The sequence below is a fragment of the Halomonas alkaliantarctica genome (assembly GCF_029854215.1).
Lineage (GTDB): Bacteria > Pseudomonadota > Gammaproteobacteria > Pseudomonadales > Halomonadaceae > Vreelandella > Vreelandella alkaliantarctica_A.
In genome coordinates this window covers 228193-285863 of the sequence record NZ_CP122961.1, presented here as the reverse complement: position 1 = coordinate 285863, position 57671 = coordinate 228193, and the positions used below count along the sequence as shown (strand labels likewise).

Here is a 57671-nt window from a genome sequence, read left to right as displayed (position 1 = left end):
AAAGTCATCCAGCGCAAAGCGAATCCCCTTAGCACGCAATTTCAACATGGTACTGCGCACCCTAACCGGCTCGTGCATCAACAGGCTCTCGGTGACTTCGAGCACCAAACGGCTCGGCGGTGCCTGGGTTTCTGCTAACAGTGCCTCGACATCGCGCACGAATTCCGGCTGCTGAAACTGCACTGAACTGACGTTGACGGAAATACTTAACGGCGCATAGGCCGGTTGACGCGACCATTTCGCTAGCTGCTCGCAGGCTGACTGCAGCACCCAGTGACCGATCGGCACAATCAGCCGATTCTCTTCCGCAAGTGGAATAAACGTCGCGGGGGGAACCCAACCACGCAAGGGATGGTACCAGCGCAATAACGCCTCGACACCCGTGGTCACGCCCTGTTGGTCGACCTGCACTTGGTAATGCAGCGCCAGCTCGTTGCGCTTGAGCGCCTGATGCAAATCGGCTTCTAAACTCGCCCTTTCCAATACGCTGGTCTGCATTGCGCTGTTAAAAAAGCGCAGCGTATTGCCGCCCGCGGATTTCGCCTGCTGCAACGCCATATCTGCCTGCTGCAAAACGCTATCCATGCTGTGCTCGCCGCCTCCTGTAAACAGCGAAATGCCAATGCTGGCACTGATCGGTAGCGTGGAGCTGTTTCTTACTTGGGCAATGATTTCCAATAGTTGGCGCCCCACCCGCTCGGCTCTATGCGCGGCGCTCGTTTGTTGCTCGCCCAGATTATTGATCAGAACAACAAACTCATCACTACTAAAGCGAGCCAGCGTTACCTCTGAATCAAGCCGCTGGCGTAATTGTTCAGCAACGCTAATCAAAAGCTGATCGCCACTATCATGGCCCTGGATATCATTCACTAAGCGGAAGTTATCCAGATCAATCACCAAGACCGCGCTGTAGGACTCGGCCCACTCGTCATGCTCAATAGCGGCCGTTAGTGAGTCAATCAGAAGCCGCCGGTTGGGCAGCCCTGTTAGCGAATCATAGAAGGCCAGATAGTGGGTACGTGACTGCATTTCGAGGTAGTCGGTCAGCTCGGTCGAAATGCCGCACAGAGAGGGGGGTGCACCGGGCGACATGGCAAGCGGCATTTTAATCGATAAGAACGTTCTTACCCGGCTTTCGCCTTGCAAGACATTGCTCTCCTCCACCGTTACTTTATTCCCCGAAGCCAATACGTTGCGATCAACCCGCTTGATTTCAGCGGCGCTCCCGGCATCAAAAAAAGCCTCATCGCACTTACCTATAATTTTGTCCGCGGATAAACCAAATAGATCGCTAATACGGCGATTAACGTATTGGTACTCTAAGGTCGGGGATTTGATATAAATAAACGCATCAACGCTATCCAGGATAGTCGCCAGCATCTCTTTATTGGCCTGTAATAGCGCCCGGTCATGCTGCATACGCCGCTTAAGCAAAAGGTTGCCCAGCAGCGCCAAAAGAAGGCACACAAGCAATAAGATGACGCCCCAACGCCCCAAGTAGTCATCAATACTGCCCAGCAGCTCCCCCGGGAGAGCAGCAGCAGAGACTAAAGAGCACATAGCGGCTGGTCACTGACCAGGCATGGTAAGCGGACCCGCCCGCTCGACCACTCGTTGCCAAGCGGCGTCTTGCTCAATGCGTGATACAAAAGCGGCAATGGCAGGATATTTTTCCAGCGACTGTACGGCGGCCACCGCCTGTAGCGGGAAACTCATTTGAATATCAGCACCGCTTGGCCACGGCCCGGCAAAATTCCCCTGCGCCAACAGATGTTGGTTAATAAAGTTAAGGTGCTGCTTAAGCTGCGGTGCTAAGAAGCGCTTGCTTACCGTATCGCTAATCCCTTTAGCCAGTGGCTTAATCAGCCAGGGTGATTGTTTGGGAATTTGGCTAAACACAAGCTGCATCACCAGCAGTGGCATTAACGACCCTTCGGCATAGTGCAGCCAGTAGCGATAATCCACCCACGCACGCATGTCATCTGGCGAAGGCTGACAGCGTCCTTGCCCGTAGCGCTGTACTAGGTAATCAATAATCGCACCTGACTCAGCCACGGTTAGATCACCATCGGTAATCACCGGAGACTTACCCAGCGGATGGATTTTTTTCAGCGAGTCAGGCGCTTGCTGTGTCTTACCATCGCGCTGGTAAACCACCAACTCGTAGTCCAGTTCAAGGGCTTCAAGTAACCAGAGTATGCGGTGCGAACGAGACTTTTCCAGATGGTGAACGTGGATCATAAACACTCCATGGGGCTGAATTGTCCGCCAGCATAGCGCCGGCGACATTTTCCTGCTCTATTAGGCACATTTAGCTTAGTACCATAAAGCCCATCATCATAGGCGCAATAAACGTAGGTTAGTATTAACGCAGCGTTTAACCCCATGGAAGCGCAAACGCAAACAACACTTATTCACAATGAAGCATCATGACCGCTGCGCGTGGCGCCAACGTGCCAGCAGATCCAACGGTGACCATTTACCTTGCAGCCAGGACGCGAGCAAACGCATAGAGAGCGGAATAAACACAAACACCATCACTGGCGTCAGCATTAGAGTACTCACCATCACTCGAGGCAGCAGTGCCCAATCGGCCAGTAGGCCGCCAAATACAAACTGAAAAATTAGCGAGATAGGAAAGAAAGCCAACCAGACGGCCACGGCCTGCTTCCAGCGCGGCGGCACACTGGTGCCGGTTTGAAACCACGCATCCAGCCCGGTAGCCCGGTGTTCATGGGGCGCCTCATACAAACCTTTGCCACGCGTCAACCACGCATGGCGTGACGCGGAGTGTTCCCAGGCGGCTAAGGTTTCGCTGCTGCTAAAGCGGAAGATAATCTGATATTCATCGTCGTCAGCAGGTGGCGCCAGTACGCCGGAGCCGAGGTAGCCTGCAAAATCGGCCGCCAGTTCGCGCCCTTCATTAAGCCAACGATTAAAATCGGAGTAGCGGCCGTGCTCAACGCGACGAGCCACCATCAATGTGACAGGTGAGGCAGACATGGTATATCTCCTAATGTGTCCACAGCCAGCGCCGGGTAGGCAGGCTGTTTGCTTTCAAGGGGGTAACCCTGAAAGTCAGAATTGCCACATTATACAAGCAATGTTGATGCCATGTTGCGAATGTTACGCTATGGCCGTTTACGCGGCGTAGATTATCGCCGAGGCACGGGGCTGGGACGCTCGCCGCGTTGAAAAGCGCATACATGAATATAAATATCCACAGCACTACGAATGGCATCTGCTTCTTGGGGGTCTGGGTCTAGTACCGGGCCGATATGCGCACCTTCGCTGCGTAGTACGGCTTCTAGCTCGGTTCGGTAACGGTCGAGCAGGTGCTCCAGGTTAATGCGTATACGATGAACTTCCAGCCCAAATGCCTGCCGCTGATCGGTCCGTTTAAGAATATCCAAAGGGTTGGATGCAGTTTCAATCAAGCTCTCTAGCGTAGCGAAAACTAACTTTTCGGCACTGTTTAAATTGGGAATAATGGAATAAATGAGGTCATTTAAAGTGATCGGCGTTTCATGGCGGTGCATAGGCAGCTCAACGTCCGGTTAAGGGATTAATGCTGATAAATCGGCCCTGCTCAGTAAAACTTAATCGATAAATACCGTGCACGCCGTCACGACTTACTACCCGACGAATCGCCTCGGCCGGAAATATCACCCAACGACCATCGATGCTTCGGGTGCGCACGTTGGCAATGCGCCCCTCGTAATGAGCCAAGCATTCGTCGTAGTTAAGATTAATGACCACATCAATGGTTTGCATAGGGCTGATATAGGACTAGCGTAGGGCCAGCATAGTGTTAGAAAAGTGTTGGCATAGAACGGCGAAAAGCACAGTGTAAACTTGCGCTGTCGGCATTGCTCGCTAATACTTCATGGTATCCCAACGCGTACTTAGTCGGTAATTCTCTATGGTTGTTTCTTCCATTAGCACTGTTTCCCACGCTGCCTGGACGTATCCTTCAGCGAATACAATGTCCCCGCGCGTTGAACAAGCCGGTAAAAGTCGTGCTCTTGAAGAAGATACGGCGTCTACCGAGGACCCTAAAACGACGAGCACTAGCGAAGAGAGCAGCAGCGCCGAGGCTGGCCCTAAACGGGCTGACGGCACGCCCATGGCACCGGAAGAGATTCAGCTACTAGATCAGCTTAAACAGACTGATCGGGAAGTTCGCCAACATGAAATGGCCCACCAAACAGTGGGCGGTGCCTATACTGGCGGCGCCAGCTATGAATATGAAGTTGGCCCCGATGGCAAGCGCTATGCGGTTGCAGGAGAGGTACCGATCGATTACGGCCCGGTGCCCAACGATCCCCAAGCCACAATTGAAAAAATGCAGACCGTGATCGCCGCTGCCATGGCACCTGCAGATCCCTCACCAAAAGATCACCAAGTGGCCGCCCAAGCGCGCCAGTACCTGTTGGAAGCCAAGCTTGAAGCCTCCATGCAGCGCAGTGAAATGGAGCAAGCTCGCAGTGACGGTGCCGCGGTAACAGCCTCTGCTGATGAATCAGCCGCTAACGCGCAATCTTCGGAGGAGCAAGCTGCTTAACTGTCCGTTAGGGCAAGGGAGTTCCACTCTTCACGGCTAGGCCAATTGGCCAACCAATTAGGTAATGCCTCGGCGGGCATTGGCCGCGCAATACCAAACCCTTGAGCTAAATCGCAGCCCAGCGCCATCAAGGCCTTGGCATGCTCTAAGGTTTCTACACCCTCTGCCAGCATGGGTCGCTTAAACCTATTAGCCATGTAAATGACACTTTCCACAATCGCCATATCGTCCTGGTCGATAAGCATATCGCGAACAAAGCTCTGATCAATTTTAATCAGGCAGACCGGTAGCTGCCGCAGGTGGGTTAAAGACGAAAACCCGGTGCCAAAATCATCTATTGCAAAACTTACCCCCAGCGACTGGCAGCGCGCCATATTTTGCAGCGCGGCCTGGATATCGTGCATTGCCGCACTCTCCAACACTTCGAGTTTGAGCATTGCGGGGGGGACATCAGGGTAGCTTGCCAATAGTTCGCCCAGCCGCTGGCTAAAGTCACTCACTAACAGATGCGTTGGGCTTATATTCACATTGATCGGTAGCGCGATGCCTTGAACTTGCCACTCACTCAACTGGCGCAGCGCTCGTTCAATGACCCATTCACCAAGCTCCACTTCTAACGGAGTGGTATCGATAATGGGTAAAAACTGCCCAGGTGCCAGCAAACCCTCTTCAGGGTGCTGCCAACGGATCAGCGCCTCAAGACCGACCACCTTGCCACTGCGCATATCGACCTGAGGTTGATAATAAAGGCATAATTCATTGTTATTGAGCGCATCAATAAAGCGCTGACGCTGCTCATGGCGCACCTGTAGCAAGCGGTCATGGTTAGGGTCAAACAAGTGAAAGGTATCGCGGCCCCGCTGTTTAGCACGGTACATGGCCTGGTTGGCATGGCGTAACAGCAGATCGCCCTGAACCTGATCATTCGGATAGAGCGTGACGCCAAGGCTTGCCGTCAAATGAATACTCTGCCCGTCAATCACCAACGGTTGGCGAATGGAGGCTAACAACTTCTCAAAAAAATCGTCGTCGACGCCATGGTGAAGTAACAGCACAAACTCATCGCCCCCCACCCGCGCCAGCACATCATCCCCGAACAGCAGATGGCTTATCCGCTGCGAAAAAGAGGAAAGCAGCGCATCGCCCACAGTGGAGCCCAGCCGGTCATTAATATTTTTGAAGAAATCGATATCCAGCGAGCACACTGCTAAGGGCAACTGCTTCGCTTCTGCATGCTGCATGGACTCTTGAATCAACTGTGTCAGCAACTGCAGATTAGGCAGCCCCGTTAGGGCATCAAAATAGACTTCTCGATTAAGGTGGCGGGCATGGGCTGGAATGGCCGAAAGGTCAGCAAGCACAATCACATGGTGATCAATCTCACCTTGCTCATTGCGCACGCGATTAATCGACATCATGCCCGGATAAAACTGGCCATCATGGCTACGATAGCTCACCTGGCTTTTGCTACGGTCACGCAACTGCAGCTCTTCCCGCATCAACCGCGTGGTGCGGCTATCGTCCAGCGGTAAAATACTGAACGCTTCTGGCGTTTTGCCCTGTACATCGTCCTGCGTAATCCCCGTTAACTCACAAAAAGCGGGGTTCACCTCCATCACTCGATTTTCCGCATCGGTAATGATGATCGCTTCGTTGGCGTAACTAAATACCGATTCCGTAGGAGACGCCTCATAGCTTACGGATGCCGTTGGCATCGCGTTCGAGCGGGGGAATGAAGGTGCTGGCTGGGGGTGCTGTTGAGACAAAGACTGTTCCTTCGATAAATTCAAGGATTCATACATACGTCTTTGCTCTCCTCGTCGTTTTTATAGAGCCGCCGCTATATAGGTTCGCTGTTATATAGAGCCGTTATTAGGTCAATAGAGCCATTATTATGAAAGTAGTAGTATTGCTAAGCATAATAACACCCTATGACGGCGAAGGTACTTTGCACTGCAAAGTACCTTATCGGCTGACGAGGTAATAAGTTAAATCGCTTTAGTAGTACAACGGCGGGCAAGCTACGCGAGAGAGAGCGTTAAACGGTTGGCTGCCAAGCCGAAATCGCTCACCTGGTAATCGCTCACTTTGCTGTTCATATCATCCGCCTGATCATCGAGGGAGCGGCTCGCTGCCGCCATTTCTTCAACCAAGGCAGCATTTTGCTGAGTGACCTCTTCCAACTGCGCCATGGCGCGGTTAATTTGCTCAATCCCAGCCGACTGTTCATGGGTAGCCGACGTCATTTCCCCCATCAGATTCGCCATCTGCCCAAGGCGCTGGGCGATACGCACCAAGATCTCATTGGTCGAGGTGACTAGGTTTTCACCCTCGGCAATTTTTGCCACGTTATTGTCGATCAAATGACGGATCTGGCTGGCTTCCTGCGCACTGCGGCTAGCCAATTTACGCACTTCATCCGCGACCACCGCAAAACCGCGCCCGTGCTCACCGGCTCTAGCTGCTTCAACCGAGGCGTTAAGCGCCAGCAAATTGGTCTGGAAAGAGATGTTGTCGATGGTCGCGACAATGCTGGTCACCTGCTCGTTGGCTTGCAGGATTTGGTGCATTGCCTGCTGGGCTTGTGAAGCGACCTGGGTAGCTTCTTGGGCCTGGTGAGTCACATCATCCGTTATTTGCTGGGCTTGCTGGGCGTTTTCAGCACTCTGACGCACCGTCGCGGTGATTTGCTCCATGCTCGATGCGGTTTGCACCAGTGAGGCGGACTGTTCTTCTGTCCGCTGTGCAAGGTCTTGGTTGCCCTGGGCCATCTGATTGCTGGCTACCGCCACCGACTGTGCATTGCGCTTCACATCAGCCACTAGTGCTTCGGTCACCGCCGACGACTCATTGAACGCCAAGTACAGCTGTGACAACTCATCGCTACCCGGCACTGCCAAGCGTTGGGTTAAATCGTTACCCCGGTTCGCGATGTCAGTCAGTGCTTGGTTGAGCGGTTGGGTAATCGCACGCACCATCAATGCGGTAGCGATAATTGCCATCAAACTGGCGAACAGCGCAATCACTGCATACTGCCAAAGCGCCTGTTGCGCTTCCTTACGAAGCACAAGGGTCTCACTCACTACAGCGGTTGCAATACGATCCTCCAAGGCTTTCAAACGGCCAATTTTCACCGTCTGCCACTCGAACCACTGCTCTGGCTCCACCCCATAGCCACCCACTTCGGCTTGGCTAATAGCCAGTTCGCGACGCTCCAGCAGGCGCTCAATTTCTGGCCCGCTTAAGGCTTGATCAAGTTGTTCGCGACCCTCATTACCGGCCAAACTGCGGAAGCTATCCAAGTATGCCTGCTCTTTGCCGATCAGCTTCAAAAAACGCTGCAGCATTGCAGGCGGCATACCGTCTGCTGCAAATGCATTGGCCAGCAGCGCCCGCTCAATGCCCGCCAAATCTTTGGCTTCCAGCAGCTGCTCGTAGGCATTTAGCTGGCGCGCAATGTCCCCCTCGCTGGTCAGATGCGACAGCGTACCGACAAAGGCCATTAGTTGGCCGTTGATGCCGGTGTAGTGGCTTAACGCATCGCCCATGGCAATATCCAGGTCATCGACACGCTTGCGTAAGGCTGCCTGGCGCTGCCACTGGGCGTCAATTTCGTTGAGTCGTTGTTCGACAGCAGGCGTTAGCAGCTCTGGCGCCAACGCATCGCGCTGCGCTCGGAAAGCCAGAACAGCTGCGTCAGTGTTGGGACGCTGCTGGTTAAGCTGATTGCCAAAAGCGTCACCTTCGCTGCCCAGAAAGCCAGCGGTCATGCCCCGCTCAAGCTGCATTTGGTGCACGGCATCACCGGCACGCTGGGCCAGTTGGGTCAAGGCGTGAAGTCGGTCAAACTCCTGCACCGTGGCGCGCCGTTCCATAATGCCTTGGGTAGCAAACCAAGCCAAGGCAAGCAGCGGAAGCAGCAATACACAGGCAAATTTAAACCGCATCGACATGCGGTTAACGATAGTTTTCATAGCTTAGCCTCAAACAGATAGCGTCGTTGGGGAGGTAAGCGGCGTGCTAGATTATTATTGTCCGCATCAGTTGACGCGTTTAGCTAAGTCTGCCGAACTCTGCCGTGTAGTCAATTACGCTTAGTTTTTAATGGGGAAAATAATAACAAACGGCGCGAGTATAGGGCGTTTGGGGGACTCTTTATTGATTCAAGTCATAAAGCCTGACGGATTTTCAGGCCCAACAAGTAACTGAGTTGAAGGACTTTTATAGGCTAGGATAGCGGCGCGCCAAAACGCGCCGATCAATAATTAACGGCCAATCCACTCGATAAAACTGGTTTCACCCAGCACATGGCGTTCATGACGCACCCGGCTCATCGCCGCGTAGGGTAAATCCATTGCCAATACCCGCGAAAGAGGCTGCTCAATCACTTGGCGCAGCAGGCCATTGCAGACAAATAGATGCGCCACTACCAGCACATGCTTACCCGGCGGATTACTTAACAGCTGCTGCCAGGCCCCGGCCAAGCGCGCGTCAAAGGCTTGCAGGGTTTCTCCACCGGGCGGAGACACTGCGGCAGGATCAAACCAAAAGGCATTCATTCTCTCGGTGCCCTCTTCGGCAAATACCTGGGCGTGGGTTTTGCCTTCCCACCGCCCCAAGTGCAGTTCGGCGAAATCGTCTTCCACCTGAACGGGCAGATCAAACTCCTCCCCCAGCCATAGGGCAAATTCACGGCAGCGTGTTAACGGCGAGGTCACGATCGCATCGTAGGGCAAATGCCCGTCGACCGTCTGCCGCATCACGGCATCGGTCACCTGCTGCCAGCCGGTTTCACTCAGCGGATGGTCGGTGGAGCCGCGGAGCATACGCCCGCCCACCGGCTCACCGTGGCGCAGTAAATCTATCGTTGTTTGTTCGGCTTCAGGAAAGCGCATAGGAGTCACCTCGCCGATCTAGGCAATTTGCAGATTAGGAAAACGATGATTAGAGAATCGCGTGACGCACACGTGCGGAAATCCACTCCGACACCAGAACGGTGGCAAAAATCATAATAAAAATGACGCTAACCTGATCCCAGGCGAGGCTGTTAATCGAGGCATTCAACTGCAGGCCAATACCGCCCGCGCCGACCAAGCCTAATACCGTCGACTCGCGAATATTAATGTCCCAACGGTAGACGCTAATCCCTGCAAACGCCGGCATCACCTGGGGCAGTACACCGTAGTTCATCACCTGCATGCGGCTAGCGCCGGTAGCGCTAATCGCTTCAACGGGCGTGGGATGGATCTCCTCAATCGCTTCGTAAAGCAGCTTGCCCACAAAGCCGATGGAGCGCAGGGCAATGGCAATAATCCCCGCCAACACACCAGGGCCAAGAATGGTCACCAACAGCATCGCCCAAATCAGCGAGTTGATGGAGCGCGATGAAACGATGATGATCAGGGCGGCGCTTCGCACCAGCGGATGCGGCGTGGTATTGCGGGCAGCTAAAAATGCCACCGGAAATGCCATCATAATCCCTAATGCGGTGCCCAAAGTGGCGATATTGAGGGTGTCCCACATGGGCTTCCAGAGCACGTTGGCGTAGCGCCACTCGGGAGGGGTCATGCGGCTGATCAGATCCGCCCCCTGGCGACCGGCATCTTCCACAAATACCCACATAGTGTTGTCGGAAATCACCTTCCAGCAGAGCAGAAATAGGCTGACACCCGCCAGCCAAGCCAAGTACTGCAGCCATTGAGCACGGGTCGTGCGCCGCCGCCAAACCGGCTGACCCTCAGATGTAGTCGATACGGGCATAACGGTTCTCCATAATTCCGGGGCCAGGGGTTACTGAGTCCAGCGACGAACGTGGCTAGAGCTATATTCACACAGCAGCACGATAGCGATGATGATCAACAGAATTGCCGCGGAGGTATCGTACTCATAGCGGCTCAGCGAGGTGTTTAGCGTGGCGCCGATGCCGCCTGCACCGACAATGCCAATCACCGAGGACTCACGGAAGTTGATATCCAGACGGTACATGGAAAGCCCGATCAAGCGCGGCATTACCTGGGGCTGCACGGCGTGATTCATGGTTTGCCACCAACTGGCGCCCGTAGCGCGCACCGCTTCTACCTGACGCCAATCCAAATCTTCGATATCTTCCGCCAGCAGCTTAGCCATAAAGCCAATCGTCGCGAAGGCCAGGGTGATCATGCCCGCAAAGGGCCCGAAGCCGAACATCACCACAAATAGAATGGCGATAATAATCTCTTGAAATGTGCGCGAAACGGCAATAATTGCGCGACACACAAAGTAGATCGGTAGCGGTGAAATATTACGCGCCGCCCCTAAGCCCACGGGTATCGCCAGCAGCACACCCAATACCGTGGAGGTGAGCGTCATGGTTAAACTTTCCAGCAGGCCCGCGACGATATCGTCATAGCGACTGACAAAGTCAGGCTGCATAAAAGCGCCTAAAAAATTAACCGCCCGGCCTGCGCCTTCCGCTACCCGCGCCCAGTTCACCTCAACCGAGGCAAGCGCTAGAAAGAGGTACACCACCGCGCCGATGGCGAGCCCCCAGCGTAAACGTGGACTCTCGATCAGTGGGAGTCGCCGCCACTCGCCGCGCTGCGCCGCCTGCTGGCGTGCCTGCTCACTCATCGTGCCGCTCCCGCTTCAAATGACGACATCACCCGCGCGTAAGGAGGATTAACCGGATCAGTGTTAGTCGCCTCTTTTCTGCTGACTTCATCATTCATTGGTTCAGGCGTGGTATCCCAATCCTCTTCACCGTAGATCGTTGTGAGGATCTCACTGGTGAGTTCGCTGGGAAGACCATCAAAGACGATCTCACCCGCCCGCAGGCCGACAATGCGGTCAGCAAACTGCTGGGCCAGCGCTACGTCGTGGATATTGATGATCGCCGCCAACTCGCGCTCTGCGCATAGTTCGCGAATCAAGCGCATGATCTGGCGGGAGGTTTTCGGGTCGAGACTGGCGGTCGGCTCGTCAACCAGCAACAGCTTAGGACTTTGCAGGAGCGCCCTGGCGATACCCACCCGTTGGCGTTGGCCGCCAGACAGGGCATCGGCACGTTTATCAATAGCATGCGGCAGCCCTACCCGCTCCAACAAGCGAAAGGCTTCAACCACGGCCTCCTGCGGATAGCGGCGCAGGAAACTGCGCCAAAAGCCCACGCAACCAAGCTGACCAGAGAGCACGTTCTCCATCACGGTTAAGCGGTCTACCAACGCATACTCCTGGAAAATCATCCCCATGGAGCGGCGGGCGTGACGCAGCTTATGCCCCGAGAGCTTAGTCAGCTCCGTGCCGTCCAGACGAATACTACCCTGGGTAGGCTCAACCAGCCGGTTCACACAGCGAATTAGCGTGCTTTTACCCGCGCCAGAGGGGCCAATCAGCGCCATCACTTGGCCTTTAGGCAGCGTGAGTTCAATATCGGTAAGCGCCCGATCCCCGGTTGGGTAGCGCTTACCTACACCGCTTAGTGTCAACATTTTCCTACCTCGTATACATAACTAAACGGCCAGAAAGGGTAGCCTTCCTGGCCGTACAAAGCCTGCTGCCTACAAGGTTAATCGCAGTCGTAGGTCACGCCGTTGGCGTCAGCGATAGTGCGAATAACCGCCCAGTTGTCCTGATAGGTAATCGGAATAAACTGTGCTTCACCGGAGTTGGCGAATTCCGACTCAAGGGCAGTGCCTTCCCAGTCGTAGCTGAAAAATGCATCCTGAATTTTCTCGGCAAGCTCCGGGTTCAGGTTATTCGCCAGCCCGTAGGCGGTGGTGGGGAAGGTTTGTGAAGTGTAGATAATGTCGTAATCACCTTCGTTAACCACGCCGCGGGAAATCATTCGCTTGCCCACGGAGTTAGCAATCGCCGCGGCGTCGTAGTCTTCGTTGACCACGCCGAGAATGGAGTTGTCGTGGGAGCCCGAAAAAGCGGTCTCGAAATCTTCGCCCGCTTCCATGCCGTACTCAGAACGCAGCAACGCCGACGGGGCGCGGAAGCCAGAGTTGGAAGTCTCGGAGGTAAACGCTAGCTGGCGACCCTGCAAGTCTTCAACGGCTTCAATGCCGCTTCCTGGGTAGGTGATGATCTCCATCTCGTAGCCAAAGCTGCCATCTTCCGCCGCCATCATGGCGAAGGGGCGAAAGCCACCGCAGTTAACCGCGACCGGTACGCCACCGGTATTGAAACCGGCTACGTGGAGACGGCCAGCGCGCAGTGCTTCCTGCTGGGCAGCGTTGGACTGCACCGGAAAGAACTGCACTTTTTTGCCGGTCGCTTCGCTCAGGTGATCCAAAAAGTCAGACCAGACATCAGCGTAAACCGCTGGATCTTCAACCGGCGTATAGGCAAACACCAAGGTATCCGGATCCACCCACTGAGACTCATCGCTGGGAACATCGGCGACCATATCGCCATCGTTATCCACATAGCGCGATGAAAGATCCGCTGAGGCGCTCACCGCGACTAAAGCGAAAGTACTGGCAACGGCGGCGCTAATTAACGTGCGGGAAAAGGATAATGTCTGCATGGGTCACCTGTAGCGTTATTAGAAGATGACAACATCCTGACGACTTCGAGTGACAGAAATGGGGCACTTATGTGACCACTTCGTGACGTTTTAACGAAAGGTATTAATGTACGGATTGAGAGGCTTCATGACCGCGGCGCTCTACAAACAGACTGTTGCCAGGGATTTTTTTGGCCTGATGCTTCAGTTCGGAAAGCTCGCCTGCAATATCCAGCGATTGAGTGCTGGTTGCCTCAGAGATGGGCTTCACAGCAATCGAGACGCTAACGAACGGGAAAAATGTCACGTTATTTTGCCGGTTTTCGATGTAAATCCCGCCCTGAAGGCGGTCAACCTCTTCATAGAAGCCCGGCGCCATCACTTCGAATGAGTGCAGAATTTGCTGACAAACCCCTTCCCAGTGTTCAAGCGGCAGCAACATCATAAAATCATCACCGCCAATATGGCCGATAAAGCCCCCGACGTTCTCTACCTGCGCCTGCAGCAGCCGCGATAGCGAAATAATGATGTGGTCACCTCGGGCGTAGCCATAAGCATCGTTGAAGGCTTTAAAGTTATCCAAATCAACGTAGGCGGCGGCAAATCCCCGCTCGGCAGCCAAGTAGCTGGCCAGGGTTTCATTAATCAGAATATTGCCCGGCAGGCCGGTCAGCGGGTTGGCGTGCCGCGCTTGGCGCACCTGAATCGCGGTAATCTCGCGCAACAGGTCAACGATATTGCCCATCCCCAGGTAGTCACCGTTGGCGTTTACGATGACAAAGTCCTCCTGCTCAATATCCCGGCTGTCGGTCAACTTCTGACTCAAGATCTCAAGCGGGGTATCCGCTTCGGCTACCAGCATGCGGGCATCAGCCACGTCCAGTACGCGGCGTTTGGCATACAGCGCATGGCTATAGGGATTGGTAAACAGGGTTAAAAACGCATTGCGTCGCACCACCGCCACAGGCTTACCATTTTCCAGCACGGCCACACAACGCAAGCTAGGCTGTTGGCGAAATCGATCAGAGAGATAAGGCACTGCGCAATCTGTCGTGATGGGAGCGATCGCCCGCAAAATCGAGCGCGCGGTGCGCCCGGCAGGGCTTCTTAATTGGGTAGTCGCCGGTAGCACCATGTTGAGTTCTAAAGGCGGCTGTTGGTTGGGTCGGGCGAAATAGAAGCCTTGCAGCAGTGCGAGCCCGCGGTCAAGCTCCCACAAGCAGAGATGCTCTGCGGCGGTCTCCACCCCTTCGGCGATGACTTGGCAGTCCAGGCTGCGGGCCACGTCGAGAATCGAGCGCAAGAATTCTCGCTTGGCAGGATCCTGGTCGATGCCGGAGATAAAGTGCCGGTCGAGCTTAACGAAATCGGGGCGCAGCTCTGACCAGTGACGCAGGCTTGAGTGCCCAGCGCCGAGATCATCCAGCGCTACCTGAAAGCCCATGGTGCGATAGTGAGCCACCGCCTGGCGCATTAGCTCATAGTCGTGGATTGGCACGTGTTCGGTGAGTTCAATCACCACCCGCTCTGGGGGCAAGCCGCTGTCACGAATAAAGCCAAGCGTTAAGCCTTCGCGAAAATCACGCTCGACGATGGTCAGCGGCATCACGTTAAGAAACAGCAGGCCGGGTAGTTCGAGCTCAGCAAAGCGGTTGATGGCCAAGCGCCGGCAGAGGATATCTAACTCCACCAGCTTTCCGGCCTGGGTGGCTACTTCAAACAGGCGTAACGGCGAGTGAAGTGGTGACGTTTTCGGCCCACGAATCAGCGCTTCGTAGCCATAGATTGCCTGCTGACTGGCATCCACAATGGGCTGAAAGAGCACATGCAACTCTTCTGTTGCAATAATCTTTTTCAACCACTGCGCTTCTTGTGCGGTCATTTGCCTGCTGCCCTATTCTGCCACCCTAATAACCAGCGGTGGTGCCTATGATGTGTCACCTTCCCTGGAGATTGTTGGTAAGCTGCAAGCGTGCGTCATTTTTGTGACGCTATCATGACAAACACCAGTGACGTCAGGCAGTTGGCGCTAATTTAAAATCAAGTGAGCGGCTTATTCCGCGCTGGAAAGACCACCTCACTGCCGTCGGCGTCGAGCTGGCGGATATCGATTGGGTGGCCCTTCTCATCAAGCGTTACTAAACCAATACCGCTGCCGTTCCACAGCCGTTCGCCAGCACTTGCACGATCAGGGTCGCGGGGGTGAACGCTTAGCTTGCGGCGCTTGGTGAACCAATTCAGCGGCGACCATGGCGCGTAGAGCCAGCGATTGAGCCGGTCAAAGGTATTGAGCAGGTCTTTGGGAAAGGTGTTTTTGATTCCGCTGGAGGTGATCTGCCACAGATAAGGGGCACGCCGCTGATGGCGCACCACAATGTCGTAGACAAACGAGTAGTGCACGTCGCCAGACAAAATGACGTAGTTGCCGGGGGTTTTGGAGTGCCGCCAAATCTGCAGCAGCGTATTGGCCGCACCCCTATGGGCCATCCAGTTTTCGGCATCCACCACCAGCGGCTTACCGGCGAGGGTAAACAGCTTTTGGATTCCCTCTATCAACTTGACGCCAAACATCGGCGCGGGGGAGACAATCACCGCACTTTTGGCGCCCATAAGCGCCTGCTGCATCTCCATTAGCGCTTCCCAGTCCATCAAGCCCGAAGGCCGGTGCGGGCTGCGTTCGCTGCGCCAGCGTCGGGTGCGGGTATCCAGCACAATCAGTGTGGGGGTGCCGGGCACCTGAAACTCCCAGCCCTGAAAGCGCAGCAGCCGCTCAATCAACCCATCCTGTTCAGCGCACGCTAGCGATTGGTCGCCATCGCCCAGCAGGGTCGAAGCGTGATGGACTAACGGGTTCAGCTTATCCGGGTCGTTACCCCAAGCCTGGCAAAGCAGATAGGCCACCAGGGCATTACCGATAATGCGTTTAGAGAACGGGTTGCCGTAAGCGGCACGCTCCCAGTCGGCGGTCAGGTTCCAGTCGTCGGTGACATCGTGGTCGTCGAAGATCATCAAGCTGGGCAGATGCGCCATCAGTCGCGCGCACTGGGGCAAACCCGCAACAAAGTCATCGATCACCGCCTGCTCCTGACGATACAACTCGGCATCTTTGTCATCTAAATCAGGCGGCGTTGGCGCAATGACTTGCCAGGGCGTCGGCGACCAAACAAGGCAGTACATGGCGAGCATTTCGGCCAGTGTCATCAAGTGATTATGGGCATTCGCCGAGGTAAACACGGGCTTTTTGACGCCGCCGAAGAAGCGTTCGCGCAGGGCCGTGTTGCTAGTCACATCCGGCAACAGTTCAGCACGCCGGTAGTAGCTATACGGCGAGCGGTAGAGCGCCTGACTATCATCGACAGTCGCGCCTTCCAGCCACTCATCCACCAGCCCTAATCGCTCAATCAACGCATGCACGGCGCGTAGCATTGGCCCGGCCACGTCGTCGGCGTACACCTGGTCTCCGGTCATCAGCAGCCAAGCGGGCCACTCGGTGGGTGCTGACTGCTGCTCGGCAAGCCAGCTATCGGCGCGCACCAGGCCATCGGCACTGTCGTGATGAGGCTTGCGGCAGGAGCCATGCATCAGGCGGTGATGCCGCGAGGCAATCACAAAGGCGGGATAGGTGGCGCCGTCATAACAAAGCCACGGCGCCCACTCGGGTAAAGAGCGCCACTCGCCCTGCAGGGTTTCCACCTGCAGGTCGTACTCGATGCGCTCATCGCAAGGCAGCGCTGACTCAAGCTCACAATCGATCAGGTAGATAAAGGCCCGCTGGCCGATGGCAATGCACTGCTGGTGGTGCGCTAAGCCGATCGACTGGCTATCGGCGTGCCCGGGGCGTAGCACCAAGGTCATGTTTAGTGGCCGAGTGGCGACTAGCCACAGTACCAGCCGAGTCGTGCTGATGCGCCTTAACAGGGGACCGGCGACTATATCGGGCAGCGTATCTGTGCGATTCATTCGGTGCGGTCTCCATTAGTTATGCAAGAGGATTACGCGCTATGACGGGCAATTCCACTACCACTTTCAACCCGCCTGTGCTGGCGCGGCTAAGGTGCAGTTGGCCGCTGTACAGGGCGACAAGGTCTGTCACAATCGCCAAACCCAGGCCACTGCCCGAGCGCTGTTCATCCAAACGTTTACCGCGCTGCACCGCCTGCTGGCACTCGTCTTCTGACATGCCAGGGCCATCGTCGCTAACGGTCAAGGTTAACAGCTCCTCGTCCCTCTCTACCTGTAACTGCACATCGCTATCTGCCCAGCGCAGCGCATTGTCCATGACGTTGCCCACCAGCTCTTGGATATCCTGCCCATCCATATGCACCTTAACGTCGCCCGCCCAGGTTTGGCGAAGCTCAATGCCACGCCGCTGGGCAAGCCTGGAAAGCCCGTTGAGCAGCGGCGCTAGGGTGGCGTGTAAATCAATCGGCGCAAAGCGTACGCCTTCGCCCGCCGCTGAAGCGCGTGCCAAATGATGACGTACCGCGCTATCCACGCGCTCTAGCTCAACCTCCCAGGCGGCGCGGTTCGCTTCCGGCAGTTGGCGTAGCTGCAGGCGCATCACGCTCAGCGGGGTTTTCAGCGCATGGGCCAGGTTGCCCGCGGTATGGCGGCCACGCTCGATCAAGCGCTGGTCGCGAGCCAGCACCGCGTTCATTGAGGCTGCAAGCGTCGCCAGCTCATCAGGCAAGCGGGTATCTAACTGTTCAGCGCTCCCCTGCTCCACCTCATGCAGGTTGGCGTGCATGCGGCGTAGCGGCGCTAGCCCCCAGCGTACCTGCAGCGCCAACACGCCGAGTAGCAGAACGCCTAAACCCACTAAACCGCCCCACAGCAGGCGTTGAAATTCGCCAATATCGCGGGCCAACACATCATCCCGGGCGGCGACGCTAATATGTAGCGGTGCTTCTAATGGCGCCAAATAGATATCACGCTCTACCACGCGAAGCGATTGCCCCCGGGGGCCGGGTATCGAGCGGGCGCTAAGGATGTCGCTATCGATCACCGGCAGGCGCTGATCCCACAGCGAGCGCGAGGCCAACGTATGCTGCTCGCCATCGGTGATTTGCCAGTACCAGCCGGAGTAGACATTATCAAAACGCGGGTCGCCCAGCGCCCTGTCGTGGACAAGCTGCTGCTCTATGCGGTCGTAAGTAACGCCCGCCATAATGACGTTGAGGGTGGCACCCAACCGCTCGTCGAAGGCTTGAGTTGCGGCGGCGTGGTAGTGGTGGGAAAGCAGCGTCCCCGCAACGGGCAGCGCCAGCCCTATCATCACTAGCACCGCCAGCAGTAGCCGCAAGCTTATGGAGCGCTTTGCCCAGCGCCTTACCCAACGTTCGGGCCAAACCGAATTGAGTCGACTCATTCGGTAGCGGGCTCTTCTGATAATAAGCGGTAGCCCTGGCCGCGCAGGGTGGCAATTCGCCAACTGCCCAACTTGCGACGTAGGCGGCTGACCTGAACATCGATCACATTGGAGTCCGGCTCGTGGTCGCGGTCATAAACGTGCTCCGAGAGTTCGGTGCGGCTCACCACCCGCGGTGCGGCGTGCATTAAATAGCCCAGCAGTCGGGTTTCCTGGGCGGTTAATCCCACCGGACGCCCTGCCAAGGTGACGTGCTGGGTGTGGGTATCCAAACTCAGCTCACCCACTTTCAGTACTGGATGGGCATGGCCGTGTCTGCGGCGCACAAGAGCGCGCAGGCGAAACAGTACTTCCGCCGACTCGAACGGCTTGGTGACGTAGTCATCTGCCCCGGCAGTAAATCCTGCGGCTTTATCGGCCCAGCGTTCCCGGGCGGTAAGGATCAACACCGGCAGGTCGATACCGTCTTCCCGCCATGCCGAAAGCCAGCGTGTACCATCGCCGTCGGGTAGCCCGACATCCAGAATCAGCGTGTCGTAGGCTTCCGTGCGCACTAGGAAATCGGCTTCCTGGCCGTTCGCCGCATGCTCTACAAGCCAGTCGCCGTCGCGCAGCGCTTGGCTCAGCTCGCGAGCTAGCGCCTGGTCATCCTCCACCAACAAACACTTCATCGGCTAACTATCCTTTCTGGCAAGTGACATCAACAGGCTAGCGGCGCATATCATTGATGCGCACCCCCTCAATGGCCATCAATTGGCCGTTATGGCCATCAAACTCGAACTCGACCACTTGGCCCTGGGGACCGAGCAGTTTTATTTCATACTCGACGTAGCCCCCTTCACGCTCCATCTCAACCTCCAGCACTTCGCCTATATAGTGCGCTTCCAGCCAGTCCAAAATAGTATCGAGAGGCACGACCTCGCCGCGGCGCACTTCACCGTGTAGCGACTCCCAGTGTTGGTCACCCACCGCGCTACCCGCCAGCAACAGCACCAAGGCGAACCCAGTGACGTTGCGGCGTGGGCGTCGCAGGACGCTGCACAGTAGCTTTTTACAGTGGCGTAGAATTTTACTCATAGGGCCAGCATGCCAAAGGCAACATGAACGCTAGATGAACAGCTTTGTCAGCTTAAGGAAAGTATCGTGGTGGTATAAATTCCCTGTCGCATTCGCTGAATGCCGTTTATTCATTGCTGTATAAACATTGTCGTATAGACATTCTCGTTTAAATACGTAAAGAAGGAATTTGCCATGAACACCATGAAAAAAATGCTGCTGATCCCGACCTCTGCTCTGCTGCTTGCCGCGGCTGCCGGTAGTGCCCAGGCCGACGACTCGCTGCCGATGGATCGTATTGATGACGTATTGACCCACGCCAATGACTACGGTTTCAGCCACTACGAAGAAATTAGCATTGAAAGCCGTGGCCGCGCCGAAGTAGAAGGCTGGCTGGACGATGAGTGGTACGCCGACGTGGAATTTTCACTCGACAACGGTGAAACACTGCAAGAGCAACGTGAGCGCCTGATTACCGGTGCTTGGGGCATGAGCGAAGATGATATCCGCCAAGCGTTAGACGTGGCCAGCCAGGAAGGTATGGTCGAATTTGAATCTCTCGATATGGGTAAAAGCGGCATCATCGATATCGAAGGCCGCGGCGACGATGGCCGTGAGTTAGAAATCAGCGTGCGCCAAGGTTCTTCTGAAGTGACTCAAATTGAGCGCGATTAATTTTTCCAGCTAGTCGCTTTGCGGGCTCCCCACGGGGAGCCCGCTGCGTTTATGGTAGGCTGCCAAACTATGTTGCTAAACATCATGTCGCTAAACATCATGTAGCTAAAAGTCATGGAGCTTAATGTCATGCAGCTAAATGTATAGTGACGACCTTACCAAGGTGCTGAGGAGAAACCCGTGCTGAACGAAGGCGTTGACGGCGCTCTAGGGAATGAAGAACTCGGCTCAACGGTGCTGCGGGACTTAGCTTGGCTTGTCGCCACGCCTGATCTGGTGGAGCTACCACCACCGATTCCCTGTGGCGGTCGCCCCACCATCAAAGAGTTAGGGCTGGAGCAAGCGCTACTACCCTGGCTTCGTCAGCTTGGCCGCCCACCGTTAATCGCCTTGAACGGCAGCCGCGCAACGCGCATGGGTCACTATCACGAACGCCTGTGGCATACGCTGTTAGATCATGCACCGAATACGCGACTGCTCGCCCGAAACGTGCGCATTACCCGTCAGCGCAACACCCTGGGCGAGCTGGATATGCTCTACAGAACCTGCGACAACCCGGCGCCGGTGCATTTAGAAGTCGCCATCAAGTTCTATCTGGGTCTACCTGAAGGGCCTGGGGATTTGAAGAGCCAAAGTCGTTGGATAGGTCCCGGCGGGCTAGACAGCCTGGCGCTTAAGTGCACTCACCTGCGACGACATCAACTCCCCCTTTCAACCACGGCACCCGCGCTGAAAACACTATCGCATTGGCTAACGCCACGGGATCTGGACGTTAGTGATAGGCGTTTAGTCGAGCAGTTAACCCAGCGGCTGGCCATGCCCGGCGTGCTTTATTATCCCTGGCACGCCTCCATGCCCGCGCCCGAGGGCGCGACGGCTGACCACCGCCGGGGCACATGGTGCTATTGTCGTGACTGGCCTGCGCTGATCGCCCGCTTTCCCAGCATGCCGCGTCTAGTTTGGCTGGAAAAGCCCCACTGGTTGGCATCACCGCCACTCAGCGCTTTTCGCCCTGCGGCGGAGCTACTACCCGCTATTATTGATAGGGTGCAAGCGTGGCGCTCCCCCCAGCAGGTGATGCTTTATTGCCCAGAGGAAGAACACTACAAACGGCTGTTTTTAGTACCCAACGACTGGCCGCATCAGGTACCTCTACCGCCATCGGCGCGCTAGTTGGTATACGGCACTAAAGTTATATGATCAAAAGGTTATAAGACCACAAGGTTATCGCGGTGAATCAGCTCATGGGCTTCCACGTAACCGAGGATTGCTTCAATCTGATGGCTGGGTTGGCCCGCCAACTGGCGGGCTTCATCGGCGCCATAGTTCACTAAGCCTTTAGCCACTGACGCACCCTGCTCATCCACGCATACCACCATATCGCCGCGTTTAAAGCCGCCCTGCACATTGCGCACCCCGACCGCTAATAGACTAGAGCCTTTATCGCGCAGCACTTTGACCGCACCGGCATCCAGCACCAGCGTGCCGCGCACCTGCAACTGCCCCGCCAGCCAGCGCTTGCGCGCTGCCATGGGCACTTGGTCTGGGCGCAACAGCGTGCCGAGTGCTTCGCCCGCCATTACCCGGTTGATAACGCCAGGCTGACGGCCGCTAGCAATCACCGTGACCGCCCCAGAGCGCGCCGCCAACTGCGCCGCACGAACTTTGGTGGTCATACCCCCACGCCCGAGTGCTCCACCGCTGCCTGCTACGGCGGCTAAGCGTGGGTCGTCGGCCCGCCCTTCGCCAATCATCTGGGCGTTTGGATTGTGGCGTGGATCGGCGTCAAACAGGCCTTCCTGGTCGGTCAAAATCAGCAGCGCATCCGCTTCCAGTAGGTTAGCAACCAGTGCACCTAGGGTGTCGTTATCGCCAAAGCGAATCTCATCGGTGACCACGGTGTCGTTTTCATTGATGACCGGCACTACGCGCATCTCTACCAGCGTACGCAGCGCAGAGAGCGCATTCAGGTAGCGCTTGCGGTTGGAAAGGTCGTCATGGGTAAGCAGAATCTGTGCGGTGAGCATGTCGTGTCGGGCAAAGTGCTGCTCGTAGCATTGAGTCAGGCCATTTTGGCCAACCGCTGCGGCCGCCTGCAGTTCATGCACGGCGCTGGGGCGCATCTGCCAGCCAAGACGCACCATGCCAGCCGCCACGGCGCCGGAAGAGACCAGTACCACTTCAATCCCCTGCTGGTGCAAGGCGGCGATTTGATCCACCCAGCCGCCAATAGCAGCTTCGTCCAGGCCGCGACCATCGTTAGTCAGCAGCGCACTGCCGATTTTCACGACTACTCGCCGTGCACGGCTAAGCGCGCCGCGCCCTAGGATTTGCTCGTTACTTTCCATGCGACCCCACCTTAATCAGACAATCACAAAAGGGGCCGCGCGAACGCAGCCCTCTTTTTGCTTACTACCGAATGCACCCGCTCAATACCACTAAGGAGCGTATTCGACTTCAACGTCGTAATCATCGTCGTCGAAATCTTCGTCATCTTCATCGTCGCGCTTACGCCGACGACCCAAACGATCTTCGGTACGCGCAACCGACTCTTCTTCCATGCGGCGGCGCATCTCCTCTTCACGGGCCAGCGCCTCTTCATCTTCGTTCTCAAGGCGACGCTGCTCGGTCAACCAGCGGTAAGCCGCCTGAACCAGCTTATCGGTGCCGTCGCTACTGATCGCCGAAATGCGAAACACCGGGCCTTCCCAGTTGAGCGCCTGAATAATCTTCTGAGCGCGCTCTTCACGCTCATCTTCCGGCAGCAGGTCAAACTTGTTCAGCACCAGCCAGCGCGGACGCTCAGAAAGCGCCGGAGAGAACTGCCCCAGCTCATGGACAATCGCCTTGGCCGCTTCCACCGGATCAGACTCATCAAACGGCGCCACGTCGACCACGTGAAACAGCAGCCGCGTACGGGTTAGGTGCTTCAAAAAACGAAGCCCCAATCCTGCGCCTTCAGAGGCCCCTTCGATCAAGCCAGGTACGTCGGCCATGACAAAGTGCTCGTGCATGCCCAGTTTCACCACGCCCAAGTTGGGCACTAAGGTGGTGAACGGGTAGTTGGCGACCTTGGGCTTGGCGGCGGACACCGAGCGAATCAGCGTCGATTTACCCGCGTTGGGCATGCCCAACAGGCCCACATCGGCCATCACCTTCATTTCCAGGCGTAGGTTGCGGCGGTCACCGTCGGTGCCTGGCGTCGTACGGCGCGGTGCGCGGTTGGTAGACGATTTAAAGTGGATGTTACCCAAACCACGGCGACCACCTTCGCCCACCAGCACCACCTGACCGATCTCGGTCACATCGGCGATGACTTCCAGGGTGTCTTCATCGATCACCGTGGTACCTACCGGCACCTTGACGTGCAGGTCTTCACCGGCCTTGCCGCTCATTTGACGGCCCATGCCGCCCTGCCCATTCTGGGCTTTATAGAAGCGCTGGAATTTAAAATCGATCAAGGTATTCAGGGCATCGTCACCAATCAGGTAAACGCTACCACCATGACCGCCATCGCCCCCATCGGGGCCGCCCCTGGGCACATATTTTTCGCGGCGAAAGCTCAGACAGCCATTGCCGCCTTTGCCCGCCTCAACAATAATCGAGGCTTCATCGACGAACTGCATTGGATTCTCCCGGCCGCTTCCGCCGCCCTAATATGCACTACTGTTTTCCCAAATCTTTTCCCAACCCTTTATTCCCACCAGCATACTGATAAAGACATGGTGGTAAAAACATCGTGGTAAAGCGTATTGGAAAAGAGATTTAACCGACAAAAAAGCCCCGCCATAGCGGGGCCTTTTTTTCTCGCAACCGCGAGCATAGCACTAGCCGTTTAGGCAGAAACGATGCTAACGAACTTGCGGTTTTTCGGGCCTTTGGTCTCAAACTTCACAAAACCGTCGCTCAGAGCGAACAGTGTGTGGTCACGACCAAGGCCTACGCCTGTGCCCGCGTGGAAACGTGTGCCGCGCTGACGCACGATGATGTTACCCGCAGTCGCCGCTTGGCCACCGAAAAGTTTTACACCTAACCGTTTGGACTCGGAATCGCGACCGTTACGCGTGGAGCCGGCTGCCTTTTTATGTGCCATTGCAAAATCCTCCTAAGGGAATTGACCGCTTACGCAGAAATTCCGGTAATTTTGACTTCAGTGAACCACTGGCGGTGGCCCTGACGCTTCATGCTGTGCTTACGACGACGGAACTTGATGATGGTCACTTTATCGCCACGGCCGTGGGAAACCACTTCGGCAGAGACTTTAGCACCACTGATCATCGGCGCACCGATGTTGAAGTCATCGCCGTCAGCGACCATCAGCACTTCTTCAAACTCAATCGTTTCGCCGGTAGCGACTTCGATTTTCTCGAGCTTGAGGGTTTGGCCTTCTTGAACACGGTACTGCTTGCCACCGCTTTTAATAATTGCGTACATGTCGCTCTCCGGACTTATCGTTAATGCCGGTTACGCCCCGCGTAACCAACGCTCATCGCCTTCCGCTCTTATCGACCTGCTGCGAGTGGCGCCCCTTTTGGAGCCATCTGACAGGGAGCATGATGAGTGGGTCGCGGATTATAACGACTATCGGTGCTTACCACAAGACCACAGGCGCTTGTCAATTGTTGCGGCTCTCACTACCACAGCGTAACCGCAGCGGGTGTCTTGACGCCCAACAGGCAGCCCCATAGCATGACCCCAACACATGATCACAACTAATCCACAAATACGGGCGGCACTTACCGCCTCCCTCTGCCGCGATGAACGGATCCCATGACTGCTAACGTCTCCTCAGCCCAGCCCGTCAGCCCAACACCTTCACCGCTGCACGCCGTGGTGGCTGATGACTTCGCAGCCGTTAACCGGACGATTGTCGAACAACTCAACTCTAAAGTGCCATTGGTCGAAACGATCGGCCAGTACATTACCGAAAGCGGTGGCAAACGGTTGCGCCCTTTATTGGCGCTACTGGCCGCCCGCTCTCTCAACTACAGCGGCGATAAGCATATCCCGCTGGCTACATTGATTGAGTTTATGCACACCTCCACGCTGCTACACGATGACGTCGTGGATGAATCGCATATGCGCCGGGGCAAGAAAACCGCCAATGACGCCTGGGGCAATGCGCCGTCGGTACTGGTCGGTGACTTTCTCTACGCCCGCTCGTTTCAGATGATGGTCGATGTGGGCTCCATGCGCATTATGGCGATCCTTTCCGGCGCTACCTGCATCATCGCAGAAGGCGAAGTGCTGCAGTTGACCAATATCGGCAACCCTAGCATCTCAGAAGAGGATTACTTCGAGACCATTTTGGGTAAAACCGCCATGCTGTTTGAAGCGGCTTCTCACAGCGGTGCGGTGCTGGCAGAAGCAACGCCGGAACAGGAGCGCGCGCTCCAGTATTATGGGCGCTACTTAGGTCTCGCCTTCCAGTTGATTGATGACCTGCTGGATTACCAGGGCGACGCCGATGCCATGGGCAAAAATGTCGGTGACGACTTGGCAGAAGGCAAGCCAACGCTGCCGCTGATCCACGCAATGGAGCAAGGCACGCCGGAACAAGCCAAGCTGATTCGCCAAGTGATTCGCAATGGCGGGCTTGATCAGCTCGACGCCGTGCTGGAAATTATTCACGCCACCGGCGCACTTGACTATACTCGCCAGCGAGCCGAAGAGATGGCCGATAAAGCCCTGCAACAGTTAGACGCCCTGCCGCCCAGCGCCTACCGCGACAGCATGGCCCAGCTGGCCCGCTTAGCGGTTGATCGCCAAGCATAAAAATTGCTGGATCATACCGCCGAGGACTTGAAAAAACACGTCTGGCTAAGTATGATCCTCCTCCGTTGTTGAGTACAGATGAGCACAGCTTGGCAACATTCGGAATATAGCTCAGCTTGGTAGAGCGCTGCCTTCGGGAGGCAGAGGTCGTAGGTTCGAATCCTGCTATTCCGACCAAAGAATTCAGCAAAAACGGCCACTTAGCTAATACAGCAAGTGGCCGTTTTTTGTTGGGTGTTAACTAGGTGATATATAGGTTCAACTCGCCGCTGCCTACCAATAAAAGCACTGCCAAAAAAATTAGCCTGCTAGCAAATATGCTACGATAAGCGTTTGTGCTTTTCACTCTCTCCTTCTCTTGATATGGAAAAAGACCATTAGCCAGTTAACGCATATTAAGGCCGTACTCCTCTTTGCCAGCACCATGACCGTCATGTCGGGGGCGATTATCGCGCCTGCGCTGCCGGGAATTAGCCGCCATTTTCCTGACCAACCACAGGTGTTGATTCAACTAATCCTAACCATTCCGGCGCTGATGATTACCCTGTTCAGCCCACTGATGGGGTATCTGGCTGACCGGTTTGGGCGCAAGAAATTGCTGCTGATGATGCTGGGCATCTATGGTTTTGCCGGGGTTGCGGGCTTTTTCATTGATCGCGTGGATCTGCTATTAAGTTCCCGCGCGCTAATGGGGATTGCGGTGGCCGGTATCCTCAGTATCAGTACGACCCTGGTAGGTGATTATTTTGAAAGCGCCGAACGCGCCCGTTTTTTGGGGCTACAAAGCAGTTGCATGGCTTTGGGCGGGGTTATTTTTATTAACCTTGGTGGAATACTTTCCGACTGGAGTTGGCGCGGCCCGTTTCTCCTCTACCTAACCGGCGTACTTTTGCTCCCCTATGCCTGGGCGGTTCTTCAAGAACCCAAATCCAGCGGTAGCGTAAACACCGGTGTCATCGATGCGCCTGTGAAGGTGGATTATGGGCGCACCGGGCTTGCCTACCTCATCGCTATGATCAGCATGGCGATGTTTTATATGTTTCCCGCCCAACTCCCCTTTTTGCTCTCTCAGCAGGGCCAGATAAGTGGCATGGCGATCGGCATCGCGCTTTCGATGGCGGCCCTAACGGCCAGTATCGTGGCGTTTTGCTACGGCTACTACAAACCGTTTCTGTCGGTGATGACGATCTATGTTTTAGGGTTCCTGCTGGCGGCCACTGGCTTTTTGATCGTTGGGTTCACCGAGAGTTACGCCATGGCCATTGTGGGTGCGGCGATTTCCGGTTTTGGCCTTGGCGCCTTCATGCCGAATACCACCACCTGGCTGATGCGAATCACTCCCCAGCGGGTGCGCGGCCGTGTATTTGGTGGCTTCACCTCGACCTTCTTTTTCGGCCAGTTTGTCTCCCCGGTGGTGGTCGCCCCGGCCGTGATCTGGCTAGAGTCGCTGCGTAATGTATTTACCGGCATGGCAGTGGTGTGCGGCCTGCTGGCCGTCGTGCTGATTATTCTGGGTAAAACGACCCTACGGGCAGATAGCAAGCTGTAGGCCAGCCGCATCGTAATAAAACGCTTCAGAATGCTTGGTGAACATGGGCTGGGCAACCGTTGATTGCAATAGGCAACCGCGCCACCGGCGCTACTAAAAAAGCATGGCACTTCTAGTACATCGCTCATACAGTAATAGCTGGTGATAAATCCTTTAAAAAATCTTGAAGGAGACGCTGCTTGGATACACTAAAAAGAGTCATGTACGTTGAAGACGATGACGATATCCGTTTAGTCGCATGCATGGCGCTGGAGGATGTCGGCGGCTTAACCGTCAAGGCCTGTAGTTCCGGCGAACAAGCATTAAGAGACGTTGAAGCGTTTGCTCCCCAAATGTTTTTACTTGATGTGATGATGCCGGGCATGGATGGCCCTAGCACGCTGTTGGAATTGAGCCGCCAAGGCTATATCACCGAAGCAACAGCGGTGGCCTTCATGACGGCTAAAGTTCATCCTGAAGAGGTGGTGCGTTATAAGAAGCTCGGGGCCACAGACGTCATAGCAAAGCCTTTTGACCCCATGACGCTCGCTGACGACGTCCGCTCAATCTGGAAGGCATTTAATGGCCGACTCAACTAACCCCCAAGCCTTCGCTGCCCGGCTGGAAAAGCTAGCTGCTGCCTACTCAAAACGTCTTGCTGATGATTTTAGTCATCTCACGATGCTCGCTGGTCAGCTCGAAGAAGACCCGTCGTGTACACAATCCCTCCAGCAATTACATGCCGCCTTGCACTCGCTGGCAGGTTCTGCAGGTACCTTCGGCTTCGTGCAGCTTGGGCGTCAGGCCAGAGAGCAGGAGCTGCAGGTAGCACAAAACCTGGAGCAACCTTGCAATGACAAACAGCCACTGCCTGTTTTTGAATGGATTACCGCGTTACAAAAAGCGCTTAAAACGGATGAAAGCAAAAAATCGGCTATCCGCATAGAGACTTCCAGGGCAGAAAGCGTTGGCGGAGAGCCGGTCATCTGGCTGGTAGAGCGCGATACCATGTTGGCAGAATATATGGTTCAACAACTGCACAGCTTCGGATTTCATATCCGCCATTTGCTTAATGCAGAGGCGCTCGCTGACGACAAAAACTCATCGCCTGATTTGCTCTTAATCGACCATCGTGCCTCCCAGCTAGAGGCCCTCAGGGCTGATCCTGTCACCTTCTGGCAACAGCATTTAAAAGATTTTACCTGCCCGGTTCTCTTTATCGGCAGCGAGGAAAGCTTCACGGCGCGCCTCAACGCCTTACGTAGCGGAGGACAGAGCTATTTCGTCAAACCCTTGGATATGATCAATCTGGCCTCCTATATGGCGCAATTGATTAAAACCAAAGATACCGTGCCCGAGCGGGTGATGGTTGTCGAAGACGACGAGGAATTGGCTCAGCACCTTCAAGGCGTGTTGGAGGAGGCCGGCATGCACGTGACAGTGCTTGATCGTGCCGATGCGTTATTCGAGGCGATGCATGATGCGAACCCTGAACTGATTTTGATGGATCTCTGGTTGCCTGACGTTACCGGCACAGAGATGGCGGCCCTTTTAAGGCAAGTGGAACAATGGGCTCAGGTGCCCATTGTGTATCTTTCGAGCCACTTCAATTCAGAGCTACGCGACCAGGCATTATTAAAGGGGGGCGATGCGTTTCTGGAAAAGCCCATTGATCCCGACCTTCTCATCAACCTATGCCGCTCCCGGGTAAAGCAACGACGTAAGCTGGAAGATACCCAAAACCGAGACAGCCTTACCGGTCTGTTGAAACACGCCAGCATCAAAGAGGCGCTGGACTACCAATGGCAGTTGACTCAACGAAAACCGCAACCTTTCAGCGTGGTCATGCTCGATATCGACCACTTCAAGGCCGTTAACGACACCCATGGACATGCCATGGGGGACGTCGTCATTGCAGCGGTAGGCACCCTGCTGCGCCAACGTTTCCGGAGTACCGACCGGCTAGGCAGATACGGTGGAGAAGAGTTTACCTTGGTACTGGTTGATTGCACCGCTGACCACGCCGAGCGCATGGTGAATAACCTGCGCGAAGACTTTGCTGCTATTCAGTTTACCGGCGGCGGCAACCCGTTTGCCTGCACCTTGTCGGCGGGCGTGGTAGACAATCAGCACTTTCCTGATGACACCGCCGAGTCTCTGCTTAACCGAGCTGATCAAGCGCTTTACCAAGCCAAGAACAGTGGCCGCAACCGTGTCTGTTTGGCGATAGATTAGCATCAAAAGCGATGTGACCGTTGAGGTAGAACAATGATAACGCCACCGACCCCGGATAACGAAAATGAACGTCAGCGCGCCCTTGATGCAACCGGATTGCTGAATAGCGGCCCGGTGGAGCGCTTTGATCGCCTAACGCGCCTTGCCCGACAGTATTTCTCAGTGCCCATTGCCCTTGTCTCATTAATTGACCACGAGCGGCAGTGGTTCAAGTCACGTCAAGGGCTCGATGCTGAGGAAACGCCGCGTAACCTATCCTTTTGCGGTCACGCCATTCTGTCCAGCTCGCCATTGATCGTCGAAAATGCACTTGAAGATCCCCGCTTTGCCACCAACCCCCTCGTGACCGAGGCACCTAAGATACGCTTTTACGCGGGCGCGCCGTTACATACCGTCGACGGCTATCGCATTGGCACGCTATGCCTGATCGATATTCAACCGCGAACCTTTTCAGCAGAACAGATCGATATGTTGGTCGATCTAGCGGCAACGGCGGAAGAGCTGATACAAGTCGACGAAATCAGCCAACAATCATACTTAAGCCTTGAATCTGAATTAAGAGCCAGCCGTGAACGGCTGACAAAGCTAGTGGCCCAGTTGCCAGGTACGGTCTATCAGTTTCGCCGTTTTCCTGACGGCCACATGACGTTTCCGTTCAGCTCACCGCAAATTCAACAACTGTATGGCATCACACCCGCTCAAGCCGCAGAAGATGCGACCCCGGCCTTTGAGCGGATTCATCCCGATGATCTCGACGCCATCAGTGCGACTATCGAACACTCATCCAGCACACTGGAAGACTGGACGGCAACGTTTCGTGTTGCGCGCCAGGAAAACGACTATCGCTGGATTACGGGGCAAGCCAAACCAGAGCGCCTTATCGATGGCAGTACCTTATGGCATGGTTACCTGCAAGATATTCATGAACAGGAACTGGCACGCCTTGCCATGACGCACAGCGAAGCCCGCTTACGGGGGCTGTTCGAATTTTCTCCCATCGGCATTGCCTTGAATGATTTTGACACTGGGAAGTTTATCGATTTGAACGACGCCTTGATCTTACCCACGGGTTATACCCGCGATGAGTTTGTGTCGTTGAGCTATTGGGACGTCACCCCTAGAGAGTATCAACCCGAAGAAGAGAAAGCGCTTTTAAGCTTAAAGACCACGGGACGCTACGGCCCTTTCGAAAAAGAGTATATCCGCAAGGATGGCAGCCGTTACCCAGTTCGCTTACAAGGCATGCTCAGCCAGGAACAAGATGGGCGACAGGTGATCTGGTCATTGATAGAAGACATCACTGAACGCCGCAAATTGGATAAAATGAAAGATCAGTTTATCGCGACCGTAAGCCACGAGTTGCGCACCCCCCTAACGTCTATTAAAGGCTCATTAGGGCTACTTAATGGTGGCGCAGCGGGCCAACTACCCAGCAAAGCTCAGGCGCTGGTAAAGACCGCCGAACGCAACGCTCAACGCTTGTTCGTATTGATTAATGATTTATTAGATATGGAAAAACTGGTCGCTGGCAAAATGCCGATGAAGATGAGCGTGCAACTGGTGGCCCCGTTACTCGACGAGATAATTGAGTCCATGAGCGGCTATAGCGAGCAGCATCAGGTGACTATCCAAATGCCTGACGATTGGCCTAGCGCTCTGATTAATGTTGACGCCCCTCGCTTGGCACAAGCGCTCTCTAACTTATTATCCAATGCGATTAAATTCTCCCCCCAGGGCGAAGCTGTTGAGGTTGACGTTAAGCCTTATGCGAACACCATCGAAATTTCCGTTTGCGACCACGGCCCGGGGGTTGATCCGATATTTCGCACTCATTTGTTTCAGCGTTTTTCTCAAGCTGACGGCAGTGATACCCGAAAGCTACCCGGAACGGGGCTTGGGCTGGCGATTAGCCAGGAAATCTGCCAGCAAATGGGCGGAGAAGTCGGCTACCGCGAAGCGATAGGTGGCGGAGCCAACTTTTTTATTGTATTGCCAAGGGTATTATCATGATAAAAGCACCGCTAAGCGTGCGAATTGTCCTACTCGTGCTAGTCACGAGTGGCATCCTGGTCGGCGGCATGCTAGCAACGGTTTACCAGTTAATGGTCTCCGATTACGAAGCATTGGTAGCTGAGCGAGAAACAGCGGTTATAAAGCGCGTAGCCTCCGAGCTGGAATTATCAAATCAAAAACGTTTGCTGGGATTAGAGGCCTTCGCCACCCGCTTAGTTACCGATGACGGACAGCTACTTGACGACGACGCACTGCAATCGCTGCTGCAGAAATCTTCTGTTGCCAGCGAGCTGTTCCCGGATGGCTTGCTGGTGCTTGATGCAGAGGCGACCGCTATTGCAGAAGATCAATATTCACCGGGGCGTTTGGGCACCAATTATGCCGACCGCCCTCACTTTCAGCGTGCCAGGCAAACCCAACAGGCTGTGATTTCTGAGCCGATTTTGGGGCGAACCACCGGGCTGCCGTTGCTCTCATACTTGCAGCCGATTGTGGCTGAGAGTGGCGATATCATCGGCTATGCGGGCGGACTACTGAATCTCGCCAATACGCCCCTCGTCGACACCGGGAGTGTCATTGAGAGCAATCCAAGCACAGTCACCCTGATTATTGATCCTCAACATCGCCTGTTTGTATCAATGCAAGAGCGCTTCGACAGGCCTGAACCTCTGCCCGATGAAGGGGCTGATGCCTTAGTCGACGCGGCACTATCGCTCAGCCCTGCGGGCAGCATCGTTAAGTATCAGCAAGAGTCCTACCTAGTGGCTAGCCGGCAGTTGGACTCTCCCGGCTGGATTATCCTGAGGGCGCTACCTTACAGTGAGGCCATAGCCCCAGCGCAGGCATCTTTTCGCCATTTTCTGCTTATCGCGCTGATTGCTATGACCATCGTGGGTTTAGCGGGCGCATGGATTGCACGCAGCCTAACGCAGCCCATAGAAAGAATAACCCGCCGTATTGAGCATATGGCTGATAATGCACGCTTTGATAGTGATTTCCAGGAAAAGGGGGGCCCGGAAGTAACTGCATTAGCCCACGCGATGAACCGCTTAGCCAATGAGCGAAAAGCGGCGGATATGGCTATTTATAAAGCCGAGCGATTTTTATCCAGTGTGCTTGAGTCCGCGTCGGAAGTATCAATTATTGCGACCGATACCGCCGGGATAATCACTGCATTTAATAAAGGTGCCGAGAATATGCTCGGTTATAGCCACCAAGAGATGGTCGGCAAACAGACCCCCGCCATATTGCACCTGAAAGAGGAGGTGGATGCTCGGTCGGCACAACTAACCACTGAGCTAGGCCATTCCGTTGAGGGTTTTAGAGTATTTGTGGAGAAAGCCGAACAACGTGGATCAGAAAAACGCGAGTGGATCTACGTTCACAAAGATGGCCACCAGATCCCCGTATCAATGGTAGTCACGGTCATGCGCGACAGTGCTGGAGAGATTAATGGTTACGTGGGTATTGCTGAAAACATTACCGAGCGGAAACGCGCCGACAAGATTAAAAATGAGTTTATATCGACGGTTAACCATGAACTGCGTACGCCATTGACATCCATCTCAGGTGCGCTGGGCTTGATGGTCGGCGGTAATGTTGGTGAGTTGCCTGAAAAAGCCCAGACACTACTGACGACCGCCCATAGAAACAGCAAGCGCTTGACTCACTTGATTAACGATTTGCTGGATATCGAAAAAATCGCCGAAGGTAAACTGCATTTCGATATGCAAGTTCATGCAGTGATGCCCTTGCTCGAACAAGCACTGGAGGCGAATCACCACTACGGAAGCAATAGGGATATTACCCTGTCATTGACGGGCAATGCGTCAAATGCGCTTATCAATGTTGATAACCAGCGCTTCATGCAAATAATGGCCAATTTATTATCCAATGCGATCAAGTTTTCCCCCCAGGGGGGCGAGGTTACCCTTGCGGTGGAAACCACACCAAGCAAGGTAAGTATCAGCGTTATTGACAGCGGGCCTGGCATTGCCAACGCGTTTCGCAAACAAATATTCCAGCGTTTTGCCCAAGCTGATGCCTCGGATTCCCGTGCTAAAGAAGGCACTGGCCTTGGCTTAGCCATCACGCGCGAACTGGTGGAGCACATGGGAGGGCGGATTGATTTTGAGTCCACCGAGGGCAACGGTTCACGTTTTTTCTTTGAACTACCGTTAGTACAAGCGGCAGAGCAAGACACTTGGCAACTGGAAGGTATCACTGACCATCAGGAAGCTCCCCGTATTTTAGTGGTCGAAGATGATAAAGACGTCGCCAAACTGCTGAGTATCATGCTCAACGATGCCGGGTACCAAGTCGATACTGCATTGACTGGCGCAGAGGCACTGAACCGCCTGAAGCAAACGCATTACGACCTCATCAGCCTGGATTTGATGCTACCCGATACCGATGGACTCGATATTATCCGTCTGCTGCGCCAACAGCCAGACACCGCTGACATACCGATAGTCGTGGTCTCGGCAAAAATGGAACAGGGTCGTTTAGCTATCAACGGCGATGCAACAAACATTGATTGGCTGGCTAAACCGATCGACCAGCAACGACTCATCGGCATAGTCCAGCAACAATTATCAGACAAGTACGAGCATCGTCCACGCGTGCTTCACATCGAAGATGACAGCGACTTACATGAAGTGGTTTGTGCCATGGCCGGTGATCACTTTTCTTTTGAAGCTGCCTATACGGTGCAAGAGGCGCGCACACGCCTGAAGCAGGGGGCATTTGACGTCGTGCTTCTTGATATCGGGCTGCCGGATGGATCGGGGTGGGATTTAGTTGCTGACATTCGCGCTTGCCAGCCTGGCGCTAAATTGGTCATCCTTTCCGGGGCCGATATGACACAGCAACAACATGGCCAAGTCGAGGCTGTTTTGCTTAAATCACGGCTATCCAAAGAGACATTGATTAATGGAATCAATGCGCGCATTGAATCGTTCCGTTCGACCAGGCAGCCACCCACAAACCCTGCTAGTTAAGTGCTTACATGATTTAGTTACCCTGGCGGGTGAATCAGCCCCGCCACGCTGACCAGAATCAACACTGCACCCAGCACACGGAAGAACAGCCCGGTATCCGCTTTGAGCATATAGCGGTGGGCTTTTTCTCCCACCAAATGGCCGATAAAGGCGCAGGGCAGCAGCCACAGCTGGTGGATCAACTGAAGATCCACCCCCGCGATCAAGAACGAGACCATCTTGATCACCACTAGGATAAACCACAGCACAAACATGGTATCTCGCAGCTGTTCCTTGGCCACGTGAGTGGCGAACACCGCCACGATTAGCGGCGCGCCAATCAGCGAGGTACCGCTGACATAGCCGCCGAGTGCCAGCAGCACGTAGTCCACGTATTTGTTCTTACTCTTGAACGGCTTGTTCAGCACATAGCCAATGGCATAAATGAACACAATGCCGAAAATAATGCTGGTCATGACCTGAGCGGGCAGCGTTAACAGCCCCACCACCCCAATTAGCTTAGGGATGATCATGATTTTCAGGGCTTTGAACAGGTAGCTCCAATCGATATTGCTCTCAGGTGTACCGCTTCCCACGCCCTCTTTCTGTAGCTGGCGATGCCCGCTCCAAGCGATCCAACTAGAGAAAATCAGCAGATGAATGGCAATGATCGGCAAAAACACCAGGGGCTCGTTGACCACCAAAAGAAGGAATGGCAGCGCCAGCACGGCGCCGCCAAAGCCCAGGCTAGTTCGCACAAAACCGCTCCAGGCAAAAATTAGCCCAATCAGCGCATACTGGTACCAAAGTAGATCTGTCACGTTAGGGTTCTCAATTAGGGAGTGGGGTTGCCCAGCGACCACCAGCGTGGCAATAGCGCGCGCACACTGGCCTGGGCAAAACGATCATCCATTAATACCACAACCCCTTGATCTTCTGGACTACGAATAACGCGGCCTGCGGCTTGCACCACTTTGATCATGCCGGGAATGCGGTAGGTGTAATCGTCGCCCTGGCCAAAGCGTGCGGTTAAGCGTGCTTTGAGTGCTTCGTTAAAGTCGTTAAACGGTGGCAGCCCCAGGGTGGCGATAAAAGCACCGATCAACTGATCGCCAGGCAGGTCGATACCTTCCGCAAAGGCACCGCCCAACACCGCAAAGCCGATGCCTTCTCCGCCGGGCGCAAAGCGCGCCAGAAACGCTTCGCGCTGCGCTTCCGGCATCCCGCGGGTTTGGCTGAACACAGGCACTTCCGGGTGCACCTCGCGAAATCGCGCCAGCGCTGCTTCCAGGTAGGCAAAGCTGCTGAAGAACGCTAAATAGTGGCCGGGCTTGCGCTGATACTGCTGCACCATGGTCGCGACGATAGGATCGATCGAAGCCTCTCGATCACGATAGCGCGTCGAGATATCGCTGCGTATTCGCACCTCAAGCTGACGCGCAGCAAAGGGGGAGGCAACTTCACGCCATACCGTGTTCTCCGGCAGGCCGAGGAGATCCCGATAGTAGTGAGCAGGGGTTAGCGTTGCCGAAAATAGCACGCTTGTACGGGCTGCTTTAAACCGCGGGGCCAGAAAATCGGCGGGTATCAGATTGCGGAGACCCAGCACCGCTCGCCCACGGCCGTAGCGGGTAAGGTCACACAGGGAGTGCTCACCAAAGTGCTCTGCCAGGCGGCAAAACGCTAGCGCTTCAAATAACACTTCCTGGAGCTCCAAACTGGCGTCTTCGGGGTGCTCACCCAAGTGATCGGTAATCGCAGCGCCGACCTGCTGGGCAGCGGTTACCAGCTTTTCGGGCAGCGCCGTGAGCAGGCGGTAGGCCGGGCGTCTCGGCTCGCCCTGTTCCTCAATCCCCGCATCTCTAATCACCGCCTGCCACTGGCGGGCCAAACGACCCAAGGGTCGAGAGAGCGGCTTTGGGGCAGCGCGACGCACGCGATTGAAACGCTGCTGATCGAGCTCGGCGCTGTACATGCCGCGGGCGCGCTCAATCAGATTATGCGCTTCGTCGACCAGCACGCCCGTGCGCCAATCGTTGGCTTGGGCCAAACCGTGCAGCAGCGCGTGGCTATCGAACCAGTGATTGACGTCGCCGACGATCACATCGGCCCAGCGCGCCAGCTCCTGACCCAGGTAATACGGGCACACGTCATGGGCCAACGCCACTTCGCGCAACGCGTCACGATCCAGCCATGCCTGCTCTACTGCCGCTTGGCGAGCCGCGGGCAGGCGATCGTAAAAGCCTGCGGCCAGTGGGCATGACTCGCCGTGGCAGGCTCGATCGGGGTATTCGCAGGCCTTCTCTCGCGCCACCAGCTCCAACACCCGCAGAGGAAGTGTTTCATCACTAGCGCGCAGCATTGCCAAGGCGTCCAACGCCAAACGGCGGCCGGGGGTTTTCATGGTGAGGAAGGCGATGCGATCGAGCTGCTGGCGAGGCATGGCCGAAAGCATCGGGAACAGCGTGGCCATTGTTTTACCAATACCGGTGGGCGCCTGGGCGAGCAGGCAGCGCCCGGTGCTGGCGGCTTTATAAACGTCTTCGGCGAGTTCCCGCTGACCGGGGCGAAACGCAGCATGGGGAAAGCGCAGGGCCTGCAGGCGACTATCGCGCCCCTGACGGTGCCCGGCCTCCTGTTTTGCCCAGGCAAGGAAGCGTTGGCACTGCTCGGCAAAGAACGCCTGGAGTTCGTCGGCAGCGGCGTTCTGGCTAATCAGGGTCTCTTTTCCGCTGGTAATATCCAGATAAACCAACGTTAAGGTAAGGGTTTCCAGGCCGCGTTCCGCACACAGCAGCGCGCCGTATACCTTCACCTGTGCCCAGTGGAGGGCGCGCTGGTTATCTCCCATCCGCTCTAAACTGCCGCGGTGGGTTTTAATCTCTTCCAAGCTGTTGGCCGTTGGGTCAAAACCATCGGCGCGGCCAGTGACGGTTAGCCCTTCAAAGGCACCGGTCAGCGGCAATTCGGCGATATAGTCTGCCCCGCGTCGGCTGGCTACAAGGGTGTGCCCTTCGATGCCTTCGCGCGCGCTGGGGGCCGGGGTAAAGCGGTGATCGAGATCTCCCTCCCGGGCAGTAAAGTCACACAGCGCCCGCACCGCCACGCGGTAGGTCACACTCATACCTCAAGCTCGTCGCTTTCCGCCCAGCGCACGTAACATACCGCGACGGGCATCTCGTGACGGTGAAAAAACGTCAGCCAGCGGCGCTGGTTATCCTGCAGCCGATCACCGGGGCCTTTGACCTCAATCATCCGATAGCGCGGCTCGCCAACAGCCGCATCGGGCATAAATTGAATCAAGTCGGGCAGCCCGGCCCGGTTGGCTTTCAAATCACCTAGCAGCCGCTCAAAGCACAGCCGTAGGTGCACAGCGGGAATACACGAAAGCGCCAGCTCAACCAGCGGTTCATCAACAATCGCCCAGTGCACAAAGGGGGACGCCAGGCCGTGTTTCTCCCGCCAGGTGGATCGAATCACTTCGCGGTAACTGCCGTCTTCCAGACGCGCAAGGCAAGCATCGAAGGCGTCTCGCCGCCGTGCCACAAAATCGTCGCGGTATAAATCCGCCGGGCCATTGTGGAAAGGATGGAAGAAGGCCCCTGGCAGGGGGGCGAAAATCACTGGCCAGCAGAGCAGACCAAACAGCCCGGTCAGCAGCGCGTTTTCCACGTAGTTGACCGGCGCCTCAGGCTCGCTGAGTGCTTCGACCACAGCGCGTTCGACCCACTGCGGCCCAGGCAATGATAAGTCCCAGCGCTCATGGGCGGGTTCGGGGTCGCTCGGTTCAGCAGGCAGTTTAAGCCGCCGCTGCACGCGTGGCAGAATTCTCGCCAGCGCCTGGTGCTCGGTTTCGTTAGGGCTGCTCTTAAGTGCATGGGTGGCCAGCTCAAAGGCCGCCTGGTGTTCGCCCTGCCGCTCCAGCACCCGCAATTGCCGAATGCGCGCCTCGCTGCTACCTGACTCGCTATATAGTTTCAGCGCTAGCACCGAATCGCCGCTACGCTCCGCCTCTCTACCCAACTGCAGCAGTAATCGGGCGCGCCGCGTAGCTAACCAGCGGTTGGCCGTGGGCGGCGGCACCTCAAGATGTAGGTCGGCAGGCTGGCCCCCTGCATCGAGACGTTCACGCAGGCGATGGAGCGCTAAGTAGGTATCGACTTCCTGACGCGATTGGAAAGCGCGGGATTGCGGCGTAAAAGGTACAAAGTCAAAACGCTGCAGCCCCAGTTCGGTCAACACGAACTCGGCCCAGTCCTGGCGCAGGTTACCAAAGAACATCAGTCGCAGGCGGTCGCAAATATGCATGATGGTGAGGCGCACCACACGGTCAGTCGCGTTAGCCCACCAGGTCTGCAGCGTAGCGGCGTGTGTGAGCTGGCTTTCCAGTGTGCCGTAGAGCACGGTTTTGGCGCTAGAGGCGCTAAGTCCAGCGGCGCGTATCTCGTCGGCAAACACCTGACGCAGCTCGGCAAGGCGCAGTTGGTTAAACAACTCATCGACGCTAAGAGCTGGATCACCCTCGACCCAGCCCAGCGCGACCAGTGGCGCTATCGCCTCTGCGCTGTCGCCTACCTCGGTATAGCGTAATTTGCTAAGCCGAAACAGCTCGCCTTTACGCATTACCATGCGCACCAGCAGCGCTTGAGAAGCCTGCGGCAAGGTTTTGAACTGTTCAAGAAAGGCCAGCTCGTCTGCTGCGAGCAGATCAGCGTGGCGCTCCCCCACCCAGGCCAAAACGAAGCGAAAGTTCGTCAGGTAATAGAAGGGGTCATCGAGGGAGGCGGTAGGTGTCGCGAAAGCACTGTTCATTCATCCATTGTATCAGTGCAACGCTATTGTGACAGTCTCGCCGTCATGGAGATTAGAAAGAACTATTTCAGTTGGCAGTCTGCAAGCTCGGACTACTCAAGCGTAATAACTCGTTACTGTCATTCCTTAGGTACAAGGTCAGCCGTGTTCTGCTGGTACTGACGGGGCGTCATGCCCTTTAGCTCACGAAAGTGACGGTTGAAATTGGATAGGTTGTTGTAACCAACCTCGAAGCATATATCGGCGATGGACTGCCTACCTTCAAGCAATAGGCGGCAAGCGTGCCCGATGCGGATCCGCCTGAGGAAGGCAACGAAGGTGTCGCCGGTGGCGTGCTTAAAAAAACGCGAAAAGGTAGAAGGCGTCATGCCGTTATTCTTAGCCAGTGTCGACATGCGCAGTTCTTCATTGAAGTGGTCGTGAATATAGCGCAGTACGGCATCAACCTGTTCGGAGGAGGCACCCTTAGCATCCAGGGCGTACCCACGACCAGCCAGGGTATGATATTCACTTTGCGAGAGGCTGCGCAAAATGGTCAACATGGTCAGTAACCTACCGGCATTGTCCTGCTCGCCCATCCTGACCAGAAGCTCGGCACAGCGCGCTGCAGCTTCACCCTCGAACTCCACTCCCAAGGCCGAGTTCTCAATGAGCGTCGACAGGCAGTTGAGCTCCGGGCAGAGCGCCATCATGTGCTCCAGCCACTCACCCTTGAACTGAAGGACGACGTCACGTCCCTTTATGACTGGCTGCACGTCATTGAGCTCGCTAAACCAGGCGTGCGGCATATTCGGTCCCACCAGCACTAAGTTACCGGGTTCGAAGCGGCCGATATAATCCCCTACAAAATAATACCCCGCCGAATAACGGATGAGATGTAACTCGTATTCAGGATGGTAATTCCAGCGGGCAATAGGGGCGGGGAAATCATGGCAGTGCCAGTAGAAACTGAATTTCGGATCCTGACTGATGCACTCGAAAACAGGCGCACCGAGAGGCGTATTGTTGAGATGCGAAGTCATCATAGTTTATCAGTGCCTCTTTCCGCTATCAGCGATGTCTGGATAAGACACCTATGCCTGATCTCTTACTATCCTGAATTAAAGCAAGCCGCTGGCCTTTTATACTTTGGTCACAAAACGTCTTTCCCCTCCTTAAATCAGTACTCAAATCTCATAGAAATCGCTATTTAAAACAGACAGTTAACTGCCGCGCCGAGAAAGTCTGCAAAAAAGTATCATTACCAAGAAAATTATAGCCTAGCGGTTTTTTCCGCATGGCGCGTAGATTTGTTGTAAGCCTAAAGCGAGGTTGGCTAGACCCATGAAAGGCCGGTTCTCGCCCATTTTTAATACGATCCGAGAATAGCGTCATGAAAGCAAAAGCTCTGGTGCTGGAGAAGAAACACGAACTGTCGTTACGTGAGATCGACCTCCCCGATCAGCTCGGCCCGGATGACGTTCGCGTGCGCATCCATACCGTCGGCATCTGCGGTAGCGACGTGCATTACTATACCCACGGCCAAATCGGCCCCTTCGTTGTCCGCGAGCCAATGGTACTCGGCCATGAAGCATCGGGCGTAGTGACTGAAATCGGCCGTAACGTAAGCCACCTTCATGTGGGCGAGCGGGTGTGCATGGAGCCTGGTATCCCCAACCCCAGCTCGCGCGCCGCCAAACTGGGTGTCTACAACGTCGACCCCAGCGTCCGTTTCTGGGCCACGCCACCCGTACACGGTTGCTTAACCGCCGAGGTCGTCCATCCAGCAGCGTTCACCTTCGCACTTCCCGAGTCGGTTTCCTTTGCCGAAGGGGCCATGATTGAGCCGTTTGCGATCGGCATGCAAGCGGTCATTAAGGCGCGCATGCAACCGGGCGACGTCTGCGTCGTGACCGGTGCCGGACCGATCGGCCTGATGGTCGCCCTGGCTGCGATTGCGGGCGGTGCCAGCGAGGTGCTGGTCTCCGATTTGGTTGAGGAAAAGTTAGCGATCGCGGCCCACTATGATGGCATCACGCCGGTCAACGTTTCACGAGAATCCCTGCGAGAAGCCGTCGACAAACGTTGTGGCCACGACTGGGGGGCCGATGTGGTGTTCGAGGCCAGCGGCAGCCCTAGCGTTTACGATGACATTCTGGCCTGTGCCCGGCCTGCCGGTGCGATTGTGCTGGTTGGCATGCCCGTCGATCCGGTCACCTTCGACATCGTTTCGGCGCAAGCCAAGGAACTGCGCATTGAGACGGTGTTCCGCTACGCCAACGTCTACGATCGGGCGATCGACCTGATCGCTTCGGGCAAGGTAGACCTCAAACCACTGATTACGGAGACCTTTGATTTCGAACAAAGTATCGATGCGTTCGAACGTGCTGCAAGCGCACGACCCAATGATGTCAAGCTACAGATCACGCTTGATACCTAAACCCGCCAGACCTGAACCCAAGAGAGGAAAACAACAATGACCCAGTTCAAGCGTCGCGACATATTAAAAGGAATGGGTGGACTCGCCGGCCTATCGTTGATGGGCGCAGGCCCACTGCGCACGGCTCTAGCCCAAGGCATGGCCAGCGATGAGGCTTGGAAGCAGGCCAGTGGCACCACCATCCAATTCATCTCCGAGAACACGCCGCCGACCACCGCCATCGCCGCCAACCTGGCGTCTTTCCAGGAACTCACCGGCATCACCGTCAACATCACCGAAATGCAGCTGGGTGCCCTGGTACAGAAAGTTGCGCTGGACTTCGGCGCTGGGCGCAGCGCCTTCGATGTGATCTATGCCGATCCTTACCAAGTACTCGCGCCATATCACCGAGGCCTAGTCGATCTCAATACCTTCATCAACGACGACCAGCAGCCGGTCGTGCCCCAGGGTATTGAGGACTTCATTCCCTCGCAACTGGCCGCCGCGGGCCGTTTCAAAGACAGCGAAAGCCTGTATACCCTACCCTACGACTGCCCGACGATGATTTGGATCTACCGGCGTGACCTGTTCGAAAAATACCACGACCAGATGCAACAGGATCTCGGCTTTGACCCAACCCCGTCGGACAGCACCACCTGGGAGCAGTACTACCAGATCGCCGAGTGGTTCAGTAATGGCAACGCCAGCGAGGTTCAGTACGGCACCGGTCACCAGGCCCTACAGTACGATTCGCTGATGTGCGACTTCTCCAATGTGCTGTTCGCCTACGGCGGAGATTACTTTGCCAACGGCCAGCAGGTCGGTCTACTCGGCACCGACTCCCCTGGCGAATGCCAACTGACCAGCGAACCCGCTTTGGAAGCCGCGCGCTTCTACCAGAAGTTGCTCAAGGTCGCCCACCCCGGCAGCACCAGCTGGGATTGGACCGGCGTCGCCAACGCCTTCCAGAACGGCGAGTTCGCGATGATGCCAGAGTGGCACGAGTTCGCTGGCTCACTGGAAAGCTCTCCGCTACAAGGCAAAATTGGCTACGCCCCGCTGCCTAAGGGGCCAGCGCGCAGCGCCAACCTGTGGGGCGGCACCGGGATCGGAATAAACGCCAACGCATCGGCCGAAAAGCAGAAAGCAGCCTGGCTATTCCTGGTCTGGGCGACCTCACCACAAACCCAACTGATGGGGCTAAAGAGCGAGGTCGGCGGCGGCACCCCGACACGCCAATCGGTTTATGACATGCCCGAGGTCAAGGCCGCCAGCACCCCGCCCACCGACATGCCCAACATGCTCACAGCGGACACCATGCTGACCGCCTGGCAGGACGATCACATCGGCTTGAGGCCCAAGATCGCTCAGTGGAACGAGGTCGACACGGTGATCTTCACCGAGCTTTCCAAGATGCTGGCGGGGCAGATGTCTCCAGAGGAAACTATGCAGAGCGCTAAGCAGCGCATTGACCGCATCGTTGGGGCGTGATCCATGGCGCTGACGACCGGAAAACCCTCTGCGCAGCGACAGGGATTTGAGCTGGCGATGATGTCGCCAGCACTCTTTCTACTCGCCCTGATCACGCTGGTCCCGTTCTTCTCGATCATCTGGATGAGCTTCAACGACGTCAGCCTGATGGGCGGTCTGGCCTTCGAATTCTCGGGCCTCGAGAACTGGAAGCGGGTGTTCACGGACCCCGACATTCGCTCCAGCTGGCTGATCAGCCTAGTCTACTTCCTGGCCACGGTGGGCCTAGAGATGGTAATCGGCACGGTGATGGCGCTGCTGGTTTACAGCCTGACGCGGGGCAGCAACATCATTATCTCGATGCTGCTGATCCCGATGTTCATCGCGCCGGTTATCGTCGGGCTGCTAGGGCGTTTCATGCTCGACCCTAGTCATGGCCTGTATGCCTGGCTGCTAAATGAAAGCGGTCTGTTCGACGGCAACATCCTGGGCAGCGTCGGCTCCGCGATGGTTGCGGTCATCCTCATGGATGTCTGGGAATGGACCCCGCTGGTCGCGCTGATCGTCCTGGCGGGGCTTGCTTCAGTACCCGAAGACACCCTGGAAGCGGCCGAGATGGACGGCGCCAAGTACAGCCAGAAGCTGATCTATATCATTCTGCCATCGATCTCCAACATTCTACTGGTGGCGCTGCTGATACGCGCCATGGACGCGATTCGTTTCTTTGCGATCATCTTTATCACCACCAACGGCGGCCCTGCGGATTCCACCAAGATCATACCCATTAGGCTCTACGATATTGCCTTCCGGTTCTTTGATCTGGGCTATGCCGCCGCTGTGGGTATCACCATGCTGGTGTTCTCGATCATGGTCGCTACGGCATTCACGAAACTGCTCAAACGCCAGGAGACGAGTTCATGAACACCTCCAAACGCTGGCTGCCCCTCACGTTCAAAATCGCTCTGCTAACACTTCTGCTGTTATGGACGCTGATACCCATCGTCTGGATGGTGCTGTCCTCTTTCAAACCAAACGACATCATCACCGCCAGTACGCCACACGTTTTCTTTACCCCAACCTTGGAGCATTACACCTCACTGTTCAGCAGCGGCAACAGCCTCTGGCCTTACCTGCTCAACAGCCTGTTCATCGCCGGCGTCTCGACGCTGATCGCCGTAGTGCTCGGCTGCATGGCCGGCTTCGGGCTGTCACGGATAAGAATCAAGGGCAAGCAGCACTTGGCCTTCTGGATTATCAGTACCCGTATGGCGCCGATCGCCGCGGTCATCGTGCCGCTGTACCTGCTGTTCCGTTACCTCTACCTGCTCGACACCCACGTCGGTCTGATCGTCGCCTATCTGAGTTTCAACCTGCCGTTCGCCATCTGGCTAATGACCGCGTTCTTCGACGATCTGCCTCCCGACCTAGAGGAAGCGGCGATGATCGACGGCGCCACCAAGCTCCAGGCGTTCCGCTACGTCGTGCTGCCACTGATGACCCCTGGGCTGGTGACCACCGCCATCCTATGCTTCATCTTCGCCTGGAACGATTACGCCTTCGCCCAAACGTTTTCCGGGCCCAGCACGCAGACCATTCCCATCGCCGCAGCGCAGCTGCTGACCCAGACTGGCATTGATTGGGGCAAGCTGCTGGCGATTGGGACCATCGTGGTCTGCCCAATGGCGATTGCCGGGCTGCTGGTCAAGCGCTGGCTGGTCAAGGGGTTGACCCTGGGCGCTGTGAAATGACCCCTCCCCTACAACAGCGACCAACGGCCTTACAACCCTGAATTCAGGAACAACGGCTCTACAATAAACAGGGAGACAGCCATGAACGTGATGTCACAGTTCGATCTCAGCGGTAAGGTCGCAGTCGTCACCGGCGGCAACGGCGGGCTCGGAGAGGCATTCGCCCATGCACTGGCCCAGGCCGGCGCTCAGGTCGCCATCGCCGCCCGTGGGCAAACGCGCAGCCTGGAAGTGGTTAAGGCTCTGCAGGACTCGGGGCATCGCGCCATGGCGGTGGAAGTCGACATTACCCAACCCGAAGCGGCTGACACCCTGCTCGACGAGGTCGAGGCCACCCTCGGCCCGGTCGATATCTTCCTCAACAACGCCGGCGCCTGCCATCACGCTCCGGCGCTGGATGTCACCCCGGAGCGCTGGCAGGACATCTTCGATATCAATGTGCATGGACTCTGGTACTGCGCCCAGGCTGCCGGACGGCGGATGCAGTCGCGCGGCGGTGTGATCATCAACATTGGCTCGATCTCGGCGATGATCGTCAACCGACCACAGATGCAGCCCGCCTACAACGCCTCCAAGGCCGCCGTACATCAATTGACCAAGTCACTAGCCGCGGAATGGGCCCCTTACGGTATTCGCGTCAACGCGCTAGCTCCCGGCTACGTCAAGACCAGCATGGCGCCGGTCGACAACCCCAGGTTCAAGCCACGCTGGATTGACGACGCACCCATGCAGCGCGCAGCCACTCCCGAAGAGCTCGGCCCCACCATCGTCTATATGGCCAGTAATGCATCGAGTTTCATGACCGGCTCCATCGTCGTGGTGGATGGCGGCTACACCCTCTGGTAAACACAATTCGAGTAACCGCCCGACCCGCAAGGAACCCGACATGGCAACGCTACAACTTAACAACATCGTCAAAGACTTCGGCGGCACCCAAGTCATCAAGGGGGTCGATCTAGAGGTCAAAGACCGCGAATTTGTGGTCTTCGTCGGGCCCTCGGGCTGCGGCAAGTCGACCTTGATGAGAATGATCGCCGGGCTCGAGAGCACCACTAGCGGCGATATCTCTATCGATGGTGAGCGCATCAACGACGTTGGCCCAGCCGACCGCGGGCTGGCGATGGTCTTCCAGAGCTACGCGCTTTACCCGCATATGACCGTCGAGGACAACATGGGCTTTAGCCTGCGTCTGGCCAAGGTGACCCAGGCCGAGCGTCGCGAGAAAGTCCTCGCCGCCGCGCGCATTCTGCAACTCGAAGAGCTTCTCGACCGCAAGCCCCGCGCGCTGTCCGGCGGCCAGCGCCAGCGCGTGGCGATCGGCCGGGCAATCGTGCGCAACCCAAGCATCTTCCTATTCGACGAGCCGCTATCGAATCTCGACGCGGCGCTGCGCGTACAGATGCGCATTGAGCTGGCGCGGCTGCACGAGGAGCTCGACGCGACGATGATCTACGTCACCCACGACCAAATCGAGGCCATGACCATGGCCGACAAGATCGTCGTGCTGCAAGGCGGCGTGGTCGAGCAGATCGGTTCGCCGATGGAGCTCTACCATCACCCACGCAACCGCTTCGTGGCGGGTTTCATAGGCTCACCGAAGATGAACTTCCTGGATGTCGAGGTTCGCGGGGCTGACGCTGAGGGGGTCGACGTGGTGCTGCCCGGCGGCGATTGTCGGGTTCCGGTCGAGGGCAACGGTATCAGCAGCGGCGACACGCTGACGCTGGGCGTCCGTCCAGAGCACCTCACGATTGATGATCAGGGGCCGTTGACGGGCAATATTGTGGTCATCGAGCGCCTTGGCGGAGCGACCACCCTCTATCTAGAGAACGCTGACAGCCAATGGACATTGGTAGCCGACGGCGATGTCGCTAACCGGGTGCACGATCAAGTACGCTTTTCCTTCGATCCGGCCTGCGCGCACCTTTTCAATGGCAGCGGCGAGGCATTGCCCCAACGACACCGCCATCCACTGGTCGCCATTGACCGTAAGGAAAACCGCGCACCGCTAGCCTGAAGGTTACTGCTAAATTTACCCCACCCGGTGCTGCTTGAGCACGGTGAGGCTTCGCTCTTCTTCACTTAGCTGTTCTTCGCTGTACGGTTGGGAAGGCATCTGGCGGGTGCCGACAAGGACGTACCATTCTGCCTCGGAAAGGCAGGTTTGGCACCAGCGTCCCAGTGCAGCGGCGCTCTCTTCACGGCTAGACTCACCGCAGCGGTAGTCGTTTGCTAGGTGAAGGAGGTCTTGACGGGCGGTACGCGCACGGGCATTGCCACCGTGCACTTTTGCCAGCGGGCAGCGTCGGTCATAGGCGGCGTTGGTTAACGCGTTAAGCCAACGCTCCAATTCATGTGCCTGAATTCCACCATACACTGCCACGCTTGAGCTCCCTGCCCCGTTTAAAGGGCGATAGCCTGCCCGATTTAGGGGCCGCTGTCACGGTTAACCTGTACCCTTGTTTAGATGCTGTTCCAGACTTTTTATGAGGCCTGTTCAAAACCTTGTAACACGTTGACTACATTGACACCTATTTCATCTACCGCATAGCCCCCTTCCATCAGAAATACGCAAGGCAGACCTGCTTGTGCCAAACGCTCACCTAAGGCGATGAAATCAGCGCTGGTAAAGGTGAAGGCACTTATTGGATCACCTTCAAAGATATCGACCCCTAGCGAGACAATCAGACACTCACACTCTGCGGTGTGAATTTTCGCCAAGGCCTGTTCAAGTGTGGCCATCCATGTGGTGACACTGGTACCTGGGGGCAATGGGTAATTGACGTTAAAGCCCTCGCCTCTTCCTTCGCCGTTTTCATCAGCGTAGCCCAAATAGTAAGGAAAGGTGACTTCTGGGTCGCCGTGCAGCGAGATAAACAGCACATCGTCACGTTTGTAGAAAATTTGCTGAGTGCCGTTGCCGTGGTGGAAGTCAACGTCAAGAATGGCGACCCGGCGCTTGCCTGCATCCAGCGCTCGTTGGGCAGCAATGGCCGCATTATTGAAGAAACAGTACCCGCCAAACTGATCAAAAGCGGCATGATGACCTGGCGGTCGGCAGAGGCCAAAACTGGGCTCACCGGTGTGTAGCGTATGTTCTACCGCGCCTAACGCCACGTCTTTACTCGCCATGGCAGCTTCAAAAGTACCTTCTGAAATCGACGTTTCTGCTGCCAAAGCGTAGTAGCCTAACTGTCCACTGATAGAGCGCGGAATGCGGTCACTGCGCATGGTGCGGGCTGGCCAAATATTGGGAATCGCCTCACCCTCGTGTCCGGCTGCGCCCCACGCTTTCCAACAGTTGGCTAAAAACGTCACGTAGTCCTTATCGTGTACCGCTAAAACAGGCGCCAACCCATAGGCGCTGGGGGTACGAATATCGCCAAGGCCGGATTGGCGAAGATGCTTAAGCACTAGATCAAGGCGTTCGGGGCACTCAAACGGGGTCACCAACGCGCCGTCGTGTAATTCCGTGCGCGCTTGGCGCAAACGGCTGTCCTCTGAGTAAAACGTCAGCATGCGGGTTCCTTAAACTACGCCTAACGGAAAAATTACTAGTTAGCTTCTAAGTGTACAGGCCACTGCTTGGCCCAGCGGCGCTTTTGGCTCGGCGTTTGTTGCTTTAACTGATATTCAGCCCGGCTTGCGGCGGCGCGATCTTCAAACGGTTCGGCGCCCAGCAGTGCAACGGGAGGATTCGCACGGGTATAACGCGCCCCTTTGCCTGTGCAGTGTGCTTGATAGCGCTTCGCAAGGTTATTGGTAATGCCCGCGTAGGTGCCGCGCTGGCACTCTAATAGATAAACATACCATTGATTTTCAGCAAGCTGGCTATCGCTTGGCGAGCTAGTCACTCGTTTGCCTCGTAATAGGGACTTGAATCGGTCGATAGCGAAGCAATAAAGTTTTTCAATGCCTCAATTGACATCGGCTTCGCTAGCCCAAAACCTTGAAATACATCGCATTGATAGGCCATTAAACGTAGATGTTGCTCTTCAGTCTCGACGCCTTCCGCTACCACTCTTAGCCCCAGGTGGTGCGCCATGGAAATAATGCCTTGCACGATGGCGGCATCATCGCCGCTATGGATAAGCTCACGGATAAAGCTACGATCTATTTTTACTGTGCTGATCGGCAGGAGTTTTAAATAGCTTAAGCTTGAAAATCCGGTGCCGAAATCATCGATCGATACGCTTATCTGCATACTCCGCAGCGCTTGAAGGGTATCAATCGCGGCTTCGGTATTATCCATCAGGATTCCTTCGGTCAGTTCTAACGACAACTGTTCCGGCGGCAAGCCAGTGTCTAACAACGTTTGACGCAGCGTGGTCAGAAAACTAGCACGGTTAAATTGAAGCGGTGATAGGTTAACAGCGACTTGAACCGGCCCCAACCCGCCTAGGGTTAACGCCTGCATATCTAGGCAAGCACGTTTAAGCACCCATTCACTAATCGGTATGATCTGGCCGGTGGCCTCAGCGAGCGGTATAAAGCGTGATGGTGAAATCCAACCTTTACTCGGGTGCTGCCAGCGTAGCAAAGCCTCAACGCCCGCCAACTGACCACGCTGGTCGATCAATGGCTGATAATGCAGCTGGAAGGCCTCCCGCTCGATGGCTTCTTGCAGGTCATTGCGTAACACCATCCGCTCGCTGACTGAGTCGGTAAAGGCCTCGGTAAACCACTCATAGGCGTTGCGCCCCTGCTGCTTGGCTTTGTACATCGCCATATCTGCCTGCTGAATCAGCATTTGCGGCTGTAGGGTAGTGTCTTGACTGAGCGCAATGCCAATACTGGCAGTGAGGTAAAGTTCTTGTCCATCTAGGCAATAGGGTCGCGCCAATGTCGTTAACATGCACTCTACACGTTCTACGACCTGCGCTTCTTCTGCGATATCGGTAAGTAGCATCACAAACTCATCGCCACCTAGCCGCGCCGCTGTATCTTTTGGCCCTAAAGTAGCTTGCAGGCGCCCAGCCACCTCGGTTAATACTCGATCCCCTACGGCATGGCCGAGGTTATCGTTTATTGGTTTGAAATCATCCAAGTCAACAAATAGCACCGCTAACCGCAGTTCGCCTTGCTGTAAAAGGGTAAATTGCGCCAGCAGCTTATCTTCAAACAGCGCACGATTGGGTAAACGAGTTAAATCATCATGACTGGCATGATAAGCCAAACGCGCTTCATACGCCTTGTGTTTAGAAATGTCGTGTTGAACCCCCACAAAATGGGTAACGCGCCCCTCTTGATCACGCACTGGAGAAATATATAAATCGTTCCAAAAGGGGGTTCCATCTTTACGATAATTGCAAAGGGTGACGTGAACATCACGCTGTTGAGCAAGGTGGCGACGAATTTTCGCCACGCTTGCAGGGTCGCTATCTCTGCCCTGCAGAAACCGACAGTTGTGACCGATAACATCTTCCTGCGTATAGCCCGTCATGGTGGTAAACGCCCTGTTTGCATACAGGATTGGCATATCAGGCAGATTGGCATCCGCGATCAGTACCCCGTTAACACTCGCTTCAACACTGCGCTCTAAGGTTCGTAATTGAGTTTGCTGCGCGCGGCTGACCGTGACGTCCTGGGCAATGCAATAGATGCCGACAACGTTGTTATTGATGCTAATCGGTAAGGCAATCAAGTCTAAAAGATGGGGTTCCCCGTTGCGATCAACAATAGAAAGCTCAAAACGCGTAATCTTTCCCTGGATGGTCGCTTGAAAATGCTTACCTACACGCTCCATGTCGTCTGTATTAATAAAATGCGTAAAATGCTGGTCTAAGATTTCACGATGCGTATAGCCGGTGATGGTAACGCAACTCGCATTAGCGGTAACAAAGCGGCCTTCTCCATCGAGTGAAAACACCGCATCAGGGTGATGGGTAAAAAGCGAGCGATAACGTTGCTCACTCTCTTCCAGTGAAAGCTGCGCCGCTGTTAACTCTCGAGTACGTGCAATACCCGCTTCCACCAAACCTAAACTAAATGCCAATAACCAGCTGAGCAGCAGCCCTCCCATGGCAACGGTAACGGGCATAAAGCTCATCATATACCAGTTATAGTGGGCCCCCGGGTAGGCGTGTAATGTGAAGTTGACGCCTCCCGGCAAACCAGCGCGCCGCGATGCCAGCGCCATATCTGGCGTTAACACAGGGTCAGCATTAAACCCTGCCGGGTGCAGTATAAGCAGCGGCTCTGAGCCACGATTAATGCTGACTTGAAAAGGTCCTAGCGCCATTCGCAGCTCATTATTGAGCATTTGCGAGATATCGAACGTCGACAGTAACTGTTGGTTACTTCTCTCGGTAAGAATAGTCAGCAGTATCCGCTGGGGGTGACCCGCATCTGGCATCATTAAGCGTGGCCGGCCAAGCGGAACGCCCAACCAGTTAGTTACTCGCGGCTTGGTTATTTGCTGTTGAAACCACATCTGCTCCTTAGAAGTGCGAGCGATCGACCACACGCGTTGTGTCTCTTCATTGAGTAGCATTATGGCTTTTAAGCTGGGCATATCGTCGAGATAGTTCTGGGCATCTTGGGCCAATAAGGCCGCGTCAACATTGCCTCCCGCTGCATCCAATCGCTTGGCCATACGCTCCATCTGGTCTAAACGGGTACGCATCGCCTGTTCGGCACTGAGCTGGACATTATCCAGTAGGTACATGGCTTGTTGATGCGTGGCTGAATGTTGCTGCATGCTGAGTAGCAGCCACACAATGCTACTAATCGCCACGCCTGTCACCGCCGCAACGAAAGCCCAACGGCCTGGATTAAGGCGTTCTGGTTGTTGGCGCCTCCCAATCGCGACCAAAGCGGCCCCAAGCAGCATAGCGAAAACCACCACCGCCACAGGTGATGAGGAAAAAAGTGGGCTATCTACTTCGACGCCACTCCATAAACGTGCAATGACTAAGCCTGCAAAGAGCCATAAAACAATGCCAGTCACCAGCCATAGACACCGGCGCCTAGAGGTGGCAAACCCAATCAATAAACACAGCGCCACTACTAGTAGCATTAAAGCGGCTATTGAAGTAATCCGCAGCTGGCCGGTTAACCATGATCCTTGTTGCCCTCCCGCCCATTGATTGTGCACCAGGGTATACACCAGCACGACCATCAATAAACAAGCACAGAGCAGGCGCAGCGTCCGCCAATGCTGCAATGCTGCCAGCAGGCCGATACCTAACAGCAACGTGATGAGGGCAGCGTCCGGCACCAATGACACTGCGAACAGCGAGTACTGAGCACCAATTCCAAACACTAGCCCCGCCACCCCCATAAAAAGTAGCGCTGATGCGACCATTAAGAGCAGTGTTTCCAACGCCAAATCTCGGCTATTAATTGGCATGTGCTACGGAACTCCTACTTAGCACGACACTGAGGGCTAACGTTCAAATGCGACGCTTTCCGACAGCGACTTCAACAGCGTGTATTGATTGTTAAGATAATCGCCATAATCGTTAAGTGGACGGTAATCGATTAGGGAGCCATGGGTATGCTCAATGGTGCGTGCCAGCATTGGCTGAGCCAATGCGTGCTCGAAGGCACTGGCCAGTATCGCCAATCTTTCGGGGGGAGTGTTCAACGGTGCAAAAACGCCGCGATCCGTCGTGTTCACTAAATCAATCCCCTGCTCTTGTAACGTGGGGATCGATGGTAATGCCATTAACCTAGCCTCACCTGCCACGCCCAACGGCGTGAGTGCGTTGGTAGCAAATAACTGGCTTGCTGAGGGCAAGTTAAGCATTGCAAAGTCGATCTCACCAGCGAGCAAACCAGCCACTTGTGACCCTGTACCAGGGTAATGAATAAACGCTACCTCTTGGGCGTCGATACCGGTTTGATGGAAGAAGTGCAGCCAAAAAAGATGGTCCGTGGAGCTGGGCACCACGCCAAACATCAGCGGTTCGTCTTGCTCAGCGACTAACGCTGGAATATCACTGGCGCGTTGAGCAGCGTGACCGGGATAAGTAGCGGGTATATTGACTGTTCGTGTGAGTAGGGCGACAGGCGCAAAGGCATGATGAGAATAAGCGGACAGTCCCGCAAAGTATGCAAGGTCAATGGTTTGGTGGCTGCCAAGCAGTGTATGACCATCGGCATCAGCCTCTTTAACGACTTGAGACCCACGCGTCGCACCGCTGCCCGCAATATTAACGACATTAATGGAGGTATCTAGATAGCTTTGTGCTTCCGCTGATATTTCACGAAACAGTACATCGGTGGCACCACCGGGACCAAATGGCACAACTAGCGTAATGTCTGAGGTGGGAAAGGGCTTATCTGCCAGCGTGGCAAAGCTCCAGATGCATAACCACGCTCCCAGCCACCACGTAAGCGTTATCCTTAAGCGCCCCCTAATGCCGCCACTTTTCTTCTGGTGTCTTAACGCTAATCCCAGTTTCGGGCTCATTTTTATGCCTCATTTTGATTAGCGCTTCGCGCCTACTCACCGCAACATACCTTTAATTTACGCCCGCTACCACATAAGCATGGGTCGTTTCGACGTGGTTTTAAGCGGCTAAGGGTGGGCGTGCCATCGATATACCACCAGCGTTGCTGCTCTTTAATGAAGCGAGACACTTCTTCTAAGACATGCCAGCCTTTTGGCTCTCGTCCTCTTTCATGCTTATGCTCACGCGCTCTCTCATAAAAACAGGCACGAAAATGCACATAGCCACTATTGTCGAGCGGCGGTTCCGCGGAGACGATAGATAGTGATTTCCACTCAGCGTCAGGATCAGGCGCAAGCTCTGCAGGTCGTGTAGTAGGGTGCCATGTCGTCAACAGGTAGTCGCTAAGCCCTAATACAAAAGCCGAATAGCGAGAGCGCATCAAGGCTTCAGGCGTGGGGGCAAACTCGCCTTGATGATAGCGCCCACAGCAGGTATCAAGCGTTAATTGGCTACCACAGGGGCAACTTAGTTCGGTTGTGCGGGTCATAAAAAAGCTCTTTAGTTACATCTTCAATAGCCTAACCGATACGTCCTATGCGCGTCGCTCAGGTTGTACGACTATTGTTTCGATATTTATGCTGCGTTAGGTATATAGTAGTGGGGCAATACATTCAGACGATGGGGTACGAATCACGATTGATCATTCTTTCCAAATTTTTTTGGAGGTTCTCCTATGAAGGTCTTTAAACCGGAATGGCAGTGCACGTTTAGCGTAAACGAAGGCGCGGAAGAATCAGCAACTTGGAAAGAGAGAATCGCGTGGAGACTCAGGGGAGTTGCGGATCGGCTGGAAGGTGGCGGACGCACGGTAAAAATCGATTATCGAGTGACGCCAGCGGTTAGCCCACAGGAAGTCGACACTTGCTTAGGCAAGGGCTTCGAAGTAACTCAGCGCCTGCTAACGCAGTTAGCCCAACAGCAGGCGTGCGAAGATGTGATGCGCCATGCCAAAGCTGAGCTGTTTGAAGAACACCCTCAACATTAAATTGATATAAATTGGCACGGTATAAAAAATCCCACTCCTTTAAAGGGTGGGATTTTTCTTAGGTGGTGCTAACCACTTTATGCGGGCGTTTCGAGCGCACGGCCCATTTTGGCTAGAAAATCCTCGCACGCTTCAAGCTGCTCAATATCGATATACTCATCAGGCTGATGCGCTTGATCGATGCTGCCGGGGCCGAGAATAATGGTTTGTAGTCCCTGGCCTTGGAACTGCCCTGCTTCTGTAGCGTAAGCCACTGCATGGTTGCAGCAAGCGCTAGGCAGATGATCTTTCGCTAAGCGCAGCACCTGATCGTTATCCCTGTCGGCCAGGCCTGGCACCGTGACGTTAAGCGGCTCGGTGGTAATTTCAACGTGCTTGCCTTTGGCCTGCAGCTCAGTGCTTAGCTGCGCGCAAAACGCCTCAAACCGCGCATATATTTCGTCGAAGGTGTCCGTAGGCAGATGGCGAATTTCCCACTCAAACTGACACTCCCGCGCCATAATATTGATCGCTGTACCGCCTTTTATTTTACCGACGTGCAAGCTGGTGTGAGGCACGTTAAAGGCCTCATCGACGCGCCCTTCTTCCACCAACGCCGCCATGGTGTCCTCAATAAAGGTCACCAGCCTTGCCGCCACGTGGATGGCTGAGGTGCCTTGGTTGACCTGACTGCTGTGGGCTTCTCGGCCAGTCACCGTGGTGCGTAAATTGGTTGCACCCTTCTGCGCCACCACTGGCTGCATGCTGGTGGGCTCGCCGACAATAACGTGAGCCGTAGTGGAGTAGTGCTCGTAGAAGCGCTTGATCAAGCTCGGCGCGCCTACGCAGCCAATCTCTTCGTCATACGAGAACCCCAGATAAATCGGCTGCTGCAGAGGCGCTTTCGTCCAAGTGGGCACCATCGACAATACGCAGGCGATAAAGCCTTTCATATCGCAGGTGCCACGCCCGTATAAGCGGCCATCGCCACCATCGCGCAGGGTAAAAGGATCACTCGACCAGGGCTGCCCCGCTACCGGCACCACATCGGTATGCCCGGAAAGCATTACCCCGCCCGGAGCCTCTGGGCCGATCCTTGCGATTAAATTAGCCTTGGTGCCGCAGGGGCTCATCACCCGCTCGGCACTAACGCCGTACTCGGCCAAATAACCTTCCACGTACTCAATCAGCGCCAGATTGGATTCACTGGAAGTGGTGTCGAATGACACCAACTTCGTCAGTAAAGTGGTCACGTCAGTCATGCTGCTCTCGTTAGTTGGACTCTTTATATCACCCTATCATCGCCATCATCCTTTTCCTACTCGGTGGGCCTGCTGGTAGCATAATGTTGACTGTCACGGCAGGTTCATCGTGCATTCACTAAAGCGTCATCGACACTTCTTACTGTTCAGTGCATCCAAAAATCTCAACAAACGCACTGCACGCCTGACTAAGCTCAGGCCCACAAGGAGCTGTTATGTCTCGTTTTACACTGCACGCACTTGCCGTTGGTGTGGCTACTGCCAGCCTTAGCCTGTCTGCTCAGGCGGCAACAGAGATTAGCTGGTGGCACGCCATGGGCGGCCAACTGGGCGAAATTCTCGAAGAGATGACCCAAGACTTCAATGAGTCTCAGGACGACTACCACGTTACCCCCAGCTATCGCGGCACCTATACCGAAACGATGACCGGCGCGATCGCCGCCTTCCGCGCCAATGAGCAGCCGCATATCCTGCAGGTGTTTGAGGTCGGCACTGGCACCATGATGAACGCCAAAGGCGCCATCTACCCAGTGTACGAGTTGATGGAAGCGCATGGTCGCGCTTTCGATAACGAAGCTTTTCTGCCCGCCGTCGTGGGTTATTACACTGATACCAACGGCAATATGCTGTCGTTCCCGTTCAACTCCTCTACGCCTATCATGTATTACAACCGTGACATGTTTGAGGAAGCGGGCCTGGATCCCGAGCAGCCCCCCGAAACATGGCAAGAAGTGGCCGATTTTTCACGTCAGATCGTCGAGTCTGGTGCGGCCAGCTGTGGCTTTACCACCTCCTGGCCTAGCTGGGTGATGCTGGAAAACTTCTCCGCTTGGCATAACCTGCCGCTGGGCACGCTGGAAAATGGCTTTGGCGGCATGGAGACCGAGCTGAACTTCAACAATGAGCTGGTCGCACGCCATTGGGACAATCTGCACGACTGGCAGGAAGAGGGTGTCTTTAAATGGGGTGGCCCCGGCTCCGGCCCCGACTCAGAGCCGATGTTCTACTCCCAGGACTGCGCGATATTCTTCGGCTCTTCTGCTTCACGGGCGGATGTCGCCGCCAATTCAGAGTTTGAAGTGGGCTTTGGCATGCAGCCCTACTACGCCGACGTAGAAGGCGCTCCGCAAAACTCGATTATCGGTGGCGCTACCTTGTGGGCAATGCAGGGCCATAGCGACGAAGAGTACGAAGCCGTTGCAGCGTTCTTTGAGTACCTCTCCCAGCCCGAAGTACAGGCACAGTGGCATCAGCAAACCGGCTACCTGCCCATCACGCAAGCCGCTTGGGATTTGAGCCAAGAGCAGGGCTACTACGAAGATAATCCCGGTGCGGATATCTCGTTGAAGCAGATGACACTCAACGAGCCGAGCGAGAACTCCAAGGGCCTACGCTTTGGTAACTTCGTGCAGATTCGCGACATCATCTCCGAAGAGATGGAAGCGGTGATGACCGGTGACAAATCAGGCCAGGAAGCAGCAGATGACGCAGTGGAGCGCGGCAATGATCTGCTGCGTGACTTTGAAGCTGCCAACCAGTAAATAAGCACTCACTTCGCCGCTTGCCTACTTGGGCAGGCGGCGATTTCGTTTATTGATGCTTATATTTACTAACCTTTTGCAGAGCTGCCCATGCAAACCAAACGCATGACCTACCCTGGTCGCTTTTTGCCCTACGCGCTGCTGGCGCCCCAGGTGATTGTGACGCTGATTTTCTTTATCTGGCCGGCGGGCCAGGCGCTGTATCAGTCGCTGTTGCGCGAAGACGCCTTTGGGCTGCGCTCAACGTTTGTGGGTCTCGAGAACTTTGCCCGTCTATTTCGTGACGGCAGTTATGTCAATTCGCTATCGGTGACGGTGGTATTCGCCGTGGGCACTA

General features: G+C 55.5%; 50 protein-coding genes and 1 tRNA gene (2 of these 51 only partly in view). 19 read left to right on the top strand and 32 right to left on the bottom strand.

Going from position 1 to position 57671, the window contains the following annotated elements; genetic code table 11:
• From QEN58_RS01380 to QEN58_RS01360, 5 genes are all read right to left on the bottom strand, one after another.
• Positions 1 to 1560, bottom strand: the 5' portion of a protein-coding gene (locus QEN58_RS01380; RefSeq protein ID WP_280105431.1) for a putative bifunctional diguanylate cyclase/phosphodiesterase. It extends 279 nt beyond the left edge of the window; 1560 of the gene's 1839 nt are visible here — the first part of the coding sequence; the start codon lies at positions 1558 to 1560; its stop codon lies beyond the left edge, outside the window.
• 9 nt (positions 1561 to 1569) lie between these two features.
• Positions 1570 to 2241 (bottom strand): glutathione S-transferase, encoded by a 672-nt coding sequence (locus tag QEN58_RS01375; protein WP_280105430.1) that lies wholly within the window; start codon positions 2239 to 2241, stop codon positions 1570 to 1572.
• A 186-nt stretch (positions 2242 to 2427) separates the two neighbouring features.
• Positions 2428 to 3003, bottom strand: coding sequence for an antibiotic biosynthesis monooxygenase (locus QEN58_RS01370; RefSeq protein WP_280105429.1), 576 nt, complete (start codon positions 3001 to 3003; stop codon positions 2428 to 2430).
• A 152-nt stretch (positions 3004 to 3155) separates the two neighbouring features.
• Positions 3156 to 3539, bottom strand: coding sequence for a hypothetical protein (locus QEN58_RS01365; RefSeq protein WP_280105428.1), 384 nt, complete (start codon positions 3537 to 3539; stop codon positions 3156 to 3158).
• A gap of 7 nt (positions 3540 to 3546) precedes the next feature.
• The gene (locus tag QEN58_RS01360; protein WP_280105427.1) at positions 3547 to 3774 is read right to left on the bottom strand and encodes a DUF2835 family protein; all 228 of its coding nucleotides are present in this window, start codon (positions 3772 to 3774) and stop codon (positions 3547 to 3549) included.
• A 211-nt stretch (positions 3775 to 3985) separates the two neighbouring features.
• Here QEN58_RS01360 and QEN58_RS01355 point away from each other — a divergent pair, with 211 nt between their 5' ends.
• Positions 3986 to 4564, top strand: a complete 579-nt coding sequence (locus tag QEN58_RS01355) for a putative metalloprotease CJM1_0395 family protein (RefSeq protein WP_425270299.1) — start codon at positions 3986 to 3988, stop codon at positions 4562 to 4564.
• Here QEN58_RS01355 and QEN58_RS01350 read toward each other — a convergent pair.
• The 12 genes from QEN58_RS01350 to QEN58_RS01295 all read right to left on the bottom strand — a co-directional run bounded on the left by QEN58_RS01350 (position 4561) and on the right by QEN58_RS01295 (position 19497).
• The gene (locus QEN58_RS01350; RefSeq protein ID WP_425270298.1) at positions 4561 to 6366 is read right to left on the bottom strand and encodes a putative bifunctional diguanylate cyclase/phosphodiesterase; all 1806 of its coding nucleotides are present in this window, start codon (positions 6364 to 6366) and stop codon (positions 4561 to 4563) included. The genes QEN58_RS01355 and QEN58_RS01350 overlap by 4 nt on opposite strands.
• A gap of 219 nt (positions 6367 to 6585) precedes the next feature.
• Positions 6586 to 8538: a methyl-accepting chemotaxis protein gene (locus tag QEN58_RS01345; protein ID WP_280105425.1), complete on the bottom strand. Its 1953-nt coding sequence runs from the start codon at positions 8536 to 8538 to the stop codon at positions 6586 to 6588.
• 291 nt (positions 8539 to 8829) lie between these two features.
• The gene (locus QEN58_RS01340; RefSeq protein WP_280105424.1) at positions 8830 to 9459 is read right to left on the bottom strand and encodes a histidine phosphatase family protein; all 630 of its coding nucleotides are present in this window, start codon (positions 9457 to 9459) and stop codon (positions 8830 to 8832) included.
• 49 nt (positions 9460 to 9508) lie between these two features.
• Positions 9509 to 10324: a phosphonate ABC transporter, permease protein PhnE gene (phnE, locus tag QEN58_RS01335; RefSeq protein WP_280105423.1), complete on the bottom strand. Its 816-nt coding sequence runs from the start codon at positions 10322 to 10324 to the stop codon at positions 9509 to 9511.
• A 30-nt stretch (positions 10325 to 10354) separates the two neighbouring features.
• A complete protein-coding gene (gene phnE, locus QEN58_RS01330) occupies positions 10355 to 11173 on the bottom strand; it encodes a phosphonate ABC transporter, permease protein PhnE (protein ID WP_280105422.1) in 819 nt (272 codons plus the stop codon).
• Positions 11170 to 12030, bottom strand: coding sequence for a phosphonate ABC transporter ATP-binding protein (gene phnC / locus QEN58_RS01325; protein WP_280105421.1), 861 nt, complete (start codon positions 12028 to 12030; stop codon positions 11170 to 11172). Before phnC ends, phnE (QEN58_RS01330) begins: the two co-directional genes overlap by 4 nt.
• A gap of 77 nt (positions 12031 to 12107) precedes the next feature.
• Positions 12108 to 13073, bottom strand: coding sequence for a phosphate/phosphite/phosphonate ABC transporter substrate-binding protein (gene phnD / locus QEN58_RS01320; protein WP_280105420.1), 966 nt, complete (start codon positions 13071 to 13073; stop codon positions 12108 to 12110).
• 103 nt (positions 13074 to 13176) lie between these two features.
• Positions 13177 to 14934: an EAL domain-containing protein gene (locus QEN58_RS01315; RefSeq protein ID WP_280105419.1), complete on the bottom strand. Its 1758-nt coding sequence runs from the start codon at positions 14932 to 14934 to the stop codon at positions 13177 to 13179.
• A gap of 158 nt (positions 14935 to 15092) precedes the next feature.
• Positions 15093 to 17012, bottom strand: coding sequence for an alkaline phosphatase D family protein (locus QEN58_RS01310; protein ID WP_280105418.1), 1920 nt, complete (start codon positions 17010 to 17012; stop codon positions 15093 to 15095).
• Positions 17013 to 17031: 19 nt separating this feature from the next.
• Positions 17032 to 18420 carry a sensor histidine kinase gene (locus QEN58_RS01305; RefSeq protein WP_280105417.1) on the bottom strand — a complete coding sequence of 463 codons (1389 nt, stop codon included), beginning with the start codon at positions 18418 to 18420 and terminating at the stop codon, positions 17032 to 17034.
• Entirely contained in the window at positions 18417 to 19091 is a 675-nt protein-coding gene (locus QEN58_RS01300; RefSeq protein ID WP_280105416.1) for a winged helix-turn-helix domain-containing protein, read from the bottom strand. The genes QEN58_RS01305 and QEN58_RS01300 overlap by 4 nt, the downstream gene beginning before the upstream one ends.
• 37 nt (positions 19092 to 19128) lie before the next feature.
• Positions 19129 to 19497 (bottom strand): PepSY domain-containing protein, encoded by a 369-nt coding sequence (locus QEN58_RS01295; protein ID WP_280105415.1) that lies wholly within the window; start codon positions 19495 to 19497, stop codon positions 19129 to 19131.
• Between the two features lie 174 nt (positions 19498 to 19671).
• Here QEN58_RS01295 and QEN58_RS01290 point away from each other — a divergent pair, with 174 nt between their 5' ends.
• Both QEN58_RS01290 and QEN58_RS01285 read left to right on the top strand, forming a co-directional pair.
• Entirely contained in the window at positions 19672 to 20151 is a 480-nt protein-coding gene (locus tag QEN58_RS01290) for a PepSY domain-containing protein (protein WP_280105414.1), read from the top strand.
• Positions 20152 to 20331: 180 nt separating this feature from the next.
• Entirely contained in the window at positions 20332 to 21324 is a 993-nt protein-coding gene (locus QEN58_RS01285) for a DUF1853 family protein (RefSeq protein WP_280105413.1), read from the top strand.
• A gap of 35 nt (positions 21325 to 21359) precedes the next feature.
• On the opposite strand, the gene proB is transcribed toward QEN58_RS01285, so the two are convergent.
• The 4 genes from proB to rplU form a co-directional block, all read right to left on the bottom strand.
• Complete coding sequence (gene proB, locus QEN58_RS01280) at positions 21360 to 22499, bottom strand: glutamate 5-kinase (protein WP_280105412.1); 1140 nt, start codon at positions 22497 to 22499, stop codon at positions 21360 to 21362.
• Between the two features lie 90 nt (positions 22500 to 22589).
• Positions 22590 to 23777, bottom strand: a complete 1188-nt coding sequence (gene cgtA / locus QEN58_RS01275) for an Obg family GTPase CgtA (RefSeq protein ID WP_035582832.1) — start codon at positions 23775 to 23777, stop codon at positions 22590 to 22592.
• Positions 23778 to 23986: 209 nt separating this feature from the next.
• A complete protein-coding gene (gene rpmA, locus QEN58_RS01270) occupies positions 23987 to 24244 on the bottom strand; it encodes a 50S ribosomal protein L27 (RefSeq protein WP_008957069.1) in 258 nt (85 codons plus the stop codon).
• Positions 24245 to 24273: 29 nt separating this feature from the next.
• Positions 24274 to 24585 (bottom strand): 50S ribosomal protein L21, encoded by a 312-nt coding sequence (gene rplU, locus QEN58_RS01265; protein ID WP_071695057.1) that lies wholly within the window; start codon positions 24583 to 24585, stop codon positions 24274 to 24276.
• A 336-nt stretch (positions 24586 to 24921) separates the two neighbouring features.
• On the opposite strand from rplU, the gene ispB reads away from it, so the two are divergent.
• From ispB to QEN58_RS01230, 7 genes are all read left to right on the top strand, one after another.
• A complete protein-coding gene (gene ispB / locus QEN58_RS01260) occupies positions 24922 to 25926 on the top strand; it encodes an octaprenyl diphosphate synthase (protein ID WP_280105411.1) in 1005 nt (334 codons plus the stop codon).
• Positions 25927 to 26026: 100 nt separating this feature from the next.
• A tRNA-Pro gene (locus tag QEN58_RS01255) sits at positions 26027 to 26103 on the top strand.
• 247 nt (positions 26104 to 26350) lie between these two features.
• Positions 26351 to 27475 carry an MFS transporter gene (locus tag QEN58_RS01250; RefSeq protein ID WP_280105410.1) on the top strand — a complete coding sequence of 375 codons (1125 nt, stop codon included), beginning with the start codon at positions 26351 to 26353 and terminating at the stop codon, positions 27473 to 27475.
• 179 nt (positions 27476 to 27654) lie between these two features.
• A complete protein-coding gene (locus QEN58_RS01245) occupies positions 27655 to 28053 on the top strand; it encodes a response regulator (RefSeq protein ID WP_280105409.1) in 399 nt (132 codons plus the stop codon).
• The gene (locus QEN58_RS01240) at positions 28037 to 29689 is read left to right on the top strand and encodes a diguanylate cyclase (protein WP_280105408.1); all 1653 of its coding nucleotides are present in this window, start codon (positions 28037 to 28039) and stop codon (positions 29687 to 29689) included. Before QEN58_RS01245 ends, QEN58_RS01240 begins: the two co-directional genes overlap by 17 nt.
• 33 nt (positions 29690 to 29722) lie before the next feature.
• A complete protein-coding gene (locus QEN58_RS01235; RefSeq protein WP_280105407.1) occupies positions 29723 to 31699 on the top strand; it encodes an ATP-binding protein in 1977 nt (658 codons plus the stop codon).
• On the top strand, positions 31696 to 34701 hold the full coding sequence (locus QEN58_RS01230) for a response regulator (protein WP_280105406.1): 3006 nt from the start codon (positions 31696 to 31698) through the stop codon (positions 34699 to 34701). The genes QEN58_RS01235 and QEN58_RS01230 overlap by 4 nt, the downstream gene beginning before the upstream one ends.
• 17 nt (positions 34702 to 34718) lie before the next feature.
• On the opposite strand, the gene QEN58_RS01225 is transcribed toward QEN58_RS01230, so the two are convergent.
• The 4 genes from QEN58_RS01225 to QEN58_RS01210 form a co-directional block, all read right to left on the bottom strand.
• Entirely contained in the window at positions 34719 to 35501 is a 783-nt protein-coding gene (locus tag QEN58_RS01225; RefSeq protein WP_280105405.1) for a TSUP family transporter, read from the bottom strand.
• Positions 35502 to 35515: 14 nt separating this feature from the next.
• Positions 35516 to 37804, bottom strand: a complete 2289-nt coding sequence (locus QEN58_RS01220; protein ID WP_280105404.1) for an ATP-dependent DNA helicase — start codon at positions 37802 to 37804, stop codon at positions 35516 to 35518.
• The gene (locus tag QEN58_RS01215) at positions 37801 to 39492 is read right to left on the bottom strand and encodes a VRR-NUC domain-containing protein (RefSeq protein ID WP_280105403.1); all 1692 of its coding nucleotides are present in this window, start codon (positions 39490 to 39492) and stop codon (positions 37801 to 37803) included. Before QEN58_RS01215 ends, QEN58_RS01220 begins: the two co-directional genes overlap by 4 nt.
• A gap of 119 nt (positions 39493 to 39611) precedes the next feature.
• Positions 39612 to 40517 (bottom strand): AraC family transcriptional regulator, encoded by a 906-nt coding sequence (locus tag QEN58_RS01210; RefSeq protein ID WP_280105402.1) that lies wholly within the window; start codon positions 40515 to 40517, stop codon positions 39612 to 39614.
• A gap of 347 nt (positions 40518 to 40864) precedes the next feature.
• On the opposite strand from QEN58_RS01210, the gene QEN58_RS01205 reads away from it, so the two are divergent.
• The 6 genes from QEN58_RS01205 to QEN58_RS01180 all read left to right on the top strand — a co-directional run bounded on the left by QEN58_RS01205 (position 40865) and on the right by QEN58_RS01180 (position 47125).
• The gene (locus QEN58_RS01205; protein WP_280105401.1) at positions 40865 to 41911 is read left to right on the top strand and encodes an NAD(P)-dependent alcohol dehydrogenase; all 1047 of its coding nucleotides are present in this window, start codon (positions 40865 to 40867) and stop codon (positions 41909 to 41911) included.
• Between the two features lie 36 nt (positions 41912 to 41947).
• The gene (locus QEN58_RS01200; RefSeq protein WP_280105400.1) at positions 41948 to 43381 is read left to right on the top strand and encodes an ABC transporter substrate-binding protein; all 1434 of its coding nucleotides are present in this window, start codon (positions 41948 to 41950) and stop codon (positions 43379 to 43381) included.
• A gap of 3 nt (positions 43382 to 43384) precedes the next feature.
• A complete protein-coding gene (locus tag QEN58_RS01195; RefSeq protein WP_280105399.1) occupies positions 43385 to 44281 on the top strand; it encodes a carbohydrate ABC transporter permease in 897 nt (298 codons plus the stop codon).
• Positions 44278 to 45108 carry a carbohydrate ABC transporter permease gene (locus QEN58_RS01190; RefSeq protein WP_280105398.1) on the top strand — a complete coding sequence of 277 codons (831 nt, stop codon included), beginning with the start codon at positions 44278 to 44280 and terminating at the stop codon, positions 45106 to 45108. Before QEN58_RS01195 ends, QEN58_RS01190 begins: the two co-directional genes overlap by 4 nt.
• 81 nt (positions 45109 to 45189) lie before the next feature.
• Complete coding sequence (locus tag QEN58_RS01185; protein ID WP_280105397.1) at positions 45190 to 45954, top strand: SDR family oxidoreductase; 765 nt, start codon at positions 45190 to 45192, stop codon at positions 45952 to 45954.
• A gap of 40 nt (positions 45955 to 45994) precedes the next feature.
• Positions 45995 to 47125, top strand: coding sequence for an ABC transporter ATP-binding protein (locus QEN58_RS01180; RefSeq protein ID WP_280105396.1), 1131 nt, complete (start codon positions 45995 to 45997; stop codon positions 47123 to 47125).
• Between the two features lie 15 nt (positions 47126 to 47140).
• On the opposite strand, the gene QEN58_RS01175 is transcribed toward QEN58_RS01180, so the two are convergent.
• The 6 genes from QEN58_RS01175 to QEN58_RS01150 form a co-directional block, all read right to left on the bottom strand.
• On the bottom strand, positions 47141 to 47491 hold the full coding sequence (locus QEN58_RS01175; protein WP_280105395.1) for a hypothetical protein: 351 nt from the start codon (positions 47489 to 47491) through the stop codon (positions 47141 to 47143).
• A gap of 101 nt (positions 47492 to 47592) precedes the next feature.
• A complete protein-coding gene (locus QEN58_RS01170; protein WP_280105394.1) occupies positions 47593 to 48627 on the bottom strand; it encodes a histone deacetylase family protein in 1035 nt (344 codons plus the stop codon).
• 35 nt (positions 48628 to 48662) lie between these two features.
• A complete protein-coding gene (locus tag QEN58_RS01165; protein WP_280105393.1) occupies positions 48663 to 48962 on the bottom strand; it encodes a GIY-YIG nuclease family protein in 300 nt (99 codons plus the stop codon).
• Positions 48959 to 52459, bottom strand: a complete 3501-nt coding sequence (locus QEN58_RS01160) for a putative bifunctional diguanylate cyclase/phosphodiesterase (protein ID WP_280105392.1) — start codon at positions 52457 to 52459, stop codon at positions 48959 to 48961. Before QEN58_RS01160 ends, QEN58_RS01165 begins: the two co-directional genes overlap by 4 nt.
• A 36-nt stretch (positions 52460 to 52495) precedes the next feature.
• Positions 52496 to 53524, bottom strand: coding sequence for a tripartite tricarboxylate transporter substrate binding protein (locus QEN58_RS01155; protein WP_280105391.1), 1029 nt, complete (start codon positions 53522 to 53524; stop codon positions 52496 to 52498).
• Between the two features lie 32 nt (positions 53525 to 53556).
• A complete protein-coding gene (locus QEN58_RS01150) occupies positions 53557 to 54054 on the bottom strand; it encodes a YchJ family protein (protein ID WP_280105390.1) in 498 nt (165 codons plus the stop codon).
• A gap of 186 nt (positions 54055 to 54240) precedes the next feature.
• Here QEN58_RS01150 and QEN58_RS01145 point away from each other — a divergent pair, with 186 nt between their 5' ends.
• Complete coding sequence (locus QEN58_RS01145) at positions 54241 to 54552, top strand: hypothetical protein (protein WP_071695044.1); 312 nt, start codon at positions 54241 to 54243, stop codon at positions 54550 to 54552.
• 77 nt (positions 54553 to 54629) lie between these two features.
• Here the strand turns inward: QEN58_RS01145 and argE are convergent, their stop codons facing one another.
• Positions 54630 to 55793 carry an acetylornithine deacetylase gene (gene argE, locus QEN58_RS01140; protein WP_280105389.1) on the bottom strand — a complete coding sequence of 388 codons (1164 nt, stop codon included), beginning with the start codon at positions 55791 to 55793 and terminating at the stop codon, positions 54630 to 54632.
• Between the two features lie 215 nt (positions 55794 to 56008).
• Here argE and ugpB point away from each other — a divergent pair, with 215 nt between their 5' ends.
• Positions 56009 to 57334 (top strand): sn-glycerol-3-phosphate ABC transporter substrate-binding protein UgpB, encoded by a 1326-nt coding sequence (gene ugpB, locus QEN58_RS01135; protein WP_280105388.1) that lies wholly within the window; start codon positions 56009 to 56011, stop codon positions 57332 to 57334.
• A 90-nt stretch (positions 57335 to 57424) separates the two neighbouring features.
• Positions 57425 to 57671, top strand: partial view of a sn-glycerol-3-phosphate ABC transporter permease UgpA gene (ugpA, locus tag QEN58_RS01130; protein ID WP_280105387.1) — the start only. The gene runs 638 nt beyond the window's last position; 247 of the gene's 885 nt are visible here — the first part of the coding sequence; its start codon is at positions 57425 to 57427; the stop codon falls past the right edge of the window.

Bases quoted from the DNA above. Each gene is read 5' to 3' on its own strand.
- QEN58_RS01375 (WP_280105430.1), bottom strand. From the start codon at position 2,241: ATGATCCACGTTCACCATCTGGAAAAGTCTCGTTCGCACCGCATACTC.
- QEN58_RS01370 (WP_280105429.1), bottom strand. From the start codon at position 3,003: ATGTCTGCCTCACCTGTCACATTGATGGTGGCTCGTCGCGTTGAGCAC.
- QEN58_RS01365 (WP_280105428.1), bottom strand. From the start codon at position 3,539: ATGCACCGCCATGAAACGCCGATCACTTTAAATGACCTCATTTATTCC.
- QEN58_RS01360 (WP_280105427.1), bottom strand. From the start codon at position 3,774: ATGCAAACCATTGATGTGGTCATTAATCTTAACTACGACGAATGCTTG.
- QEN58_RS01355 (WP_425270299.1), top strand. From the start codon at position 3,986: ATGTCCCCGCGCGTTGAACAAGCCGGTAAAAGTCGTGCTCTTGAAGAA.
- QEN58_RS01350 (WP_425270298.1), bottom strand. From the start codon at position 6,366: ATGTATGAATCCTTGAATTTATCGAAGGAACAGTCTTTGTCTCAACAG.
- QEN58_RS01345 (WP_280105425.1), bottom strand. From the start codon at position 8,538: ATGAAAACTATCGTTAACCGCATGTCGATGCGGTTTAAATTTGCCTGT.
- QEN58_RS01340 (WP_280105424.1), bottom strand. From the start codon at position 9,459: ATGCGCTTTCCTGAAGCCGAACAAACAACGATAGATTTACTGCGCCAC.
- phnE (WP_280105423.1), bottom strand. From the start codon at position 10,324: ATGCCCGTATCGACTACATCTGAGGGTCAGCCGGTTTGGCGGCGGCGC.
- phnE (WP_280105422.1), bottom strand. From the start codon at position 11,173: ATGAGTGAGCAGGCACGCCAGCAGGCGGCGCAGCGCGGCGAGTGGCGG.
- phnC (WP_280105421.1), bottom strand. From the start codon at position 12,030: ATGTTGACACTAAGCGGTGTAGGTAAGCGCTACCCAACCGGGGATCGG.
- phnD (WP_280105420.1), bottom strand. From the start codon at position 13,073: ATGCAGACATTATCCTTTTCCCGCACGTTAATTAGCGCCGCCGTTGCC.
- QEN58_RS01315 (WP_280105419.1), bottom strand. From the start codon at position 14,934: ATGACCGCACAAGAAGCGCAGTGGTTGAAAAAGATTATTGCAACAGAA.
- QEN58_RS01310 (WP_280105418.1), bottom strand. From the start codon at position 17,012: ATGAATCGCACAGATACGCTGCCCGATATAGTCGCCGGTCCCCTGTTA.
- QEN58_RS01305 (WP_280105417.1), bottom strand. From the start codon at position 18,420: ATGAGTCGACTCAATTCGGTTTGGCCCGAACGTTGGGTAAGGCGCTGG.
- QEN58_RS01300 (WP_280105416.1), bottom strand. From the start codon at position 19,091: ATGAAGTGTTTGTTGGTGGAGGATGACCAGGCGCTAGCTCGCGAGCTG.
- QEN58_RS01295 (WP_280105415.1), bottom strand. From the start codon at position 19,497: ATGAGTAAAATTCTACGCCACTGTAAAAAGCTACTGTGCAGCGTCCTG.
- QEN58_RS01290 (WP_280105414.1), top strand. From the start codon at position 19,672: ATGAACACCATGAAAAAAATGCTGCTGATCCCGACCTCTGCTCTGCTG.
- proB (WP_280105412.1), bottom strand. From the start codon at position 22,499: ATGGAAAGTAACGAGCAAATCCTAGGGCGCGGCGCGCTTAGCCGTGCA.
- cgtA (WP_035582832.1), bottom strand. From the start codon at position 23,777: ATGCAGTTCGTCGATGAAGCCTCGATTATTGTTGAGGCGGGCAAAGGC.
- rpmA (WP_008957069.1), bottom strand. From the start codon at position 24,244: ATGGCACATAAAAAGGCAGCCGGCTCCACGCGTAACGGTCGCGATTCC.
- rplU (WP_071695057.1), bottom strand. From the start codon at position 24,585: ATGTACGCAATTATTAAAAGCGGTGGCAAGCAGTACCGTGTTCAAGAA.
- ispB (WP_280105411.1), top strand. From the start codon at position 24,922: ATGACTGCTAACGTCTCCTCAGCCCAGCCCGTCAGCCCAACACCTTCA.
- QEN58_RS01250 (WP_280105410.1), top strand. From the start codon at position 26,351: ATGACCGTCATGTCGGGGGCGATTATCGCGCCTGCGCTGCCGGGAATT.
- QEN58_RS01240 (WP_280105408.1), top strand. From the start codon at position 28,037: ATGGCCGACTCAACTAACCCCCAAGCCTTCGCTGCCCGGCTGGAAAAG.
- QEN58_RS01235 (WP_280105407.1), top strand. From the start codon at position 29,723: ATGATAACGCCACCGACCCCGGATAACGAAAATGAACGTCAGCGCGCC.
- QEN58_RS01230 (WP_280105406.1), top strand. From the start codon at position 31,696: ATGATAAAAGCACCGCTAAGCGTGCGAATTGTCCTACTCGTGCTAGTC.
- QEN58_RS01220 (WP_280105404.1), bottom strand. From the start codon at position 37,804: ATGAGTGTGACCTACCGCGTGGCGGTGCGGGCGCTGTGTGACTTTACT.
- QEN58_RS01215 (WP_280105403.1), bottom strand. From the start codon at position 39,492: ATGAACAGTGCTTTCGCGACACCTACCGCCTCCCTCGATGACCCCTTC.
- QEN58_RS01210 (WP_280105402.1), bottom strand. From the start codon at position 40,517: ATGATGACTTCGCATCTCAACAATACGCCTCTCGGTGCGCCTGTTTTC.
- QEN58_RS01205 (WP_280105401.1), top strand. From the start codon at position 40,865: ATGAAAGCAAAAGCTCTGGTGCTGGAGAAGAAACACGAACTGTCGTTA.
- QEN58_RS01200 (WP_280105400.1), top strand. From the start codon at position 41,948: ATGACCCAGTTCAAGCGTCGCGACATATTAAAAGGAATGGGTGGACTC.
- QEN58_RS01195 (WP_280105399.1), top strand. From the start codon at position 43,385: ATGGCGCTGACGACCGGAAAACCCTCTGCGCAGCGACAGGGATTTGAG.
- QEN58_RS01190 (WP_280105398.1), top strand. From the start codon at position 44,278: ATGAACACCTCCAAACGCTGGCTGCCCCTCACGTTCAAAATCGCTCTG.
- QEN58_RS01185 (WP_280105397.1), top strand. From the start codon at position 45,190: ATGAACGTGATGTCACAGTTCGATCTCAGCGGTAAGGTCGCAGTCGTC.
- QEN58_RS01180 (WP_280105396.1), top strand. From the start codon at position 45,995: ATGGCAACGCTACAACTTAACAACATCGTCAAAGACTTCGGCGGCACC.
- QEN58_RS01170 (WP_280105394.1), bottom strand. From the start codon at position 48,627: ATGCTGACGTTTTACTCAGAGGACAGCCGTTTGCGCCAAGCGCGCACG.
- QEN58_RS01160 (WP_280105392.1), bottom strand. From the start codon at position 52,459: ATGCCAATTAATAGCCGAGATTTGGCGTTGGAAACACTGCTCTTAATG.
- QEN58_RS01155 (WP_280105391.1), bottom strand. From the start codon at position 53,524: ATGAGCCCGAAACTGGGATTAGCGTTAAGACACCAGAAGAAAAGTGGC.
- QEN58_RS01150 (WP_280105390.1), bottom strand. From the start codon at position 54,054: ATGACCCGCACAACCGAACTAAGTTGCCCCTGTGGTAGCCAATTAACG.
- QEN58_RS01145 (WP_071695044.1), top strand. From the start codon at position 54,241: ATGAAGGTCTTTAAACCGGAATGGCAGTGCACGTTTAGCGTAAACGAA.
- argE (WP_280105389.1), bottom strand. From the start codon at position 55,793: ATGACTGACGTGACCACTTTACTGACGAAGTTGGTGTCATTCGACACC.
- ugpB (WP_280105388.1), top strand. From the start codon at position 56,009: ATGTCTCGTTTTACACTGCACGCACTTGCCGTTGGTGTGGCTACTGCC.